Origin of the sequence: Streptomyces sp. NPDC048331, assembly GCF_043201215.1 — a bacterium.
In the GTDB taxonomy this organism is placed as follows: domain Bacteria; phylum Actinomycetota; class Actinomycetes; order Streptomycetales; family Streptomycetaceae; genus Streptomyces.
In genome coordinates, this window is record NZ_JBICYT010000008.1 from 1 (window position 1) to 55,379 (window position 55,379).

At 71.3% G+C, this 55,379-nt stretch carries 57 protein-coding genes (1 of these 57 running past the window's edge); 18 read left to right on the plus strand and 39 right to left on the minus strand.

The genetic code is table 11. The features are described from left to right. Positions 1-231 precede the first annotated feature (231 nt). The gene (locus tag ACGFYY_RS14170) at positions 232-1,389 is read right to left on the minus strand and encodes an ROK family protein (RefSeq protein WP_393709285.1); all 1,158 of its coding nucleotides are present in this window, start codon (positions 1,387-1,389) and stop codon (positions 232-234) included. Between the two features lie 55 nt (positions 1,390-1,444). Here ACGFYY_RS14170 and ACGFYY_RS14175 point away from each other — a divergent pair, with 55 nt between their 5' ends. From ACGFYY_RS14175 to ACGFYY_RS14195, 5 genes are all read left to right on the plus strand, one after another. After that, positions 1,445-2,692, plus strand: coding sequence for an MFS transporter (locus tag ACGFYY_RS14175; RefSeq protein ID WP_393709287.1), 1,248 nt, complete (start codon positions 1,445-1,447; stop codon positions 2,690-2,692). A gap of 95 nt (positions 2,693-2,787) precedes the next feature. Further along, positions 2,788-4,203 carry a uracil-xanthine permease family protein gene (locus ACGFYY_RS14180; protein WP_393709289.1) on the plus strand — a complete coding sequence of 472 codons (1,416 nt, stop codon included), beginning with the start codon at positions 2,788-2,790 and terminating at the stop codon, positions 4,201-4,203. A gap of 75 nt (positions 4,204-4,278) precedes the next feature. Further along, entirely contained in the window at positions 4,279-4,920 is a 642-nt protein-coding gene (locus ACGFYY_RS14185) for a DUF5995 family protein (RefSeq protein WP_365266152.1), read from the plus strand. 92 nt (positions 4,921-5,012) lie between these two features. After that, on the plus strand, positions 5,013-5,285 hold the full coding sequence (locus ACGFYY_RS14190; protein WP_393709291.1) for a hypothetical protein: 273 nt from the start codon (positions 5,013-5,015) through the stop codon (positions 5,283-5,285). A gap of 94 nt (positions 5,286-5,379) precedes the next feature. Continuing rightward, positions 5,380-5,931, plus strand: a complete 552-nt coding sequence (locus tag ACGFYY_RS14195; protein ID WP_393709293.1) for a hypothetical protein — start codon at positions 5,380-5,382, stop codon at positions 5,929-5,931. Positions 5,932-5,992: 61 nt separating this feature from the next. On the opposite strand, the gene ACGFYY_RS14200 is transcribed toward ACGFYY_RS14195, so the two are convergent. The 3 genes from ACGFYY_RS14200 to ACGFYY_RS14210 form a co-directional block, all read right to left on the minus strand. Further along, positions 5,993-7,690 carry an NAD(P)/FAD-dependent oxidoreductase gene (locus tag ACGFYY_RS14200; protein ID WP_365266158.1) on the minus strand — a complete coding sequence of 566 codons (1,698 nt, stop codon included), beginning with the start codon at positions 7,688-7,690 and terminating at the stop codon, positions 5,993-5,995. 43 nt (positions 7,691-7,733) lie between these two features. Further along, positions 7,734-8,534, minus strand: a complete 801-nt coding sequence (locus ACGFYY_RS14205) for a carbon-nitrogen hydrolase family protein (RefSeq protein WP_393709296.1) — start codon at positions 8,532-8,534, stop codon at positions 7,734-7,736. Positions 8,535-8,722: 188 nt separating this feature from the next. Next, positions 8,723-9,121: a hypothetical protein gene (locus ACGFYY_RS14210; RefSeq protein WP_393709298.1), complete on the minus strand. Its 399-nt coding sequence runs from the start codon at positions 9,119-9,121 to the stop codon at positions 8,723-8,725. Between the two features lie 394 nt (positions 9,122-9,515). On the opposite strand from ACGFYY_RS14210, the gene ACGFYY_RS14215 reads away from it, so the two are divergent. Beyond that, positions 9,516-10,226: a GNAT family N-acetyltransferase gene (locus ACGFYY_RS14215; protein ID WP_393709300.1), complete on the plus strand. Its 711-nt coding sequence runs from the start codon at positions 9,516-9,518 to the stop codon at positions 10,224-10,226. Positions 10,227-10,290: 64 nt separating this feature from the next. Here ACGFYY_RS14215 and ACGFYY_RS14220 read toward each other — a convergent pair whose 3' ends face one another. Together ACGFYY_RS14220 and ACGFYY_RS14225 are read right to left on the minus strand one after the other, a co-directional pair. Further along, a complete protein-coding gene (locus tag ACGFYY_RS14220) occupies positions 10,291-10,746 on the minus strand; it encodes an Lrp/AsnC family transcriptional regulator (protein ID WP_007262967.1) in 456 nt (151 codons plus the stop codon). A gap of 10 nt (positions 10,747-10,756) precedes the next feature. Continuing rightward, positions 10,757-12,247 carry an amino acid permease gene (locus ACGFYY_RS14225; RefSeq protein WP_393709302.1) on the minus strand — a complete coding sequence of 497 codons (1,491 nt, stop codon included), beginning with the start codon at positions 12,245-12,247 and terminating at the stop codon, positions 10,757-10,759. Between the two features lie 323 nt (positions 12,248-12,570). Here ACGFYY_RS14225 and ACGFYY_RS14230 point away from each other — a divergent pair, with 323 nt between their 5' ends. The 7 genes from ACGFYY_RS14230 to ACGFYY_RS14260 all read left to right on the plus strand — a co-directional run bounded on the left by ACGFYY_RS14230 (position 12,571) and on the right by ACGFYY_RS14260 (position 19,692). After that, on the plus strand, positions 12,571-12,945 hold the full coding sequence (locus ACGFYY_RS14230; protein ID WP_393709304.1) for an SDR family oxidoreductase: 375 nt from the start codon (positions 12,571-12,573) through the stop codon (positions 12,943-12,945). 50 nt (positions 12,946-12,995) lie between these two features. Then, positions 12,996-14,021 carry a GDSL-type esterase/lipase family protein gene (locus ACGFYY_RS14235; RefSeq protein WP_393709306.1) on the plus strand — a complete coding sequence of 342 codons (1,026 nt, stop codon included), beginning with the start codon at positions 12,996-12,998 and terminating at the stop codon, positions 14,019-14,021. A 115-nt stretch (positions 14,022-14,136) separates the two neighbouring features. Next, entirely contained in the window at positions 14,137-15,165 is a 1,029-nt protein-coding gene (locus ACGFYY_RS14240; protein WP_365266168.1) for an SCO0930 family lipoprotein, read from the plus strand. A gap of 130 nt (positions 15,166-15,295) precedes the next feature. After that, the gene (locus ACGFYY_RS14245; protein ID WP_393709308.1) at positions 15,296-16,147 is read left to right on the plus strand and encodes a LytR/AlgR family response regulator transcription factor; all 852 of its coding nucleotides are present in this window, start codon (positions 15,296-15,298) and stop codon (positions 16,145-16,147) included. Positions 16,148-16,332: 185 nt separating this feature from the next. Continuing rightward, on the plus strand, positions 16,333-16,608 hold the full coding sequence (locus ACGFYY_RS14250) for a hypothetical protein (protein ID WP_351157481.1): 276 nt from the start codon (positions 16,333-16,335) through the stop codon (positions 16,606-16,608). A gap of 115 nt (positions 16,609-16,723) precedes the next feature. Continuing rightward, a complete protein-coding gene (locus ACGFYY_RS14255) occupies positions 16,724-18,454 on the plus strand; it encodes a cation acetate symporter (RefSeq protein ID WP_393709311.1) in 1,731 nt (576 codons plus the stop codon). Next, on the plus strand, positions 18,451-19,692 hold the full coding sequence (locus ACGFYY_RS14260; protein ID WP_393709313.1) for a sensor histidine kinase: 1,242 nt from the start codon (positions 18,451-18,453) through the stop codon (positions 19,690-19,692). Before ACGFYY_RS14255 ends, ACGFYY_RS14260 begins: the two co-directional genes overlap by 4 nt. Before the next feature lie 87 nt (positions 19,693-19,779). Here the strand turns inward: ACGFYY_RS14260 and ACGFYY_RS14265 are convergent, their stop codons facing one another. The 28 genes from ACGFYY_RS14265 to ACGFYY_RS14400 all read right to left on the minus strand — a co-directional run bounded on the left by ACGFYY_RS14265 (position 19,780) and on the right by ACGFYY_RS14400 (position 48,373). Continuing rightward, entirely contained in the window at positions 19,780-21,222 is a 1,443-nt protein-coding gene (locus ACGFYY_RS14265) for a GuaB1 family IMP dehydrogenase-related protein (RefSeq protein WP_365266176.1), read from the minus strand. Between the two features lie 145 nt (positions 21,223-21,367). Further along, entirely contained in the window at positions 21,368-22,519 is a 1,152-nt protein-coding gene (locus ACGFYY_RS14270; protein WP_393709315.1) for an XdhC family protein, read from the minus strand. Continuing rightward, a complete protein-coding gene (locus ACGFYY_RS14275; protein ID WP_393709317.1) occupies positions 22,519-23,829 on the minus strand; it encodes an IS701 family transposase in 1,311 nt (436 codons plus the stop codon). The genes ACGFYY_RS14270 and ACGFYY_RS14275 overlap by 1 nt, the downstream gene beginning before the upstream one ends. A 72-nt stretch (positions 23,830-23,901) precedes the next feature. After that, positions 23,902-24,549, minus strand: a complete 648-nt coding sequence (locus ACGFYY_RS14280; protein ID WP_327734526.1) for a TMEM175 family protein — start codon at positions 24,547-24,549, stop codon at positions 23,902-23,904. A 110-nt stretch (positions 24,550-24,659) separates the two neighbouring features. Then, entirely contained in the window at positions 24,660-25,001 is a 342-nt protein-coding gene (locus ACGFYY_RS14285; RefSeq protein ID WP_393709320.1) for a nuclear transport factor 2 family protein, read from the minus strand. A 12-nt stretch (positions 25,002-25,013) separates the two neighbouring features. Then, the gene (locus tag ACGFYY_RS14290; protein ID WP_393709322.1) at positions 25,014-26,540 is read right to left on the minus strand and encodes an ATP-binding protein; all 1,527 of its coding nucleotides are present in this window, start codon (positions 26,538-26,540) and stop codon (positions 25,014-25,016) included. Next, positions 26,537-27,793 (minus strand): MFS transporter, encoded by a 1,257-nt coding sequence (locus tag ACGFYY_RS14295; RefSeq protein WP_365266186.1) that lies wholly within the window; start codon positions 27,791-27,793, stop codon positions 26,537-26,539. The genes ACGFYY_RS14290 and ACGFYY_RS14295 overlap by 4 nt, the downstream gene beginning before the upstream one ends. A gap of 62 nt (positions 27,794-27,855) precedes the next feature. Continuing rightward, positions 27,856-28,689 (minus strand): FAD binding domain-containing protein, encoded by an 834-nt coding sequence (locus tag ACGFYY_RS14300; RefSeq protein WP_393709324.1) that lies wholly within the window; start codon positions 28,687-28,689, stop codon positions 27,856-27,858. Then, the gene (locus tag ACGFYY_RS14305; protein ID WP_393709326.1) at positions 28,686-31,091 is read right to left on the minus strand and encodes a xanthine dehydrogenase family protein molybdopterin-binding subunit; all 2,406 of its coding nucleotides are present in this window, start codon (positions 31,089-31,091) and stop codon (positions 28,686-28,688) included. Before ACGFYY_RS14305 ends, ACGFYY_RS14300 begins: the two co-directional genes overlap by 4 nt. Positions 31,092-31,096: 5 nt before the next feature. Then, entirely contained in the window at positions 31,097-31,651 is a 555-nt protein-coding gene (locus ACGFYY_RS14310; protein WP_393709328.1) for a (2Fe-2S)-binding protein, read from the minus strand. Further along, positions 31,636-32,394, minus strand: coding sequence for an NADPH-dependent F420 reductase (locus tag ACGFYY_RS14315; protein ID WP_393709330.1), 759 nt, complete (start codon positions 32,392-32,394; stop codon positions 31,636-31,638). The genes ACGFYY_RS14310 and ACGFYY_RS14315 overlap by 16 nt, the downstream gene beginning before the upstream one ends. Then, positions 32,331-33,815 carry an aldehyde dehydrogenase family protein gene (locus ACGFYY_RS14320; protein ID WP_365266196.1) on the minus strand — a complete coding sequence of 495 codons (1,485 nt, stop codon included), beginning with the start codon at positions 33,813-33,815 and terminating at the stop codon, positions 32,331-32,333. The genes ACGFYY_RS14315 and ACGFYY_RS14320 overlap by 64 nt, the downstream gene beginning before the upstream one ends. Positions 33,816-33,857: 42 nt before the next feature. Next, a complete protein-coding gene (locus ACGFYY_RS14325; protein WP_393709332.1) occupies positions 33,858-34,598 on the minus strand; it encodes a type 1 glutamine amidotransferase domain-containing protein in 741 nt (246 codons plus the stop codon). A gap of 70 nt (positions 34,599-34,668) precedes the next feature. After that, positions 34,669-35,412: an AAA family ATPase gene (locus ACGFYY_RS14330; RefSeq protein WP_393709334.1), complete on the minus strand. Its 744-nt coding sequence runs from the start codon at positions 35,410-35,412 to the stop codon at positions 34,669-34,671. Beyond that, entirely contained in the window at positions 35,413-36,669 is a 1,257-nt protein-coding gene (locus ACGFYY_RS14335) for a PP2C family protein-serine/threonine phosphatase (protein WP_365266202.1), read from the minus strand. It abuts the gene before it with no gap. Beyond that, positions 36,651-37,106 (minus strand): ATP-binding protein, encoded by a 456-nt coding sequence (locus ACGFYY_RS14340; RefSeq protein WP_393709580.1) that lies wholly within the window; start codon positions 37,104-37,106, stop codon positions 36,651-36,653. The genes ACGFYY_RS14335 and ACGFYY_RS14340 overlap by 19 nt, the downstream gene beginning before the upstream one ends. A 14-nt stretch (positions 37,107-37,120) precedes the next feature. Beyond that, positions 37,121-37,432, minus strand: a complete 312-nt coding sequence (locus ACGFYY_RS14345; protein WP_365266204.1) for an STAS domain-containing protein — start codon at positions 37,430-37,432, stop codon at positions 37,121-37,123. 16 nt (positions 37,433-37,448) lie between these two features. Then, positions 37,449-39,596 (minus strand): glycogen debranching protein GlgX, encoded by a 2,148-nt coding sequence (glgX, locus tag ACGFYY_RS14350; RefSeq protein WP_365266206.1) that lies wholly within the window; start codon positions 39,594-39,596, stop codon positions 37,449-37,451. Further along, on the minus strand, positions 39,593-39,943 hold the full coding sequence (locus ACGFYY_RS14355; RefSeq protein WP_030008823.1) for an STAS domain-containing protein: 351 nt from the start codon (positions 39,941-39,943) through the stop codon (positions 39,593-39,595). Before ACGFYY_RS14355 ends, glgX begins: the two co-directional genes overlap by 4 nt. Positions 39,944-39,980: 37 nt before the next feature. After that, entirely contained in the window at positions 39,981-41,801 is a 1,821-nt protein-coding gene (locus ACGFYY_RS14360) for an AGE family epimerase/isomerase (protein WP_393709338.1), read from the minus strand. Between the two features lie 3 nt (positions 41,802-41,804). Then, positions 41,805-42,242, minus strand: coding sequence for a VOC family protein (locus ACGFYY_RS14365; RefSeq protein WP_393709340.1), 438 nt, complete (start codon positions 42,240-42,242; stop codon positions 41,805-41,807). Continuing rightward, positions 42,242-42,853, minus strand: a complete 612-nt coding sequence (locus ACGFYY_RS14370; protein WP_393709342.1) for a DJ-1/PfpI family protein — start codon at positions 42,851-42,853, stop codon at positions 42,242-42,244. Before ACGFYY_RS14370 ends, ACGFYY_RS14365 begins: the two co-directional genes overlap by 1 nt. After that, positions 42,846-44,474, minus strand: a complete 1,629-nt coding sequence (locus tag ACGFYY_RS14375) for a GMC family oxidoreductase (protein WP_393709345.1) — start codon at positions 44,472-44,474, stop codon at positions 42,846-42,848. Before ACGFYY_RS14375 ends, ACGFYY_RS14370 begins: the two co-directional genes overlap by 8 nt. Positions 44,475-44,487: 13 nt before the next feature. After that, entirely contained in the window at positions 44,488-44,871 is a 384-nt protein-coding gene (locus tag ACGFYY_RS14380) for a nuclear transport factor 2 family protein (protein WP_393709347.1), read from the minus strand. A 21-nt stretch (positions 44,872-44,892) separates the two neighbouring features. Then, complete coding sequence (locus ACGFYY_RS14385; RefSeq protein ID WP_365266219.1) at positions 44,893-45,348, minus strand: nuclear transport factor 2 family protein; 456 nt, start codon at positions 45,346-45,348, stop codon at positions 44,893-44,895. A gap of 29 nt (positions 45,349-45,377) precedes the next feature. Continuing rightward, entirely contained in the window at positions 45,378-45,812 is a 435-nt protein-coding gene (locus tag ACGFYY_RS14390; protein ID WP_393709349.1) for a nuclear transport factor 2 family protein, read from the minus strand. 47 nt (positions 45,813-45,859) lie between these two features. Continuing rightward, positions 45,860-47,506, minus strand: a complete 1,647-nt coding sequence (locus ACGFYY_RS14395) for a thiamine pyrophosphate-binding protein (RefSeq protein WP_393709351.1) — start codon at positions 47,504-47,506, stop codon at positions 45,860-45,862. 42 nt (positions 47,507-47,548) lie between these two features. Beyond that, positions 47,549-48,373 (minus strand): type 1 glutamine amidotransferase domain-containing protein, encoded by an 825-nt coding sequence (locus ACGFYY_RS14400; RefSeq protein WP_033226149.1) that lies wholly within the window; start codon positions 48,371-48,373, stop codon positions 47,549-47,551. Between the two features lie 371 nt (positions 48,374-48,744). On the opposite strand from ACGFYY_RS14400, the gene ACGFYY_RS14405 reads away from it, so the two are divergent. The 5 genes from ACGFYY_RS14405 to ACGFYY_RS14425 all read left to right on the plus strand — a co-directional run bounded on the left by ACGFYY_RS14405 (position 48,745) and on the right by ACGFYY_RS14425 (position 52,182). Next, entirely contained in the window at positions 48,745-49,017 is a 273-nt protein-coding gene (locus ACGFYY_RS14405; protein WP_030769227.1) for a UBP-type zinc finger domain-containing protein, read from the plus strand. Next, positions 49,014-50,741 (plus strand): FAD-dependent oxidoreductase, encoded by a 1,728-nt coding sequence (locus tag ACGFYY_RS14410; RefSeq protein ID WP_393709354.1) that lies wholly within the window; start codon positions 49,014-49,016, stop codon positions 50,739-50,741. The genes ACGFYY_RS14405 and ACGFYY_RS14410 overlap by 4 nt, the downstream gene beginning before the upstream one ends. 55 nt (positions 50,742-50,796) lie before the next feature. Continuing rightward, on the plus strand, positions 50,797-51,306 hold the full coding sequence (locus ACGFYY_RS14415; protein ID WP_365266231.1) for a hypothetical protein: 510 nt from the start codon (positions 50,797-50,799) through the stop codon (positions 51,304-51,306). Positions 51,307-51,379: 73 nt separating this feature from the next. Continuing rightward, positions 51,380-51,709 (plus strand): antibiotic biosynthesis monooxygenase family protein, encoded by a 330-nt coding sequence (locus ACGFYY_RS14420; RefSeq protein ID WP_365266234.1) that lies wholly within the window; start codon positions 51,380-51,382, stop codon positions 51,707-51,709. Further along, complete coding sequence (locus ACGFYY_RS14425; RefSeq protein ID WP_030769215.1) at positions 51,706-52,182, plus strand: group II truncated hemoglobin; 477 nt, start codon at positions 51,706-51,708, stop codon at positions 52,180-52,182. The genes ACGFYY_RS14420 and ACGFYY_RS14425 overlap by 4 nt, the downstream gene beginning before the upstream one ends. A gap of 94 nt (positions 52,183-52,276) precedes the next feature. On the opposite strand, the gene ACGFYY_RS14430 is transcribed toward ACGFYY_RS14425, so the two are convergent. The 5 genes from ACGFYY_RS14430 to rpe all read right to left on the minus strand — a co-directional run. Continuing rightward, on the minus strand, positions 52,277-52,729 hold the full coding sequence (locus ACGFYY_RS14430; RefSeq protein WP_393709357.1) for a barstar family protein: 453 nt from the start codon (positions 52,727-52,729) through the stop codon (positions 52,277-52,279). Then, positions 52,726-53,196, minus strand: coding sequence for a ribonuclease domain-containing protein (locus tag ACGFYY_RS14435; RefSeq protein ID WP_365266239.1), 471 nt, complete (start codon positions 53,194-53,196; stop codon positions 52,726-52,728). Before ACGFYY_RS14435 ends, ACGFYY_RS14430 begins: the two co-directional genes overlap by 4 nt. A 49-nt stretch (positions 53,197-53,245) precedes the next feature. Continuing rightward, positions 53,246-53,467 (minus strand): CarD family transcriptional regulator, encoded by a 222-nt coding sequence (locus ACGFYY_RS14440; RefSeq protein WP_030012151.1) that lies wholly within the window; start codon positions 53,465-53,467, stop codon positions 53,246-53,248. A 124-nt stretch (positions 53,468-53,591) separates the two neighbouring features. After that, a complete protein-coding gene (locus ACGFYY_RS14445) occupies positions 53,592-54,605 on the minus strand; it encodes a sugar-binding transcriptional regulator (protein WP_030729529.1) in 1,014 nt (337 codons plus the stop codon). 124 nt (positions 54,606-54,729) lie between these two features. Continuing rightward, positions 54,730-55,379: the 3' portion of a ribulose-phosphate 3-epimerase gene (rpe, locus tag ACGFYY_RS14450; protein WP_030729526.1), read on the minus strand. It continues 37 nt past the right edge of the window; the window shows 650 of its 687 coding nt (coding positions 38-687); its start codon lies beyond the right edge, outside the window; the stop codon is at positions 54,730-54,732.

Sequence of the window (55,379 nt, forward strand, 5' to 3'; positions counted from 1 at the left end):
TGTCCGGGGCGGGACGGTCGGTCAAGGGTGGCCGCAGGCCATCGCGAAGCGACGCGACGAAGGAGCGCCCTTGAGGGACCGGCCCGACCCGGAGAGACGAAGACTGCCGGGAAACCCCCATACCCCTCCCCGATGCCGCCCGAGGGGCTCCCGCCCCCCGAAGCCCCCGCCCCGCCCCGCCACCCGACCCCGCCCGCTTGGCCCCGCTCCCCCAAGCCACCGCCCGACCCCCTACCCCCCGAACAGCACCGCCTGCGCGGCCTCGCGTGCCGCCAGTTCGGCTCCCGCCAGGACGGCCGGGTCGCCCAGGGTCGTGGCGCGGATCTCCGTCGGGACCGGGGTCAGTTTCGCCACGCGGTGGGCGACCCGGGCGGCCAGGGCCGGGCCGCCCGCGCGGCCCAGTTCGCCCGCCAGGACCACGCAGCCCGGGTCCAGGATCGCCGCGGCCGCCGCCGCGCCCAGGGCGAGGCGTTCGGCCAGGGCTTCGAGGAACGGCTCCCCCGCGGCTCCCGCCACGGCGTCCTCCGCCGGGCCCGCGAAGCCGTGTGCGCGCGCCAGCGCGGTCACGGCTTCGCGGCCCACCAGGGCGTGGAATCCGCCCGCGCAGTCCTCGGCCGACGGCAGTCCGGTGGTGCCGGGTACCGGGAGGAAGCCGATCTCGCCCGCGCCGCCGGAGGCGCCCCGGCGCAGCCGGCCGTCCAGGACCACGGCCGCGCCCACGCCCGCGCCGAGCCACAGCAGGACGAAGGAGTCCAGGTCGCGGGCCACGCCGAGGCGCTGCTCGGCGAGGGCGGCGAGGTTGGTCTCGTTCTCGACGACGACCACGGCGGGCAGGCTCCGCTGCAGGGCGGTGACCAGGTCCCGGTGCCAGGCGGGGAGGCCGCTGGTGTCGCGGAGTTCGCCGGTGGCCGGGGCGACGAGGCCCGGGGCGCCCATGACGACGGTGTGCAGTTCGGCCGCGCCGGCCTCGCGCGCGGTGCGCAGCAGGGCGGCCACCGCGTCCTCGGGGGCGCCGACGGGCAGGGCGGCTTCGGCGAGGGGGCGGCCGAGGAGGTCGGTGACGACGGCGGTGACCCGGTCGGTGCGGACGTCGAGGGCGGCCAGGTGGGCGCGGTTCGCGACGATCCCGTACAGCTTGGCGTTGGGGCCGCGGCGCTGTTCGTTGGATTCGCCGGCGACCTCGATGAGCCCGGCTTCGGTGAGCCGCTCGACGAGGTCGGCGACGGAGGGCCGGGAGAGGCCGGTCATGGTCTTGAGCTGGGTGGCCGTCAGCGGCCCGGATTCCTGGAGGAGTTGCAGCGCGAGGCGGTCGTTGATGGCCCGGGCCGTGCTGGGCGAGGCGGGGGACGGTGCCGGGGTCGTGGTGGGGGCAGGAGTCACGGAGCCCATCCTAGGGAGTCGGGCCCATTATCTATCAGGCAGGGTCCCTGATAGTTTAATCCTCATGACCGGGGACACCGACCTCAGCCCGGCGCGCCTGCGCCATGCCCGCTACGCCATCGCCGCCGTCTTCTGCACCCACGGCGCCGTCACCGGCTCCTTCGCCACCCGCATCCCCTGGATCCAGGAGCACGCCGGGCTCAGCGCGGGCACGCTGGGGCTGGCCCTGGCCGCGCCGGCCGTGGGCGCCGCCCTCGCGATGCCGCTGGCGGGCCGGATCAACCACCGGCTGGGCGCCCGGACCGCGCTGCGGGTGCTGCTCTCGCTGTGGACCCTGTCGCTGATCCTGCCGAGCCTCGCCCCGAATCTGCCCGCCCTCTGCTTCGTGCTGTTCGTCTACGGCGCCACCGCCGGCATGTCGGACGTGGCGATGAACGCGCTGGGCGTGGAGACGGAGAACCGGCTGGGCCGTTCGATCATGTCCTCGCTGCACGGCATGTGGAGCGTGGGCGCCCTGCTCGGTTCGGCCGCGGGTACCGTCGCCGCGCACACCGGGGCCGACGCCCGGCTGCACCACCTGGTCGCCGCGCTGGTCCTCACGGCGTTCGGGCTGCTCGCCGTACAAGGGGTGCTGGACCTGAGGGCCGGCCAGGAGGAGGCGCCGCCGCCGCACTTCGCGCTGCCGCCGAGGTCGGCGCTGCTGATCGGGGCCGTCGGTTTCTGCGCGGTCTTCGCCGAGGGCGCGAGCCTGGACTGGTCGGCGGTCTACCTGCGGGACGTCCTGCACACGGACGCCGGCCTGGCGGCGGCCTCCACCACCGCCTTCGCGTTGACGATGGCGGTGGCGCGGCTGGTCGGGGACCGGGTGGTGGACCGGTTCGGGGCGGTACGAACGGTTCGGGCGGGCGGGGTGGTGGCCACCCTGGGCGGGCTGCTCGTGGTCGGGGTCCGGCATCCCGCGGGGGCGCTGGCCGGATTCGGGCTGATCGGACTGGGTATCGCGGTGGTGGTCCCGCTGGCCTTCGCGGCGGCGGGGCGCAGCGGCCCGGCTCCCGCTCAGGCCATCGCCGGTGTCGCGACGATCACGTACACCTCGGGGCTGATCGCGCCGTCGGCGATCGGCGCGGTGGCGGACGCGACCTCGCTGGTGGTGTCCTTCGGGCTGGTCACCCTGCTGGCCTTCGCGCTGATCGTCGGCGCCGCGGTACTGCGCCCGGGGAGTCCGGTGGGGCAGGCTGGGGACGATCTCGGCGGGGCGACGGCGAAGACCGACTCCCCCGGCCTCGACGAACCAGCCCAAACCCGGCCGTAATATGTCGATCGGCCGCAGTGGCACGTACCCCGTGCGCTGCGGCCTCGATGTGTGAGCGGCCGGAGCGGCGGTCGTCCGGAACAGAGGAGTGGAACATGGGCCTCGGCGTGGGCTGGACCCTGCACGGAGACGGGCGGACTCCCGCCCCCGGCGCGGTGGTCCGCCCGGAGGAGCGGCTGTCGTGGCCGCGGACCGCCGGGCTGGGCGCGCAGCACGTCGTGGCGATGTTCGGCGCGAGTTTCGTCGCTCCGGTGCTGATGGGGCTGGACCCGAACCTGGCCATCATGATGTCCGGCGTCGCGACGGTGATCTTCCTGCTCGCGACGCGCGGCCGCGTTCCGTCCTACCTGGGCTGCTCGCTGTCGTTCGTCGGTGTGGCGGCGGCGATCCGGGCCGCGGGCGGGGACAGCGCCGTGGTCACGGGCGCCGTCTTCGTCGTGGGCGTGGCGCTGTTCCTGGCGGGCCTGGTGGTCCAGCGGTTCGGCGCGCGCGTCATCCACACGGCGATGCCGCCCATCGTGACGGGCGCGGTGGTGATGCTGATCGGCTTCAACCTGGCGCCGGTGACGGCGAGCACGTACTGGCCTCAGGACCAGTGGACGGCGCTGCTGACCATGCTGTTCACGGGGGCGGCCGTGGTCTGCCTGCGCGGGTTCTGGTCGCGCATCGCGATCTTCCTCGGGCTGCTCTTCGGGTACGGGATCTCCTGGCTCTCCGACCTGCTCTTCGGGAAGATCCACTCGACGCTGGGCGGGGAGGCGGCCGTCGACCACTGGCGGTTGGACCTCTCGGCGGTCGCCAAGGCGGACTGGATCGGGCTTCCGTCCTTCCACGCGCCCGCCTTCGAGTGGTCGGCGATCCTGATCGCCCTGCCGGTGGTGATCGCCTTGATCGCGGAGAACGCCGGGCACATCAAGGCGGTCGGGGAGATGACCGGCGACCCGCTCGACGACAAGCTGGGGACGGCGATCGCGGCGGACGGCGCCGCGTCCATGCTGTCCACGGCGGTCGGCGGCCCGCCGAACACCACGTACTCCGAGAACATCGGTGTCATGGCTGCCACCCGGGTCTACTCCACGGCGGCGTACTGGGCGGCCGCGGGCTTCGCGCTGCTCTTCGGGCTGTGCCCCAAGTTCGGCGCGATCGTCGCCGCGATCCCGGGTGGGGTGCTCGGCGGCATCACGGTCATCCTCTACGGGATGATCGGCCTGCTCGGCGCCCAGATCTGGATCAACGGCGGGGTGGACCTGCGCAATCCGCTGAACCTGGTGCCGGCCGCGGCGGGCATCATCATCGGCGTCGGCGGCGTGAAGCTGCAGATCACCGACACCTTCGAACTGGGCGGCATCGCGCTGGGCACGGTCGTGGTGATCACCGGCTATCACGCGCTGCGGTTCCTCGCGCCCGCGCACCTCAAGCAGGAGCCCCTGCTCGACGAGGGCACGTCCGGCTACGACGTCGGCGACGACTCCGGCGACGGCTCCGGGGAGGGCCAGGACAAGCCCCGTTGACGGGGTTTCGCCCGAACCGGGGAAGCCTACGGCCAAGTTCCCCGGATCCGCGTCGGCGCCTGCGACTCTGCCCCCATGGAAGCGGTGCTGGCGCGGATGCGCGCCCTGGAGGAGCGGCTCCCGCCGCAGGACGGCGTCGCCGTCTTCAACCGGGTCTACCTGACCGTGACGGAGACCCTGCACCGGCGGATCGAACACGGCGGGTTCCCGGCACCCCGCCGGGCGGAGACGCTCAGCGTGCGGTTCGCGGAGCGGTACCTGACGGCGGTCGAGGCGGACCGGGCCCCGGCCTGCTGGCGCCCCCTGCTGCAGTACCGCCGGCACCCCGGGATCCGCCCGCTCCAGCACGCGCTGGCCGGGATCAACGCGCACATCGGCCATGACCTGGCGCTGGCGGTGGTGGCCACGTGCGGTGAGCTGAACTGTGAACCGCGCGCCCTGGAGGCGGACTTCGACCGGGTCGGCGACACGCTGGTCTCCCTGGAGGAGCACATCCGGGAGGACCTGATGCCGGGCCCGGACCTGTTGGAGATCGCCGACCCGCTGACCCACCTGGTCGGCTCGTGGAGCCTGGAGCGCGCCCGCGCCGGAGCCTGGTCGGCGGCCCGGCTGCTGTGGACGCTGCGCCGCGCGCCGGAGCTGGCCGAGGAGTTCACGGACTCCCTCGACGCGGGCGTGGGCCTGGTGGGCCGCTGCCTCCTGACCCCGCGGGGCTGAACCGCCCACGGCCGCCGTCGACGCGGTCCCGGTGGTACCCCCTCGGATGTGCCGTGATCGTCTTCACTACGCTCTGCTCAATGGTAGGAAGAATGAGCGAGCACAAGCGCACCGTCCCCCGCTGGTTCCGCGGTGGCCCGAGGCTCTACCGGTCCCTGCTGGACCTCGCGGCGTGGCATCCGGAGGCGACCGAGATCGCCATGTCCCCGAGGGCTCCGGACGACTTCGCCGCGGACACCATGATCGAGTTCCTGTCCCAGGAGCTCATGCGGAGCGGCTACACGGACGACTGGTCGGTGACGTCGCACGGGCAGGAGATCGAGGACCTGATCGACGTCTTCCAGCAGATCGCGCAGCGCCGATGACGACATCGGCGCGGATGGTGCCCCGTCCGGGTACACACCGGCGCACCTCACCCGGACTGCCGGAGTGACCAGCTTCGCCACGCACCGGCTCCGGGTGCATGACACTTCGCTCGCGCCGGTGCAGCGGTTCTGCGGCTTCCGGACCTGCGTGGCCGAGTTCGCGCCGTACGGCGTCCGTGCGACGTACGACCACCTGGTCCGCAGTGCCCGGATCCCGGCGGACCTGGACCGGGATCCGGACGCGCTGGTGCGGGCGGTGGAGGAACTGCACGCCGCACGGGAGGTCTGGCGGGCCGCGCACGCCGGCTGGGTGGTCGCGCGGCGCGCACAGAAGGCGGCCGGGGTCCGGGTCCCGGATCCGCCGGAACCGAGGCGCCGCCTCTGGTGCCCCGACCCCGAGTTCCACCCGGCCGGGCCGCTCCCGGCGGTGATGCGGCAGATCCTGTGTGCCCCGGCCGGGGACCTGACGCGGTGTCCGGTGTGCGCCGAGGACCGCGGGACGAAGGTCTGGCACGACGGGTTCACGGAGCACACACTCTGCGGCGGATGCGGGGTCAGCCTCTTCGGCCGCGTGACCGAGCCGGCCCACGGCCTCGTGGCCGCGCGCGCGGAGCGATGGCGGTCGGTCTGGCGGCGGCAGGTATGAGAACGGGCCGCCCCCGCGCTGCTCACGCGGGGACGGCCCGTGGTCCTGGGTACCCGGAGGATCAGTCCTCGGGGAGTTCGACCGGGGCGATGTCGTCGTAGACGTCGCCCGGGCCCGGGTTGGTGGAGTCCGTGGTGCCACCGAGGTGGTGCATGACGCCCCAGACGGCGTTGAGGGCGGTCTGGACCGCGCCCTCGGCCCAGCCGGCCGTCCAGGAGATGTCGTCGCCCGCGAGGAAGATGCCGCGCTTGTCCTCGGGGAGGCGGTCCTGCATGAAGTGGGTGAACAGGCGACGCTGGTAACGGTAGTGGCCCGGGAGGTTGGCCTTGAACGCGCCCATGAAGTAGGGCTCGTCCTCCCAGGACACGGTGACCGGGTTGCCGATGATGTGCCGGCGGATGTCGACCTTCGGGTAGATCTCGCCGAGGGACTTCAGCATGACCTCCATCCGCTCGCTCGCGGACAGCGGCAGCCACTTCAGGCTGTCGTCGCACCAGGTGTACGAGAGGCAGATGACGGCGGGCTTGTCCGGGCCGTTGTCCAGCAGGTACGTGCCGCGGGTCATGCGATCGGTCAGCGTCATCGACATGACGTCGCGGCCGGTCTCCTCGTCCTTGTCCAGCCAGAACGGCCGGTCGACGGGGACGAACAGCTTGGACGACTCCATGTAGTGGGTGCGCTCGATCGCCGTCCAGTGGTCGATCGGGAACAGCGTGTCGTCGCACGCGATCTTCGACAGCAGCATCCAGGACTGGGCCGTGAAGATCGCGGCGCGGTACGTGCGGATGTCGCCGGAGGAGTCGGTGACCGTGATGCGGTTGCCGGCGGTGCGGTGCAGGCGGGTGACCGCCGGGCGCGGGGTGCCGTCGTGCAGGGAGGACAGCGAGGTGCCCTGGGCCCAGTGGACGATCTTCTCCGGCTCGCGCTCCCACAGGCGCAGCGGCAGCTGCTGCGAGCCGCCCACGATGCCGCGGTGGTGGTCGTCGGCCTCGGTGTAGACGACGCGCAGGATCTCCAGGATGGAGTTCGGGAAGTCGGTGTCCCAGCCGCCGGTGCCGAAGCCGACCTGGCCGAAGATCTCGCGCTTGCGGAAGGACTTGAAGGCCTCCGACTTGCAGAGGAAGCCGTAGAAGGTCTCGTCGTCGAGCTTCTCGACGAGCTTGGCCCAGATCTCGCGGATGCGCGGGACGTCCCGCTCGCGCATCGCGGTGTTCATGTCGGAGAAGTCGGCGCCCTCGTCGAGGCAGGCGTTCCACGCGGCGGACACGTCGCGGTAGATCTGCGGGAGGTCCGCGATCGTCTCTGCGTAGTGCGTCTCGCCCTTGAGGTCGACGACCGTCGAGGGGGTGGACTCGGCGAGCGGGTTCGGGAAGGGCTCCGTGACCAGGCCGACGAGGTCGATGTAGTGCTGCAGGGCCGTGGAGGAGGGCGGGAAGCGCATGGCGCCCATCTCGGCGGTGAGGCCCTCGGTCTCGGCGCCCTCGAAGCCGACGGTGCGCAGCCGGCCGCCGATCTGGTCGGCCTCGTAGACGACGGGCTTGAGGCCCATCTTCATCAGCTCGTACGCGGAGATGATGCCGGACAGCCCGCCACCGATGACGGCGACCTCGGTGCCGAGCTCGGTCGCCGGTATCTGGCCGAGACCCGCCGGGTGGGCGAGGAAGTCGTCGTACGCGTACGGGAAGTCCGGACCGAACATGGTGATCGGCGGCTGTCCGTCGCTGTGCGGGACGGCGGTGGTGGGCACCGTGGACGTCATGGGGGTACGTCTCCTTGCGGCAGGGCTGGGGGAGGAAGAGGGCTCAGACGAGGGAGGCGTAGAGCCCCGGTCGGCGGTCGCGCAGGTACGGGTTGCTCTCGCGCGAGGCCGACAGCAGCTCGGGGTCGGCCTCGCCGAACACCAGCTCCTCGCCGCGTCCGGCCCGGGTCCGGGTGACCCCGTCGGGGCTCGCCAGGCAGCTGAGTCCGACGAACTCGAACTCGCCTTCCGGGCCGGTGCGGTTGACGTACGCGATGTACATCTGGTTCTCGAATGCCCTTACGGGGACCAGCTGTTCGGCGACGAACTGGAACGGGTGCATCTGCGCCGTCGGTACCAGGAGGAGGTCGGTGCCGGCGAGCGCGTGCGCCCGGACGTTCTCGGGGAACTCCACGTCGTAGCAGATCATGATGCCGATGCGGAGGCCGTTCAGGTCCGCCTGGACGACGGGGGTGTCGCCGGGGGTGAAGGCGTCCTGTTCGAAGCAGCCGAAGAGGTGGGTCTTGCGGTAGTTCGCCAGCGCCGCGCCGTCGGGGCCGATGAGCTGGGCGGCGTTGTAGACCACGCCGTCCGCGCCCTCCGGGTAGCCGTACAGGACGGCGACCCCGTGGCGGCGGGCGATCTCGCCGATGGCCTGGGCGGACGGGCCGTCGGCCGGTTCGGCGAGGCCGGGGATGTCCTGGAGGTCCAGCGCGTAGCCGGTCAGGAACATCTCCGACGTCACGAGGAGCCCGGCCCCGCTCTGTGCGGCGCGCGCCGCTGCCTCGTCGAGCGCCTTGAGGTTCTCGGCGGTGTCGCCGAGAACGCCGGAGCTCTGGAGGAGGGCGGTGCGCAGCGGGGGCATGGGCTACCTCTGTGACAGGCGGGGAGGGGGTCATAAAACGGTACGTTCGCGCGTTCGACCCGGACAAGCCGTGAGCGTTGCGCTCCGCGCATCGATTCGTTGCGTGTTCCACCATCGACGCGGCGATTCGTTGCGCGGGGCCCCCTGACTCCCCTGGTGGGCCCCGTTCCGTTCCGGGGCGGCCCCTGCTATGCGCTCGCGCGGAAGGCCGGGTGGGTGGCCAGGAGGCGTAGATCGTCGAGGATGTCGGGGGTGTGGTCGGAGACGACGCGCCCGCTCCAGCCGTCGACGAGGGCCGGGACGGTCAGGGTGCCGTCGAAGTGGTGGCCGGCGGCCTCGTAGGCGAGGCGCAGGGCGGTGTACTCGGCCGCCCTGGGGTCCGTACCGAGGACGGTGGTGGTGATCGAACGGGCGAGACGCAGCTCGGTGAGGGTGCCGGTGACCCGGAGGGAGTGGGGACAGCCGACGCGGAGGTAGAGGTGGTAGCGGTGCGGTACCGGGGAGAAGCCCGCTCCGATGCGGCCGCGCGGGGCGGGCGCCGGGCCGGTGCGGGGCAGCGGTGTGCGGGGCAGGACGGTGTGTGACATGACTCTCCTGGGGTGGAGGACAACACGGCTGGGCCCCGGGCGGCGCGGTGCGCGCGCCCGGTCCGGGTCACTCGTCTCCGACGGGTCAGCCGTGCGGGCCGAATGCGCTGCACACCCGCAGGAGGTCGATGTGCAGGCGCCGGGTGAGCCACCGGTGCCGGAGGGTTCGGGCCCGCGTGTCCGTGTCCCTGTCCACGTCCGCCGTCCGGTCCGTGTCCACCGCCGCCCACCTCCGTCCCTGTCCTCGGAAGCCGCCGTCCGGTGCTGGTTAGGCTTCCGGTGGCGGGCGTTGTCCGTCATGGCCGTCCCCCGCAGTTTCGTGGCGGCGCCGGGGGCCGTCAAGAAGGCGGTCACGACCCGGACGCCGTCGTCTTACGGAAGGAGTCCCGCACCCATGTCCCCCGAGAGCGGCACGTTGTGCGGCAGTGAAGTGCTCGACAATCCGGTCTGGGCCGCGCTGACCGGGCCGCACCGCGCGTTCGCCGAGTTCGCGCCCGCGGGTCTGGCGGCCCGCTACACGCTGGACACCTCACCGTTCGCGGCGCTCGCCGATCCGCGGGACCCGGCGGCGTGGGCGGATCTGGCCGCGCTGGTCGGTCCCGGGCAGGAGGTCTGGGTGACCGGGCTGCTGACACCGCCGTCGGGGTGGGAGACGCTGGTGAACGTTCCGGGTGTGCAGTTGGACGGCCGGGCGGTACGGGCCGGGGCCGAACCGGAGGCGGTACCGCTGGGGTCCGGCGACGTGCCGGAGATGCTGGAGCTGGTGGGGCTGACCCGACCCGGACCGTTCCTGGACCGGACGGTGGAGCTGGGCACATACCTCGGGATCCGCCACGAGGGCCGGCTGGTCGCGATGGCCGGGGAGCGGATGCGGCCGACGGGCTGGTCGGAGATCAGCGCGGTGTGCACCCACCCGGACCATCGGGGGCGGGGGCTGGCGGGCCGGCTGATACGGGCGGTGGTGGCGGAGGTCCGTGAGCGCGGGGAGAGCCCGTTCCTGCACGCGGCTGCGGCCAACACGGAGGCGGTGCGACTCTACGAGTCGATGGGCTTCACCCTGCGCCGCAGCCCCCTCTTCCTGGGCGTCCGCACCCCGCAGGCCTGACCCCGCAGACCCGACCCCGGGGGCCGAAGGCCTGACCACGGGGCCGCGAGCGGGGCGGGGGGTGTTACGCCGGGGCGCCCGAGGTGAAGCGGCGCAGGAGCGGGGAGAGGACCAGCACGGACTTGGTGCGTTCCACGAAGGGCTCGCCGGCGATGCGTTCCAGGACCCGCTCGAAGTGGCGCATGTCGGAGGCGAAGACCTGGACGAGGGCGTCCGCGTCGCCGGTGACGGTCGACGCGGACACCACCTCGGGGTATCGCTCCAGTCCTCGCCGGATGTCGTCCGGCGAGGTGTTGTGCCGACAGTAGATCTCGATGAAGCCCTCGGTCTCCCAGCCCATCGCGGCCGGGTCCACGCGGACGGTGAAGCCGGTGATGGCGCCTTCGGCGCGCAGCCGGTCCACGCGCCTCTTGACCGCGGGCGCGGAGAGCCCGACCTCGGAGCCGATGTCCGCGTAGGAGCGGCGGGCGTCCTCGGCGAGGGCGTGCACGATGCGTTCGTCGAGATCGTTCAGTCGCACGGGGGGTGAATCACTTCTGTTCAGCGGCCTCCGCGGCCGGGGCGGCCAGGACGGCCGCGGTGGCCAGGCTGGAGCGGCGCATGCCGTAGAAGAAGTAGATCACGAGCCCGACGACCATCCAGCCACCGAAGACCAGCCAGGTGATTCCCGGGAGCTCGGTCATCAGGTAGGCGCAGAGCAGGAAGCCCACGATCGGGGTGACCGGGAAGAGCGCGACCTTGAAGGTGCGGTTCATCTCCGGGCGGGTCTGGCGCAGGATGATGACGGCCACGTTGACCAGGGCGAACGCGAAGAGCGTGCCGATGCTGGTGGCGTTCGCCAGCTCGCCCAGCGGGATGAAGGCGGCGAGCAGTCCGCAGAAGAGGCAGACGATGATCGTGTTGACGCGGGGGGTGCCGGACTTCGGGTCGACCTTGGCGAAGGCCTTGGGCATCAGGCCGTCGCGGGACATGGCGAAGAGGATGCGGGTCTGGCCGTAGAGGACGGCGAAGACGACGCTGGCGATGGCGACGACGGCGCCCGCGGCGAGGATGACGCTCCAGAAGGAGTGTCCGGTGACGTCCTCCATGATCTGGGCCAGGGCGGCCTCGCTGCCCTCGAACTCCTGCCACGGCATGGCGCCGACGGCGACCAGGGCGACGAGGCAGTAGATCGCGGTGACGATGGCGAGCGACAGCATGATCGCGCGCGGCAGGTCCTTCTTCGGGTTCTTGGCTTCCTCACCGGCGGTGGAGGCGGCGTCGAAGCCGATGTACGAGAAGAACAGCATGGAGGCGGCGGTGCTGATCGCGGTGACGCCGAGCGGGGCCAGCGGGGTGTAGTTGCCGGCCTTGATGCCCATGAAGCCGATGACGCAGAAAAGGACCAGCGTCACGATCTTGACCGCGACCATGATCGAGTTGATCCGGGCGCTCTCCTTCGCCCCGCGGAGCAGGAAGACCATGCAGAGCAGGACCACGACCAGGGCCGGCATGTTGATGTAGCCACCCTCGCCCAGCGGGGCGGAGAAGCCCTCGGGGATGGTGATGCCGAGGGTGCCGTCGAGCAGCTCGTTGAGGTACTGGCCCCAGCCGACGGCCACGGCCGCGACGGAGACGCCGTACTCCAGGACGAGGCACCAGCCGCAGATCCAGGCTATGAGCTCGCCCATGGTGGCGTAGGCGTAGGAGTACGAGGAGCCGGAGACGGGGATGGAGCCCGCGAGCTCGGCGTAGGAGAGCGCCGAGAACAGTGCGGTCAGGCCCGCGAGGATGAAGGCGATGAAGACGGCCGGGCCGGCGATCGGGGTGGCTTCGCCGAGGACGACGAAGATGCCGGTGCCCAGGGTCGCGCCGATGCTGATCATGGTCAGCTGCCACATCGTGAGCGAACGCTTCAGCGCGCCGCCCTCACCCTGGCCGCCCTCGGAGACCAACTGCTCCACCGGCTTGCGGCGGAGCAGCGGGTTGACGGGCCTGCGGGCCTCGGAGGCGAGCGGTGGCGCCTGGCCGTGGTCGAGCACGAGGGGACTCCTTGTCACTGCGGATCGGGGAGGTCAGGGGAGGCGTCGACCGCGACGATCCGGAGCAGGGCAGGGCCCGTCGTAAGAAGGGTCTGCTCATGGGGGACCGCCGAGCAGGCGATCCGCGCCACTCCACGTACAGCGAGTGAGCCTACGAGCTGAGTGATACCGCCCGTAATGCACCATCCTTGCACATTGACGCACGATCGTTGCGCGGATCGGTCACGGACAGTCGTTTGTTGCGTAGGGATGATCGATCGCTGCGCAAGCCGTCGCGGACCCCTTTTCTTGACACTTCGTCAGATCTGCCGCAGCGTGCCGCCATGGATCTGGACGTGGCCTCCGTCCCCGGGCCGCCACCCGCCCCCGCGGCACGCGGCGCCCGCGACGCGCAGGCCGCCCCGACGGCATTGGTGCCCCCCACGGCGGTGGAACCGGGTCCGAGCGGGGTACGGGTGAACGCGGCGGCACCGGGGGTGGTGGGGACCCCGCGGGTCGCCGCGCCACCTACCACCGAGGGGCGGCGACGCGACGCGGAGCACGCCCCTCCGGGCCGGGTCACCGAGACCGCGGACATCCCGGCCGCCCGGTACCCCCCGGCCGCACCGTCGGCCTCGTCCGCCAGTGGGCAGACGCTCATGGTGGACGGCGGGGGCGGCGCGCACTTCCCGTACCCGACGATCGGAGGCGACCAGTGATACCACCGGGACCAGCGGGGGCGGCAGGACCAGGACTGCCGGCGGAACGCATGGTGGGGCTGCAACGCCACCCCGACGAGCCGGCGCCCTGGCAGGACGCCCTGCCCTTCCTGCGCGGGGTCGCCTGGCTGGACCGGGGACGGCCGGTCCGCGCCGATCCGGCCGACACCATGCGGCTGCCCTGGGACACCGGTGAGCGCTCCACCCTGCCCATCGGCGTCCGGCTGGAGTTCACCACCGAGACCGCGCGGGCGGTGGAGGTGCGCTACCGGGCGACCGTGCCCGGACCCACCGACGCGCTGCGCGACCTCGCACACGGCTTCGCGCTGTGGGACCGGCACGGCGTGGTCACCGAGGTGTTCACCGAACCCGCCGCGGAAGCCGTCGTACGGATCGGCCTGGGCGGCGGCACCGGCCCCTTCACCCTCCACCCGCCCGAGACCCAGTCCCCGCTGATCCTCGGGCTGCGCGGGATCGGCGGCACGCTCGCGCCGGCGCCGCTCAAACCGCGCTGGGTGGTGCACGGCGACTCCATCACCGAGGGCTGGTGGTCCACCCGCCCCGCGCACGGCTGGCCCGCCGTCACCGGCCGGGCGCTCGACTGGGACACCGTCAACCTCGGCTACGCGGGGGCCGCGCGCGGTGAACTGACCACCGCCGAACAGCTCGCGGGCCTGCCCGCCGACGTGCTCACCCTCGCGTTCGGCACCAACTGCTGGTCCCGGGTGCCCTTTTCGGCTCCCCTGCTGTACGAGACCACGCGCGCGTTCCTCGAACTGGTCCGCCAGGGACACCCGCGGACCCCGATGCTGCTGGTCTCCCCCGTCCTGCGGCCCGACGCCGAGCGCACCCCGAACAAACTCGGCGCCACCCTCGGCGCCCTGCGTGACGCGATGGAGCGGGCCACCCGGGACCGGATCGCCGCCGGCGACGACCGGTTGGCGGTGCTCCCGGGCCGCGACCTGCTCGGTCCCGAGCATCTGGCGGACGGGCTGCACCCCAACGACAGCGGACATCAGGTTCTCGGCCTCGCTGTGGCCACGGCTCTGCGGCGCACCGGGTTCGGCGTGGGGTGAGTGAAACAGCCCACAGCGGACGAGGTGAACAGATCTCTCCCATCGGAGCGTGTCCTGAGCACAGTTGGCGCCACCACGGTGGCGGACACCGGACACCACACGTGGGAGAGATCAGATGGGCATCAAGCGCGGAACCACCCTGGCCGCGGCCGCGATCGTCGTCGTCCTCGCGGCGACGGCCTGCGGCCCCACGGACGACAAGGCCGCGGACACGACCAAGCCGGTCGGGGCCGCCGCAGCGGCGCAGGACTCGGGGAAGGCACCGGCCGCCGCCGACGGCGCGTACGGATCCGACGGCGCCTACGGGTCCGGCGCGGCGCCGGGAACCGACGCGGCCGCACCCGCCTCGGAGGCCAAGCCGGCCGGGCAGTTGGCGGTCGCCTCCAACGACAAGGTCGGGCCGGTCCTGACCGACAGCGCGGGGTTCAGCCTCTACCGGTTCGACAAGGACACCGCCAAGCCGCCGAAGTCCAACTGCGACGGGGACTGCGAGAAGACCTGGCCGGTGGTCGCCGCCGGTGATGTCACCGCCGCCGCCGGCATGGACCCGGCGCTGCTCGGCGAGGTCGTACGCACCGACGGCACCAAGCAGCTGACGGTGGGCGGCTGGCCCGCGTACCGCTACAGCAAGGACACCAAGGCGGGCGACGTCAACGGCCAGGGCGTCGGCGGGGTGTGGTTCGCCCTCGCGGCGGACGGCAAGAAGGCGGCGAAGGCGGCGCCGACCGAGGCCGCACCGCCCGCCGAGGCGGCGCCCCCCGCCGCCGGCGGCGCCGCCGAGGCCGACGGGAAGCTGTCGGTGGCCAAGGACCCGAAGCTGGGCGATCACATCGTCGACGGCAAGGGCATGACGGTCTACCGGTTCAAGCCGGACACCCAGTGGCCGATGACCTCCAAGTGCGTGGGCGACTGCCTGGCCAAGTGGCCGGCCGTCGCGCCGCTGGAGAAGGCCAAGGACAAGGGGATCGTCGAGAAGAACTACACGGTGCTCAACCGCCCGGACGGCCAGAAGCAGCAGAGCGTCGACTGCTGGCCCGTCTACACCTTCACCGGTGACAAGAAGCCCGGCGACGTCAACGGCCAGGGCGTGGGCGGCACCTGGTACGCCGTCTCCCCGGACGGCAAGCTCATCACCGTCCAGTAGCCGGCGCCCCTCCTCACCGGCCCCTTCCTCCCCCCACCCCGTTCGCGCGGCCCTCGCCCACCTCCCCCCTGGGCGGGGGCCGCGCCCTTTCCCGTTCCGCCCCCGCCAAGTCCTCCCTAGACTCGGCCCCATGCTGCGCGTACTGGCCGTCGACGACGAGAAGCCGCTCCTGGAGGAACTCCTCTACCTGCTGCGCTCGGACCCCCGGGTGCGCCGTGCGGAGGGTGCCTCGGACGCCACCGAGGCCCTGCGCCGGATCACCCGGGCACTGGAGTCCGGCCCGGACGGGGCCGACGCCATCGACGTGGTGTTCCTGGACATCCACATGGCCGGGCTGACCGGGCTGGACATCGCCCGGCTGCTGGCCGGGTTCGCGCGGCCCCCGCTGATCGTGTTCGTCACCGCCCACGAGGGTTTCGCCGTACAGGCCTTCGACCTGAAGGCCGTGGACTACGTACTCAAGCCCGTCCGCCCGGAGCGGCTGGCCGAGGCCGTCCGACGGGCCTGCGAGCAGCTCGGCCGCTCCGAGGAGGGACCGGCGTCCGCGGCCGCCGCCGGCATGGTGACAGCCGACGCCCCCGGGGTGGGCGGCCCGTCCGTGCCCGCGCCCCGCCGCCCGGTCGCCGAGGTCACCGTCACCGACCGCGCCCCGGACCAGATCGCCGTCGAACTGGGCGGGGTCACCCGCTTCGTGCCCATCGCGGACATCTCCTACGTGGAGGCGCAGGGCGACTACGCCCGCCTGCACACCGACGAGGGCAGCCACCTGGTCCGGATCCCGGTGTCCACGCTGGAGGAGCGCTGGGCGGCGCGCGGGTTCGTCCGGATCCACCGCCGTCATCTGGTGGCGCTGGCCCGGATCGACGAGCTCCGCCTGGAGGCCGGCACCACCAGCGTCCGGGTGGGGACCGCGGAGCTCCAGGTGAGTCGAAGGCACGCGCGGGAGCTGCGGGACCTGCTGATGCGGCAGGCGACCGGCTGAACCGGCCGTACCCAGGCGACTCGGGCCGTTCACCCCTGACCGTCCGGCGCTCGGGGGCGCCGTTCGTCGCGCCGGAAGGGGCGTACGGCGATCCGTCGGAACCGTCGGCCGCACCGCCACGGCGATCGGCCCTCGTCGCCGTCGCCCCTCTCGTATCGTGGATCTCCCGGCGCGGGAGGAGCCAGATGTCCGAGATCCAGGCGCTGGTCGACGCCCTGAGCGGGCTGCCCCGGGCCCGGCCTGCCGGGCCCGCCGAGGCCGAGGTGCTGCTGGCCCGGCTGCGCAGCGCGGCCGCCCGCTGGGCCGACATCCTGTACGAGGCCCGCGAGGGGGTCCGCGAGCAGGTGCCGCCGCGCGCGGAGGCGGCACTGACGCTGGCGTTCCGGCGTGCCGAGGAGTCGTACGTGGAGCTGGAGATCGCCCTGCGCGACTGCGCGGAGCACCGCGACCCGGCCCGCTGACGGGGTGGTCCGGCCGGGCGGGTCCGCCGGCTCCGGTGGGACCGAATCGTGCCTGTCGCCCGGTCAGGGGCGTGCGTAGACTCCGGACACCCCTCCCCTGCCGAAGGACCGCCCGGTGAACCAGACGTACGCGCTGACCGCGGTCGCCGTCGTCGTCCTGGTGACGATCCTGGTCGGGGCGCTGGGCCTGCGGATGTCGCGGACCACGTCCGACTTCTACGTCGCCTCGCGCACGGTGGGACCCCGCCTGAACGCGGCCGCCATCAGCGGCGAATACCTGTCCGCGGCGTCCTTCCTCGGGGTGGCCGGGCTGGTGCTGCTCCAGGGGCCCGAGATGCTCTGGTACCCGGTGGGCTACACCGCCGGGTACGTGGTGCTGCTCGTGCTGGTGGCGGCCCCGCTGCGCCGCTCCGGCGCCTACACGCTGCCCGACTTCGCACAGGCGCGACTGGAGTCGCTGGTGGTGCGCCGGATCGCGGTGCTGTTCGTGGTCGGGGTCGGGTGGCTGTACCTGCTGCCGCAGTTGCAAGGAGCCGGGCTCACCCTGGAGATCCTGACCGGGGCCCCGCATTGGGTCGGCGGGCTGGTCGTCGCGTTCGTGGTGACGGTGGCGGTGGCGTGCGGCGGGATGCGTTCGGTCACCTTCGTGCAGGCCTTCCAGTACTGGCTGAAGCTCACGGCCCTGCTGGTGCCGGCCTTCTTCCTGCTCGCGGCCTGGGTCGGGGACGGCGCGCCGCGGGCCACCTTCGACGCTCCGGCCGTCTTCCGCGAGCACACCGCGGTGACGGTCGCGCAGGACGTGCGGCTCTCGGTGGCCGATCCGCTGACGGTGACGGTGACCGGGCAGGTGGACGGGCAGGGCTACGTGTCCGCGCCGCTGACCCTGACCGCCGGTGAGCACGTCGTACGGGCCCACGCGCGACTGGAGTTCGCCCCGGACACGCCGGTTCCGCACACCCCGGCCGAGACGCGGCCCGGGGTGTCCACCTGGACGGCGGCGACCTCCGGCGGGCTGAGCGAGTACCGGCTGTACGCCACGTACGGGCTGATCCTGGCGACCTTCCTCGGCACGATGGGCCTGCCGCACGTCGCGGTGCGCTTCTACACCAGCCCCGACGGGCGGACGGCGCGACGCACCACGCTGGTCGTGCTCGCGCTGGTCGGCGCCTTCTATCTGCTGCCGCCTGTGTACGGGGCGCTGGGCCGGATCTACACCCCTGAGCTCGCCCTGACCGGTGACGCGGACGCGGCGGTGCTGGTGCTGCCCGGCCGGATGCTCGGCGGGGTGCTGGGCGAGCTGCTGGGCGCGCTGCTGGCCGGGGGTGCCTTCGCGGCGTTCCTGTCGACGGCCTCGGGGCTGACCATGGCGGTGGCGGGGGTGCTGCACCAGGACGTGCTGCCGGCGCGCGGGATACGCAGTTTCCGCTCGGCGGCGATCGTGGCCATCCTGGTGCCGCTGGCCGGGAGCGTGGCGGCGACGGAGGTGCCGGTGGCGGACGCGGTGGGCCTGGCGTTCGCCGTGTCGGCGTCCTCGTTCTGTCCGCTGCTGGTGCTGGGCATCTGGTGGCGCGGGCTGACCCCGCCTGGTGCGGTGGCCGGGCTGGTCACCGGCGGCGGGGCGGCGCTGGGCGCGGTGCTGGCGACCCGGGTCGAGCTGGCGCCGCCGGGCTGGACGCACACCCTGCTGGCGTGGCCGGCGGCGTGGTCGGTGCCGCTCGGGTTCCTGACGATGGTGGCGGTGTCGCTGGCGACGCGGTCGCGGATACCGGCGGGGACGGCGGCCACCTTGGCCCGGCTGCACCTGCCGGAGGTCGTGGCCGGTGAGCGGGCGGGAGGGGTGCGGTGATCGGGGTGGCACCGGCGGTCGTGGCCGTGCCGGCGGTGGCCGCCGCGATGCTGCTGCTGGGCGTGGGCTGGGTGGCGGGGCGCCGGCACGCCCGGCACGGGGAGCGGGCGGCCGGCCTGGACCTGGGGACCCCGGTGGAGCGGGCCACCTTCCACACCCTGCACACGGCTTCGCTGGCCGCTCCCCCGCTGCGTGCCGGGCTGACCGAGGACGCCGCCCGCAAGGCGGCCCGGCGGCTGCGGTCGCTGCTGGGCACGGAGGCGCTGTGCCTGACCGACCGGGAGTCGGTGCTGGCCTGGGACGGCCCGGGCGCCGACCACCATCAGCGGCGGGCGATGGCCCGGGTGGCGGTGATGCTGGCGTCGGGGCGCAGTCAGAGCGTGCGGACCGAGTGCCAGCGGCCGGAGTGTCCGCTGAAGTGGGCGGTGGTGGCCCCGCTCACCGGCGAGGACGGGGTGCTGGGCGCGCTGGTGGCGTACGGCTCACGGGAGTCCGCGGTGCTGGTGCGGGCCGCGACGGAGGTCGCGCGGTGGGTGTCGGTGCAGCTGGAGCTGTCCGAGTTGGACCGGTCGCGGACCCGGCTGATGGAGGCGGAGATCAAGGCGCTGCGCGCGCAGATCTCCCCGCATTTCATCTTCAACTCGTTGGCCGCGATCGCCTCGTTCGTCCGGACCGATCCGGAACGGGCCCGGGAACTGCTGCTGGAGTTCGCGGACTTCACCCGATACTCGTTCCGTCGGCACGGTGATTTCACCACGCTCGCGGACGAGTTGCGCTCCGTGCAGCAGTATCTGGCGCTGGCCGGCGCCCGGTTCGGCGACCGTCTGAAGGTGACCCTGCAGGTGGCACCTGAGGTGCTGCCGGTGGCGTTGCCCTTCCTGTGCCTGCAGCCCTTGGTGGAGAACGCCGTCAAGCACGGGCTGGAGGACTCCACGGAGGATTGTCGGATCGCGATCACGGCGCGGGACGCGGGCGCGGAGGCGGTGATCACGGTGGAGGACAACGGGGTCGGGATGGATCCGGCGCTGCTGCGCCGGATCCTGGCCGGGGAGCACGGGGGATCCTCCGGGATCGGGCTGCCGAACGTCGACGAGCGGATCCGGCAGGTGTACGGGGACGCGTACGGTCCGGTGATGGAGACGGGCGTCGGGGCCGGCATGAAGGTCACCTTGCGCATTCCCAAGTACCACGTGGGCGTGCACAGTTCGCCGTCGAGGCAGCGCCCTCCCCGACCTTGAGGGCCGGCCGGGACCGGATACGCCGGTGGCCCCGGACCGTCCACGAGGGGACGGTCCGGGGCCACGGGACGGAAGCGACCGGACGGGCTAGCTCCAGCTGGCGTGCAGCGGCTTGCCCTCGGCGTAACCGGCGGCGGACTGGATGCCGACCACGGCCTTCTCCTCGAACTCCGCGAGGGAGCCGGCACCGGCGTAGGTGCACGAGGAGCGGACGCCCGCGATGATCGAGTCGATCAGGTCCTCGACGCCCGGGCGGGCCGGGTCGAGGAACATGCGCGAGGTGGAGATGCCCTCCTCGAACAGGCCCTTGCGGGCGCGGTCGTAGGCCGACTCCTCGCTCGTACGGTTCTGCACCGCGCGGGCGGAGGCCATGCCGAAGGACTCCTTGTAGAGGCGCCCGTCGGCGGACTGCTGGAGGTCGCCCGGGGACTCGTAGGTACCGGCGAACCAGGAACCGATCATCACGTTGGACGCGCCGGCGGCCAGCGCCATCGCGACGTCGCGCGGGTGACGGACGCCGCCGTCGGCCCAGACGTGCTTGCCGTACTTCTTCGCCTCGGCCGCGCACTCCAGCACCGCGGAGAACTGCGGGCGCCCCACGCCGGTCATCATGCGGGTGGTGCACATGGCGCCGGGGCCCACACCGACCTTGATGATGTCCGCGCCGGCGTCGATGAGGTCCTTGACGCCCTCGGCGGCGACGATGTTGCCGGCCACGATCGGGACCTGCGGGTCCAGGGCGCGGATGGCCTTGATCGCGTTGATCATCGACTCCTGGTGGCCGTGCGCCGTGTCGATGACGAGCGTGTCCACGCCCGCGTCGAGCAGCTGCTTGGCCTTGGCCACGAAGTCACCGTTGATGCCGACGGCGGCCGCGATGCGCAGCTTGCCGTTGGCATCGGTGGCCGGGGTGTAGAGCGTCGCGCGCAGGGCGCCCTTGCGGGTGAGGATGCCGACGAGCTTGCCGTCCTTGTCGACGGCCGGGGCCAGCTTGCGGTGGCCGGCGTCGAGCTGGTTGAAGGCCTCGCGGGGGTCCATGTCGGCGTCGATGAGCAGCAGCTCCTTCGACATGACCTCGGAGATCTGGGTGAAGCGGTCGACACCGGTCAGGTCGTGCTCGGTGACGACGCCGACCGGGCGGCCCTCGGCGTCGACGACGACACCGGCGCCGTGGGCGCGCTTGGGCAGCAGGGACAGGGCGTCGGCGACCGTCTGGGTGGGCGCCAGGGTGATCGGGGTGTCGAGCACGAGGTGGCGGGTCTTCACCCAGGAGATGACGTCGGTGACGACCTCGATCGGGATGTCCTGCGGGATGACCACGATGCCGCCGCGGCGGGCGACCGTCTCGGCCATCCGGCGACCCGCGATGGCGGTCATGTTGGCCACGACGAGGGGAATGGTGGTGCCGGTACCGTCGGGCGAGGACAGGTCGACACCCTGACGGGAACCGACCGCGGAACGGCTCGGCACCATGAACACATCGTCGTACGTCAGGTCGTACGGCGGCTTCAGGTCATTGAGAAAACGCACGTGCTGAACATCCCAGTCGATCGAAGGATCCGTCTACGCCCCGACAGGACAGCCGGGGAAACGCACGTACTTCATTCTCCCACGACCTGGCGTTCACGCCTTCCGGGCTGATCGTCCAGGACATACCGGGCCGGGTGGTCCTTTCCTACGGGACCTTGGTCCCGACGGGCCGTGTCCGACGGTGGACGGGGCCGTGGCGCCGGGCCAGCGGGAGCACCGATCCGCCGTGCCGGACGGCCGTGAACTCGGCGGCGATGGCCAACGCGGTCTCCTCGGGGGTGGCGCCGCCGAGGTCGAGTCCGATGGGTGAGTGCAGGCGGGCCAGGGCGGCGTCGGTGACGCCCTCGGCCCGCAACCGTCTCTCGCGTTCGGCGTGGGTGCGCCGCGATCCCATGGCGCCCACGTAGCCCAGGGGCAGCCGCAGGGCGAGTTCCAGCAGCGGTATGTCGAATTTGGCGTCGTGGGTGAGGACGCAGACCGCGGTACGGGAGTCCAGGCGGCCCGCGGCCCGTTCGGCAGCCAGGTGGCGGTGCGGCCAGTCGACGATCACCTCGTCGGCGTCGGGGAAGCGGTCCGGGGTCGCGAAGACGGGCCGGGCGTCGCACACGGTGACCCGGTGGCCGAGGAAGGCCCCGATCCGGGCGAGGGCCGCGGCGAAGTCGATGGCCCCGTAGACCAGCAGCCGGGGCGGCTCGGCGGCCGATTCCACGAGCAGGGTCAGGGGCGCTCCGCAGAGTCCGCCGGCGGTGCCCAGCTCGGCGGTGCCGGTGCGTCCGGCCAGCAGCAGCGCCCGTACCTGCCGGGCGGCGGCCCGGTCCAGGTCGGGGCCGCCGGCGAGCCCGCCCTCGTAGGAGCCGTCGGCGTGCACGGCGAGCGCCCGACCCAGCTGGGGCGGTGGTCCGGAGACCACCCGGGCGAGCGCGGCCCGGGTGCCCCCGGCGGCGGCGTCGAGCACCGATCCGAGCACGGGCCGGACCGGGTCGAGCCCGCGCACCGGGGTGACCAGGACGTCGAGGACCCCGCCGCAGGTCAGGCCCACGGCGAAGGCGTCGTCGTCGCTGTAGCCGAAGCGGTGCAGGCCGCCCTCGCCGGAGGCGATGGCATCGAGGCACAGCTCGTGCACGGCGGATTCCACGCAGCCTCCGGAGATGGAGCCGAGCGCGGTGCCCTGGTCGTCGACGGCGAGGGAGGCCCCCGGGCCGCGGGGAGCGCTCCCACTGACGGCGACGACGGTGGCCAGCGCGAATTCCCGCTGGGCGGCGCACCACGCGCGTAGCTGCTCGGCGATGTCGAGCATCAGCGGATGTATTCGCGACGCGGGGTCTGTCCGGGCAGGTACGGGCGCGGCGGCAGGACGGCCGGGGTCGCCGGCCGGGCCGTGGTTTGCCGGGGCGGTGCGACGGTGGCGGCGGCCGACCGGGTGGGGCCGGGGTATCCGTCGGGCAGCCGCGGGCGCGCGCCGAGCAGTTTCGCGGCGTGGGCGACGCTGGCGAGGGTGGCGTGGTGGTGCCAGCCGCGGAAGGAGCGGCCCTCGAAGTCCCGGATGCCCACGGGTTCGCAGGTCTCGGCGAAGTCGAGGGAGACGCGGTCGGTGAGCTTGGCGAGCAGGAACAGCTGGGCGAGCGGCCGGTCTCCGATGTTCGTGATCCAGAACTCGGAGGGCAGCAGGGCGGCTTCGGTCCAGGCTCCGACCAGCAGCAGCGGGGTGGGCGGCGCGGGCACGGGGCGGTCCTCGCAGGGGGTGGCGAAGATCGAGGCCGAGGTCAGCAGGGTCACCGCGCCCTCGGCACGGCCGTGGCGGGTCCACTCGACGACGCGGCGCTGGGAGCGCAGGGAGTCGATGAGCTCGCGGGCGGGCGCGGTGTGCGGCCCGGGTTTGTGGCGGCCGGCGCCGCCGAAGGAGACGGGCAGCGAGCCGTCGACCTTGAAGACGAAGGGGATGTCTTGGAGGGCGAAGGACTCGATGCTCTGCGGGAGATCGCCGTTGGCGACCTCCATCACCACGGGCCGGCGCTGGAGTTGCCAGTGGGCGGCCATCCGCTGTACGGCGTGTACGGCGTCCTGGGCGGGGGTGAGGGAGCGTGCCGTGTCGGGGATGCCGGCCCGGCGGCGGCGCAGGAGTTCGCTGGTCCAGGGACCGGGGAGGGTGAGGGTCCACTCGACCGGGAAGCTGGCCTCGCTGGAGGCGAGCCAGATCCCGCTCGCCTGCTGACAGTTGGCGGTGCGGCCGAGCTGGGGGACGAACTGCCGGCCGACGCCGACGGAGCGGTCGCCTGCCTTCTCTATGACCATGGGCTGGAGCACCCAGGCCAGGGGGCGCTGCGCGGTGCGTTCGAGGTGCTGGGCGAGGGAGCGGCGGACCGGGGTCCAGTCCCACGGGGACTTGCTGATGAACTGCTGGAGGCTCTGCTCGACGGAACTGGCCCCTGTTCCGGCGATGTTACGAATTGTTTTCTTCCCGGTGGTCCGCACCAGGCCGTTCAGATAAACGCGGGCCCAGTTTCGCTGGTCCCGCCGGGGTAATGATTCGAAGAGAAGAGAGATCAGGACGTCGATCAATTCGGAGAATTCCGTCGTGGAATCCTCCGGCAGGACTACGCGAGCCATCTGGGCCTCCCCCGCGACCAGCTAGATCCAATACCCTACTTGACCGCATAGAACGGCCGTAGGCCCCGGCGGCTACTTCCTGAGGTCGCTGGCAGTTTCGAGCCGCTCTTCCTCTACCACGAGGGGGATGGGGATCTGGTTCGCCGCATAGTAGATCGCGATCAGGAAGTGGGCGACAAGTGTGAGTGGTGCGGAGTAGAAGGCCAACAGGACGGTGAGGGGGTACGCGATGGCACCGAGGCCGAAGCGCACTCGTGTGGCGCGTGCGCCTTCCTTGTCGACCTGCTCGTGGAAGAGGTGGCCGACCCGGGTGACGTACCACCAGAAGGCGAGGAAGGCCAGGGCGTAGGCCACGGTGACGCCGCTGTAGAGGACCGCGGCCGCGTTGGCGGACCCGCCTTCCTCCATGAGGTGCTCGGCGAGGACGTTGGTGGTGTACGGGACCACCGACACCACCATCAGCACCAGGAGATTCAGGAACAGCAGGGGGCGGTCCACCCGCCTGAGGTGACTGAAGATGGTGTGGTGGTTCACCCACATCACGCCGATGATGAGGAAACTCACGACGTAGGCGGCGTAATGGGGCCATTGTTCCCGGACTCCGTGCCAGAAGTCCGAGCCGGTTTCTTCCGGAACCTTTAATTCCAGAACCAGGATCGTGATGATGACGGCGAATACACCGTCACTGAATGCCTCGATCCGCCCGGTTTCGCTTTCCATTGCCTCCCCTTTGCCATTCCCTGCATATATGCAGGACGCGCGCGGTATGCCACACATACGGGGAGGGCGCTGCGGCGCCCTCCCCGCACACGCTACCCAGATTCCGGCCGTCAGCTGCCGAATCCGGCGGTCTGGCGCCAGATTCGGCCATCGCGGACGACAAGTGTCCCGAACGCGTGCTCAGGTTCGCCGTTCAGACTCATGATCGCCCGGTAGAAGATGGTGTCGCCGGTCTCGATGTACTCCTGGAGTTCGACGAGCGTGGGCTTCACCGTGAGATAGCCGGTGAACGTCTCGCGAACCGCTTCGATCCCGACCGAGGCCCCCTCGAAGCGGAGCAGCACGGCGTCGTCGGTGTAGTTCTTCATCACCGCCTCGATGTCCAGGGCGGCCAGCGCCTCCATCTGGCGGACGAACACCGGGTGCAGCTTGGAGATGTCGTACTTGGCCATGTCGACTCCGTTTCAACTGGGAGAGGTGCCCACGATGGGTGCCGTTTCGGGTGTTGTCGCAGGTGAGACACAGGATTGGGCGCTGCCGGCGAAGGGCAGCCGGACAACCATCCGGGTCTCACCGGGACGCGAGCGGGCGACGATCGACCCGTGGTGGCGCTGGGTCACGATGCGGTAGCTGAGGTGCAGCCCCAGACCGGTGCCCTTGCCCACATCCTTGGTGGTGTAGAAGGGTTCGAAGATCCGCGGGAGGGATTCCGCCGGGATGCCCCGGCCGGTGTCGGCGATCTCCACGACCATGCAGACGCCCTCGGCCCGGGCGCGCAGGGTCAGTACGCCGGCGCCCTCCATGGCCTCGACCGCGTTGTCGACCAGGTTGGTCCACACCTGATTCAACTCGCCCGGATAGCCCGTCAGTTCGGGCAGGTCGGACTCGTACTCACGCACGATGCTGATCCCGGCGAGCTGGGCACGCAGGACGACCAGCGTGTTCTCCAGTCCGTCGGTCACCGGGAAGCGTTGTTCGGGCGCCCGGTCGAGGTTGGCGTAATCCCGGGTGGCGGAGACGAGCTGGGAGATCCTGGGACCCGCGGCCCGCAGCTCCGCCGCGAGCGAGCGGATCTCCAGGAGTGCCGCCAGGTGGTCCAGGGCCGGGGCGAGGGCCCGGTCCCCGACGCCCTCCAGCCGCTCCCGCAGCCAGGCCAGATCCAGTCCGAGGTCCGCGACCCCGGAGCCGAGCAGGCCGGGCCGTTCGGTGCCCGCCTCCTCGGCCCAGTCGGCGATCTCCTCCTCGGCGTCGGCCTGCGCGAACGGGTCGGTGGCCACCGGCGGCGGCAGCTCGTCCAGTTCGTCGGCGAGCCGGTCGAGGAGCGAGCGCTCCGCGCCCGAGGCGGCCGCGCCCCAGGCCTGGGCGGTGCGGGTGAGCCTCTCCAGGGCGGGGGCCAGTTCCTGCGCGGCCCGGGCCACCGCCGCCGCCGGGTTGTTCAGCTCGTGGGCGAGCCCGGCGGCCAGGGTGCCGAGCGCCTCGACGGTGGCCCGCTTGCGGGCCTGCACCTCGGAGGACTTGATGCGCCAGGCCAGTACGGGGATCAGTACGGCGGCCACCCCGTGGCAGCGGGTCAGCATCTCGAAGAAGACCGGCTTCGAGTAGGCCACCACCGTGGTGGACGGGCCGCTGGCGGCCGCGGTGGCCACGTAGGAGCCGTCGGTCAGCAGGGGCAGTTCGCCGGTGAACCGGTGGGCGGCGGACGGCTTGCCGTCGTGCTCCTCGGCGGCGGCGCTCTCCTCCTCGGTGGAGTGCCGGGTGAGCACCTCCTCCCGGCCGTCGACGACCTTGGTGACGACCAGCCCGCCGGAGAGCAGGACGTGGAATCCGGTGGCCTCCTCGCCGTCCCGGAAGAGGACGTCGCCGTCGGCCAGGATCCGGGGCTCGGAGACCGAGACCAGCCAGTCCAACTGCTCGTCGGTGATCCCGGCGAAGATCTCCAACCCGCGCAGGGCCGACCGTAGTTCCGGCCCCTTCAGGTCCGCCACGTTCACGCCGTTCTCCCCTCGGCCCGGGTACGGGCGGCCAGTCGCAGGGTGGCCAGCAGGGCCAGCGCGCACACGGCGGCCACGGCGGCCATGAAGCCGACCGAGGTGCGGTGCAGCCCGTGGATGTTGGTCAGCATCCCGGCGAGGACCGCCGGCACGCTCATCGCGAGGTACGCGAACACGTATACGGCCGCAGTCAGTTCACCCCGGTGCGCCGGTTGCGCGAGGCTGCTCAGCGCGCGGAAGGCACCGAGGAAGGCGGCGCCCCAGCCACTGCCGAGGACGGCCGTGGCCACGAGGAACACGGCGGCCGAGCGGATCCCCAGTGCGAGCAGCACCAGGCCGAGTCCGGCGAGGAGGCCGAGCAGGCCGAGCACCGCGGTGCGCAACGCCTCGGTGCGGCCGAGCATCAGCTGGGCGACGGTGGCGGCGCCCGCGAGCAGGGCGACCGTGGCCCCGCCGACCAGGTAGTTGGTGGACCGCAGCAGGGACAGCGCCAGGTGCGGGCCGAGCGAGAGGTAGAAGCCGCCCACCGACCAGACCGCGACGATGGTCAGGACGAGGACGGCGAAGCGGCCCCGGGCGTCCGCCGGTACCCGGATCCGGTGCGGGACCACCCGGAAGCGGCCGCCGGCGCCGGGAGCGCTCTCCCGCATCCGGACCACGCCCACCAGGGTCACGGCGAAGGCGCCGACCAGCAGGAGGTAGCTCAGCACGGTCGGGGCGGGCGCGAACTGGACGAGGAGTCCGGCGCCGATCCCGCCGAGCCCGATGCCCACGGTGGGGCCGGCGCTGTTGACCTGGGCGCCGAGGGCGGGTCTGGCCGCCGGGCTGAGTTCCAGCAGGGCCGCGCCCATCGCCCCGGTGGCCAGGCCCACGGCGAGCCCTTGGACGGCGCGGGCGGCCAGCAGCAGACCGAGTCCCTGGGCACCGGCGAACAGGACCATGGAGACCATGGCGAGGATCAGGGCGCCGCCGAGGACCGGGCGCCGGCCCAGGGTGTCGGAGAGGGAGCCGAACAGCAGGAGCCCGGCCAGCACGGTCACCGCGTACAGGGCGAAGACCACCGTGATCGTGCCGGAGGACAGCCCCCACTCCTGCTGGTAGAGCACGTAGAGGGCGGAGGGCACGGAGGAGGAGAGCATCAGCAGGACGAGGACCGCTCCCACCACCCAGAAGCCGGAGCCTCTGGGCGCGCCGGCCGCGTGCGCGGCTGGGTGCACGGTTACCCCCGTGGTCGTCTCGGACGTGTCGGCCACTGCGTCACTCCACTCCCCCGTGATGGGACCCGTGGCGGGCCCCGTGGTGTGCCCGTCTCGGGCTATCGGGCGAGAGCCTGCTCGGCCCTCTGCAAGGCTCGGGCCGTCAGGACCCCCACGAGATGCCCGAGGTACTCGGCCGAGGTGCCGCGCCCGGGGACGAAAAGCTCCCTGGGTTCGGCGCGGAAGGCCGCGAGCACGGCCTCCGTTCCGTACGGGCCCCCGCGCAGCCGGTCCTCGACCCCGCGCAGTCGCAGTGCGCGGGACGTGGCCCCGGTGACGGCGATGCGCGGCCCGCCGGGGGTGATCCGTACGGCGGTGGCGCACACCGGGTAGCGGGTGGCGCGGTCGGCGGTCTTCTCGAAGGCGGCGGCCGGGCCGGCGGCGGGCACCAGCAGGGCGGTGAGGACCGCGTCGGCGGGCGCGGGGCCGGCGGCGAGCTCCTCGGCGGCGAGGCCGGCCCGCCCGCCGGGGCCGGCCAGTTCGACCACGGCGTCGGCGGCGATGGCGGCGACCGGCAGGTCGGTGGGCCGCGCGGTGGCGACGAGGTTGCCGCCGACGGTGCCGAGGTTGCGGACCTGGGGGTCGCCGTTGGCGCGGGCCGAGGCGGCCAGTTCCGGGGCCTCGGCGAGCACCAGCGGGTCGGCGGCGAGCTGGGCGAGCGTGGTCAGGGCCCCGATCCGCAGCCGGGTGCCGTCGGCGGTGCGGGTGACCCCGCGCAGCTCCGCCAGCCGCCGGATGTCGACCAGCAGCGTGGCCCGGTCGGTTCCGGAGCGCAGGTCGGGCAGCAGGCTCTGGCCGCCGGCCAGGATCCGGGCGCCGCGGGTCCCGGCCAGCAGGGCCAGCGCCTCGTCGAGGTCGGCGGGCCGCACGTAGTCGAACTCGGTGAGGATCACTGGGCTTCCCCTCTCATGCGGCGCCAGACCTTCTCGGGGGTGAGGGGCATGTCGATGTGCTGGACTCCCAGGTCGGCCAGGGCGTCGACGACGGCGTTGACGACGGCCGCGGCGGGCGGGACGGTGGCGATCTCGCCGGCGCCCTTGGCGCCGAGCGGGTTGTGCGGGCTGGGCGTGACGGTCTTGTCGAGCGTGAAGAACGGCACGTCGGCGGCGCGCGGCAGGGCGTAGCTGGTCAGGTCGGAGCTGATGAGCAGGCCCTGTTCGTCGTAGACGGCGGCCTCCATGAGGGCCTGGCCGAGGCCGTGCGTGATGCTGCCCTCGATCTGGCCGAGGACGATCTTGGGGTTGCCGAGGTGGCCGGCGTCGTCGACGGCGGTGTAGGACACCACCTCGGTCTCGCCGGTCAGTTCGTCGATCTCGACGACGGCGACGTGCGTGCCGAAGGGGTAGTTGAAGTCCGGCGGGTCGAAGTGGGTGGTCTCGTCGAGGGCGGGTTCGATCTCCGCGGGCAGCCCCCAGCCGTACCACATGGACATCGCCAGTTCGGCGAAGGTCTTGCCGTTCTGCTCGTTGCCCGCTTCGTGGACGCGGCCGCCCTCGTAGACGACCTTGTCCTCGGGAACGCCGAGGAAGACGGCGCCGGCCCGGATCAGCTTGCTCTTGATCTTCCGGGCGGTGAGGGCGACGGCGGGCGCGGCCATGCTGTAGGAGCGGGAACCGTAGGTGCCCTGCCCGTACGGGGCTTTCTGCGTATCGCCCTCCAGGACCTGGACGGTGTCCGGGTCGATGCCGAGCTCGTCGGCGGCGACCTGGGCGAAGACCGTGCCGTGGCTCTGGCCGGTGGAGGCGGAGCCCACGGTGACGGTGACCTCGCCGGTCGGGTGGACGCGGATGTTCGCGCTCTCCCAGGTGCCGCCGAGCATGCCTTCCTGGGACATCCGGGTGGAGGGGCCGACCCCGCAGATGGCGACGTAGGTGGCGAGGCCGACGCCGAGGCGCTTGCCGCGGGCGCGGGCCTCGGCCTTGCGGGCGGGCATGTCGGCGTAGCCCGACAGCTCGAGGGCCTTGTCGAAGTTCAGCTGGTAGTTCCCGGAGTCGTAGGTCCAGCCGAGGCCGTTGTCGTACGGGAACTTCTCCTTCGGCACCAGGTTCTTGCGCCGGACGGCCGCCGGGTCCATGCCGATCTCGGAGGCGTACCGGTCGACGAGGCGCTCCATGAGGAAGGCGGCCTCGGCGCGTCCGCTGCCGCGCTGGGCGCCGAGCGGGACGGTGTTGGTGAAGGCGGCGTAGACCTCGCAGAAGGCGGCGTCGATGTCGTACATGCCGCTGATGGAGCGGCCCATCAGGGCGGTGGCGACACCGGGGCCGATCGTGGAGGGGTACGCGCCGAGGTTGGCGTAACTGGTGCAGCGGACGGCGGTGATGCGGCCGTCGCGGGTGCCGGCGAGCGTCACGTGCTGGCGGTGGTCGCGGCCCTGGACGGTGGAGTTCATCAGTCCGGTGCGGGTGTCCACCCACTTCACGGGCCGGCCCAGCGCCTTGGACAGCAGCAGCACCAACGGCATGTCGGGGTACAGGTAGCCCTTGGTGCCGAAGCTGCCGCCGACGGTCGGGGCGATCACCCGGAGTTTGTTGAAGGGGATGCCGAGGACCAGTGCCGAGAGCAGGAAGCGGTGGTTGTGCGGGCCCTGCGTGGTGGCGTAGAGCGTGTACTCGCCGGTGACGGGGTTGTGGTCGCCGACCGCTCCGCGCGGCTCGATGGGGCTGTTGATGGTGCGCTGGTTGACGAGGTCGAGTTCGACGGTGACCTCGGCCTCGGCGATGGCCGCGTCGGTGCGGTCCTTGTCGCCGCAGGTCCAGTACGCGTTCAGGTTCCCGGGCACGGCCTCGTGCAGTTGGGGCGCGCCCTCGGCGAGCGCCGCGTCGGCGCGGGTGACCACGGGCAGCGGCTCGTACTCGACGGCGATGGCGGCGAGCGCCGCGGTGGCCTGGCGCGGGGTCTCGGCGACGACCACGGCGATGGGGTCGCCGACGTGCCGGACGGTGTCGCCGGTGAGGACCGGGCGGGCGCCGGGCAGTCCGTAGGGGTGGGGCGGGAAATGGCTCTCGACGCCGCCGGGGATCCAGATGCAGGGCAGCGGCATGACGTCGGTGAAGTCGGCGGCGGTGGCCACCTTCAGCACACCGGGCATCTGCTCGGCGGCCTTGGTCTCGATGGAGAGGATCTTCGCGTGCGCCACCGGGCTGCCCAGGATGGCCATGTGGGCGGTGCCCGGCAGGTCGATGTCCGCCACGTACGTGGCCTCGCCGCGCAGCAGCTGCGGATCCTCGCGGCTGTCCAGCGGCTGCCCGAGGACTCCGCTCCCCGTGGCCGGGGCCTCCCCCGTCACTGCGGTCATGTCCCTCACACCTCCTGTCCGGCAGCGGTGGACGTGGCGACCGCGCCGGGATCGGCCACGCCGGCGGACACGGTGACGGGCGCCTCGGCGCGGGCGGCCGCGCAGGCGCGCTGCACGCCCCGTACGACGCTGTGGTAGCCGGTGCACCGGCACAGGTTGCCGGTGAGCCATTCGCGGATCTCGGGCTCGGTGGGGGCCTCGCCGCCGGCGGTGGCGTCGACGAGTTCACCGAGGGCCATGACCATGCCGGGGGTGCAGAAGCCGCACTGGGTGCCGTGCTCCTGGCGCAGTGCCTCCTGGAGACCGGTCAGTTCGCCGCCGCGACCGGTCTCGCCCTCGATGGTGGCCACCTCGCCGCCGGCGGCGGAGGCGGTGAGGACCAGGCAGCTCTTGACGGACCTGCCGTCGAGGCGGACGACGCAGGTGCCGCACTGGCCGGTGTCGCAGCCGACCTTGGTGCCGGTCAGCCCGAGGCCGTCGCGGAGCCGTTCCACGAGCAGTTCGTTCGGCTGCGCCGAGAACTGCTCGGGTCTTCCGTTCACCTTCAGTGTGATATCCATGCCAGCGCCTGCGCTTCCGTGAGCGGCCGATTGAAAAGGGGCCCGCCGGGCTGTTGGAGAATTCCTCCGGAGTGCAACGGGCCGGTGTCCACGGGCGCGAATCCCAGATCCGTGATGATTCCCGCGACGATTTCTTTCGATTTCACGTCGTCGCCCGCGGTGAAATGTGCCAGGCGCTCTCCGGGTGCGGTACCGGCGACGGCGAGGGTTTCGAAATGCATGGTGTTCAGGGATTTGACGACCTGTGCGCCCGGGTACCACTCGGCGACCAGGTCGCTGGAGCCGCGCCCGCCGAGGTCGGCGGGGGCGCCGGGGCCGCCGAACGCGTTGGTGGCGTCCACCAGCACCTTGTCCTGCACGGCGTACGGCGGGAGCAGCCCGCGGACGCGTTCGAAGGGCACCATCAGCACCAGGAGTTCGGCCCGGTCGGCCGCCTCGGCGGGGTGCGCCGCCGAGGCGGCCCGTCCCAGCTCGGCCACGAGGGGGTCGAGGGTCTGCGGGCCCCGGGCGTTGGCGAGGACGACCTGGTGGCCCGCCGCCACGAGGATCCTGGCCAGGGTCGAGCCGATCCGCCCGGTGCCGATGATGCCTGTCCGCATTGCCGCTCCTCGGGAATGGAGGTCTCGGTCGTGCTCTCGGTCGGTCCCGCCTGCGCTCCGCGTCGGTCTCGGTAGCGCTCTCAGTCCATTCCGATCCAGACCGACTTGGTCTGGGTGTAGCTCTCCAGCGACTCGGGGCCGCACTCGCGGCCGTAGCCGGAGGCCTTGTAGCCGCCGTAGGGGACGGCGGGGTCGTACTGGTTGTAGCAATTGACCCAGACCGTGCCGGCCTTGATCTGTGAGGCGACCCGGTGGGCGCGCCGCAGGTCCTTGGTGTGGACGCCGGCGGCGAGGCCGTACGCGCTGTCGTTGGCGATGCGTACGGCGTCCTCCTCGGTGTCGAACGGGATGATCGACAGGACCGGTCCGAAGATCTCCTCCTGGGCGATCCGCATGCTGTTGTCGACGCCGGTGAAGATCGTCGGAAGGAAGTACAGGCCTTGGCTGGAGGCCCCTTCGGGGGTCCATCCGCTGCCGCCGGTGCGCAGGATCGCGCCTTCCTTCTCGCCGACCTCGATGTACGAGCTGACCTTGTCGAACTGGCCGCGGTGGGCCAGCGGTCCGAAGAGGGTGGCGGGGTCGCGCGGGTCGCCGGGCTTGAGGTCGGCCGCCCGGCGGACCAGGCGTTCGACCATCTCGTCGTGGATGGGGCGCTGCAGCAGCAGTCGCGAGCCGGCGGTGCAGATCTCGCCCTTGTTGTAGTAGATGCCGAAGAAGGCGAGTTCCTCGGCGGCGTCGAGGTCGGCGTCGGCGAAGACGATGTTGGCGGACTTGCCGCCGAGTTCCATCGTCACCTTCTTCAGGGTGCCGGCCGCCTTGCGGATGATCGTCTGGCCGACCGAGGTGGATCCGGTGAAGGCGATCTTGTCGATGTCGGGGTGGCCGGTGAGGGTCTCCCCCAGTTCCACGCCCGGACCGGTTATGACGTTCAGCACCCCGTCGGGGATCTCCGCCTCCTGGAAGAGCTCGGCGATCTTCAGGGCGGTCAGCGGGGTGGCCGGGGAGGGCTTGTGGACCACCGTGTTGCCCGCCGCGAGGGCCGGGGCGATCTTCGTCATCGACAGCAGCAGCGGGAAGTTGAACGGGGTGATGGCGCAGACCACGCCCAGCGGTTCGCGCAGGGTGTAGGCGAGCTGGCCGCCGGCCGGGGCGCGGGAGGAGCCGTCGACGCGGGTCACGGCCCCGGCGTAGTAGTGCATGAGCTGGGCGGCCATGGGGGCGTCGACCGTGCTGGAGAACGCGAACGGCTTGCCCATGTCCACGGTCTCCAGCAGGGCGATCTCCTCCAGGTCGCGCTCGATGAGCTCACCGACCCGGTTCAGTCGCAGCGCGCGCTCCTGGGCGGACAGTCTGCTCCAGGGGCCCTCCTCGTACGCCGTGCGGGCGGCGGCGACGGCCGCGTCCGCGTCGGCGGCGGCGGCCTGGGCCACCGGTACGATCTCCTGCCCGTCCACGGGGCTGACGTCCGGTTCGGTACGGCCGTCCTGGGCCGGGACCCAGGCGCCGCCGATGAACAGTTTCCCTGGGTTGGCGAGGGGCCGGCCGCTCAGCTCACGCTTGGTCATGGCTGCCTTCCGATGTCGGGTGCGGGGTGCGGGGTGCGGGGCCTAGCCCTTCGCGAGCTGCTGCAGGAAGGTCTCGGCGAGGGCCTTGGAGGAGTAGGGGTTCTGGCCGGTCGTCAGCTTGCGGTCGACGACCACGTGCGAGTCCCAGATGGCTTCGGCCTTCTCGTAGCGGGCGCCGAGCCGGGTGAGTTCGACCTCCAGGATCAGCGGGAGCCGGCCGGCCATGTTGGTGACCAGTTCCTCGTCGTGCGAGAAGGCCGTCATCCGGTAGCCCTCGAAGGGCCAGTGGCCTTCGCCGTCGCGCAGGGCGAGCAGCGAGGTGTGGCCGTGGCACACGGTGGCGAGGGGCTTGTCCTGCGCGATGACCCAGCGCAGGATCTGGGCGAGCTCGTCGGACTTGGGGAGGTCACCGATGGCGCCGTGGCCGCCGCTGACGTACACGCCGTCGTAGTCGGTGATGTCCTTCTCGGTGAGGGTCTCCAGTGCGATGGGGGCTCTGAGTTGGGGGGTGTCCCCGATGACCCGGACGTACTCGGCGGCGTTGGCCGCGTCCTCGTCCGGTGAACCCTGGGGGCGGACCCACCGGAGGAACTGGGGGTCGATGCTCGTCTGGTCGACGGTCGGCGCCCGGCCTCCGATCGTCGCCACGTCCACGTCGTGGCCGGCCGCCTTGAAGAGCGAGAAGGGCACGACGAATTCCTCGGCCCAGAATCCCGAGGGGTGCTGTTCACCGTCGAGCAGATGCAGTGTGGCTTTGGCCGTCATGACGACGAGAATCTTCATGATTCTCTCCTTGTTCTGGATTCGCTGCCGATTCAACACGCCACCCGCAGGGGGCGTAAGGGGGACGACGTCAGGCCCGCGATACTTCGTCACGTGCGTCCAACGCCGAGATGATGGTGCGGAATTCACCGACCAGGGGGTGGTCGGGGTGAGCTTCGGCAAATATGCGTTCCCCGTACAGAGCCGCCATTTCCGGCGAGTAGGGAAGGATTCCGGCCAGGGGCGCCCCGTAGACCGCCTCGGAGCGCCGGCGGGCCGCGTCGCGGTCGATGCCCGCGGGGGCCATGCTCAGGACCAGGTTCCGCCGGCAGGTCAGGCGCCCGGCGAGGGCGATGGTCTCCTCGACGCCGGAGAGGTCGATCCGGTCGGCCCGCGCCATGATCATCAGTACGTCGGCGCTCGCCATGGCGGTCACCGACTCGTTGTTGAGCCCGGCGTGGGTGTCGAGCAGCAGTACGTCGAGGCCGTGGTGCGTGGCCAGCCGATCGAAGCCCTCCGGCAGCAGCCCTACGTCGTAGCCCCCGGCCATGATCTCGCGCAGGGCGGCCGTCCCGGTCCGGGCCGGTACGACGTACAGGCCGGGCGCCGCCGTCCGCTGGGCGGTGCTCTCGATCTCGCAGCGGCCGAGCAGGTAGTCGGTCAGGGACGGTCCGGGCCCGAGGCGGAACAGCAGGTCCAGGGTGGGTGACTGGATGTCGGTGTCGACCACCCCCACCCGGCGCCCCTCGGCCGCGAGGAGCAGCGCGAGGTTCGCCAGTACCGAGGACTTGCCCGTCCCACCGCGGTGCGAGTGCACGACGATGGTGCGGGTCATCTAGGCCACCACCCGGGTACCGGCGCCGGCCGCGTGCGGCCCCCGCGCCGCGCGTGGCCGGTGCAGGGCCAGCATGGTGACGTCGTCGTGCTGTTCGGCGGTGCCGGTGTGCTCGCGCACCGCCCAGTCCATGCGGTCGACCACGTCCTTGCCGCTGGACGGTGGCCCGGCGAGCAGTTCCAGCATCCGGTCGTCCCCGAGGAAGCTGCCGTTCGGACAGCGGGCCTCGGGGACTCCGTCGGTGAAGGCGAAGAGGGTGTCGCCCGGGTCGAGCTGGGCGTAGCCGAGGGTGTAGACGCAGTCGGGCTGGATCCCGACCGCCGGTCCGGTGATGTGGAGGGCGACGGGTGGGCTGCCGTCGGCGGGCAGCAGCAGGGGCGGGTTGTGGCCGCCGTTGATGTAGACGAGGCTGCCGGTGAGCGGGTCGAGCACCCCGAAGAACAGGGTGGCGAAGTAGCCCTGCCGCAGGTGGTTGCGGGTGAGGTAGCCGTTGGTGGCGGTGACCGCGTTGAGCAGCGGGGTGGCGCCGACGACCGGGATCCGCCGGCTGCCGCCGGCGCGTCCGGCGACCAGGTGCTGGAGGCCGCTGTTCTGGGCGGTGTGCCGTAGCAGGGAGCGGATGAGCGCCATGAACAGCGCGGCTCCGACCCCCTTGTCGCAGACGTCGGCGACGACGAAGGCGAGCCGGCGGCCGCGGGAGATCTCGAAGACGTCGTAGAAGTCGCCGGCGACCTGCCGGGCGGGACGGAACCGCACGTCGATCTCCCAGCCGTCGGGGACGGGCATCGATTCGGGCAGGAAGCCCGCCTGGATCTCCCGGCCGATCTCCAGTTCCTTCTCGTAGCCCATGAGTTCGGCGCGGGCGTCGGCCTCCCGCAGGGTGCGGCCGAGTCCGGCGCGCTCCGAGCAGCTGTGCAGCCGGGCCCCGACGAGGGCGGGCAGGAAGGGCGGTACGAGGTAGTCGTGCCCGATCCGGACGTGCTCCTCCAGGGCGGCGAACTCCGTCACGGTCCAGACGACCACGATGGGTGCCCCGGCCCAGCGGCGCAGCCGGCGTACGGCCATCCGTACGGCCTCCCCGTCGGACTCGGCCGGGGCGAGCAGCACGTCCGCGACGGGCAGCAGTTCCAGTGCGCCTTCGCGCAGCTCCGCGAGGGAGCGGGTGACGAGTGCCGCGTCCATCGTCCGCAGAGCGTCGAGCAGCTCGGGCGGCGGTGGCGGGTACGCGTCGAGGATGATCACGGTCGTGGAGGGCATCGGTCCGTCCCCTCAGCCTTCACAGTCAGGGTGCTGATGTTGCGGCCGTCCCTGTGCGCGTAGCCGAACTCGTCCACGCTGGTGAGTGCCAGGTGGATGCCGAGGCCGCCGATCCGCCGCTCCTCCGGGGGGACCCCGGGGGCGGGCGGCAGGCGGCCTTCGACGGGGTCGAAGGGGGGTGCGTGGTCCTCGATGACGATCTGTACCCCGCCAGGGCCGGAGCGGCCGCGGACGGTGATCCGTCCGTCGGCGCCCCGGTACCCGTGCATCACGACGTTCGTGGCCAGTTCGTCCACCGCCAGCCGGAGCCGGTAGGTGGCGCCCTTGCCCAGGCCCGCCGCACCGGCCAGCCGTAGGACGAACGAGGCGATGTCGCCCAGTGCCCCCACCGTCGCGGGCACTTCCAGTTCGCAGGACGTCCTCGCCAGTTCGACCATGTCAGTCACGGTCGTCACTCATCGGTGAGGACGATGCTCCGGTCCAGCCCCGCGGTCCGGATGGTGCGGGACACGGGCTCGATGGCACCGACCACCTTGAGGGTGACGTCGTTCGCGACCTTCTGCTGGGCGAAGACCAGGGAGCGCAGTCCGGCGCTGGCCATGTAGCCGACGCCGGCCATCCTGATCTCGACGGTGGTGGTGCCGTGCCCGGCGGCCTTCTCGATGGTCCGGTGGAAGTCCGGTGCGGTCTTGGCGTCCAGCTCGCCCGTCAGTTCGATCACGGTGGTGTCGCCCTCGATGCTCAGGGACACGGAAAGCGGCATGTCAGGTCTCCTTCGGTCAGGGCGTGTCGAGGTCGTCGCGGTCGTTCGTGCGGCCCACCAGGATCACCACCGAGCGCGGGCCGATCAGGTACTTCCCGGCGTTGTCCAGCTCCTGCTCGGCTCCGGGGGTGCGGATGTCGTACGGTGCCTCGGCCCCGGTGTCGGCGAACAGGTGCCAGCTGCGGCCGCCCGGCAGGGCGGGCAGTTCCAGGTCGTGCGACTCCCAGTGCGCGTTCATGGCCACGTACACCACGTCGTCGTCACCGGTGCCGCAGCGGGCCACCGCCAGCAGCCGGCTCTCGGCCGACCAGTCGGGCTGCCAGGCCCGCTCCCCGTGCCAGCTGATGTCCGGCAGGCCCAGGTGCTCGCGGACCTGACCGGTGGGGTGGGCGGTGGAGCGCAGCTCACGGTGGTGCTTGCGGAACTCGATCATCTCCCGGGTGAACCGGAGCAGTTCGGCGTTGTCGTCGACCTGGTCCCAGTCGAACCAGGACAGCTCGTTGTCCTGGCAGTAGGTGTTGTTGTTGCCCTGCTGGGTGCGGGCGACCTCGTCGCCGGCCAGCAGCATCGGGATGCCCTGGCTGGTGAAGAGGATCGCGAGGGCGTTCTTCATCTGACGGGTGCGGAGCGCGTTGATCTCCGGGTCGTCGGTGGGGCCCTCGGCGCCGCAGTTCCAGCTGTTGTTGTCGTTGGCACCGTCGTTGTTGTGCTCGCCGTTGGCCTCGTTGTGCTTGTCGTTGTAGGAGACCAGGTCGGCGAGGGTGAATCCGTCGTGCGCGGTCAGGAAGTTGACCGAGGCCGCGGTGCCGCGGGTGGCGTACAGGTCGGGCGATCCGGCGATGCGGGTGGCCAGTTCGCCGGTGACGCCGGGGTCACCCTTGAGGAAGCTGCGTACGGTGTCGCGGTACTTGCCGTTCCACTCGGCCCAGCGGCCGTACGCCGGGAAGTTGCCGACCTCGTAGAGGCCGCCGGCGTCCCAGGCCTCGGCGATGAGCTTGGTGTGCCGCAGGACCGGGTCGTAGGCGAGCAGTTCCAGCAGCGGCGGGTTGGGCAGCGGGGTGCCGTCCAGGGCCCGGCCGAGGATGGCCGCCAGGTCGAAGCGGAAGCCGTCGATGTGGTAGTCGGCGACCCAGTGGCGCAGGCAGTCGAGCACGTAATTGCGCACGACGGGGTGGTTGCAGTTGACCGTGTTGCCGGTGCCGCTGAAGTTGAAGTAGTAGCCGTCGGGCGTGAGCATGTAGTACGTGGCGTTGTCGAGCCCCTTGAAGGAGATCGTCGGGCCCTGCTCGTTGCCCTCCGCGGTGTGGTTGAAGACGACGTCGAGGATGACCTCGATGCCGGCCGCGTGCAGGTCCTTGATCAGGGTGCGGAACTCGTCGCCCTGCATGCCGTAGCGTCCGGTGGCCGCGTAGCCGGCCTTGGGGGCGAAGAACGAGACGGTGTTGTAGCCCCAGTAGTCGAAGAGCTGCTCGCCCGTCTCCGGGTTGGTGCGCGGGTTGTCGCTCTCGTCGAACTCGAACACCGGCAGCAGTTCGATGCAGTTGATCCCGAGCTCCTTCAGGTACGGGATCTTCTCGCGCAGCCCCGCGAAGGTGCCGGGTGCGGTGACCTGCGAGGAGGGGTGCCGGGTGAAGCCGCGCACGTGGGTCTCGTAGACGACGAGGTCCTCGGCGGGGATCCCCAGCGGGGTGTCGTCGCCCCAGTCGAAGTCCTGGAGGCAGACGCGGGAGCGGTACTGGTAGCCGCGGCTGCGGTCCGGCTCCACGCCCCACACGTCACGGCCGGCGATCAGCCGGGCGTACGGGTCGGAGAGCACCTGCCGGGCGTCGAAGCGATGGCCGGTGACGGGGTCGTAGGGGCCGTCGGCCCGGTACCCGTACTCGATGTTCTCGTGGTCGAGGCCGAAGACGGTCATGGCGAAGACGCTGCCGGTGCGGAATTCCTCCGGGAACTCCAGTTCGGCCATCGGCTCGGGTTCTCCGCGTTCGAAGATGACCAGGGTCATGGAGGTGGCCTGGTCGGAGAAGACGGAGAAGCTGACCCCGCCGGGGACCACGTTGGCCCCGAAGGGGAACGGTTTGCCGGCGCGGACGCGGTACCCGCCCACCTCGTGGGTCGGGTACGCGTCGACGCGCAGCACCTGCTCGGACCGGGTCTCGGTCATCGCGCGGCCTTGGCCTTGGCCTTGGCGGCCGCCGCGACGGCCTCGCCGGTCTCGAAGAAGTCGAGGAACCCGGTGGCCGACATGACGAACCGGACTTCCTCGCTCACCCCGTAGAGGGTGACCGCGACGCCGGCGTGCTGCGCCTCGCGGTAGACCACCAGCAGGGTGCGCAGGCCCGCGCTGGAGACGTAGGTGACCGCCGTGAGGTCGATCTTCAGCGGCTTGCCCTCGCGGACCAGTGGCAGCAGTGCCTGGAGCAGCGAGCCGGATGTCTCGCTGTTGATCTCGCCGGTGGCGACGAGCACGGTGCCCGTCTTGTTCCGGCGTTCCTTGACGTTGAGAGTCATTGCGTTCCCCTCTGGTTGGGGCGCCCCCCGTTGAGCGCTACTTGGCCACCGGACGCAGCCGGACCTTGACCTTCACCCGGCTCTGGACGTCGGGCAGTCGTACGGTGAGTGCGTCGGCGTCGAAGTCGGTGTACGGCTTCTCGTCGATCTCCACGGACGCGATCCGCACCGAACCGGCGGGAAGCAGGTCGGGCGAGACGCGCAGGACGCGGTCGGGCAGGTTCGTCGGGTCGGGCTGGAAGTGGAAGTCCATCTCCCGGCCGTTGATGAGCAGGTTGTTGTAGACGGCGGAGAGGTAGCAGAGCTCCGCCGAGTGGTACATGGACATCGAGTGACTGCCCTTGAGGCGCTCGGTGCCGAGCAGGTACGGCGTACCGCTGGCGAGCACGTTGAAGTAGACGGCTCCCTCGTCGTGGTCGAGGAAGAAGGTGTTGTAGAAGGCCTGGGCCTGCCGGGCCTCGCGCAGGTTCGCGTCGCCGCCGACCGTGCCGTTCAGGATGAGGTAGGCGAGGATCGCCTGCTCCTGCTGCCACCAGGCCTTGCGGTCGTGCCAGGCGAACCGGTACGCCTCCTGGTCGCCGCCCTTGAGCCGCTCGACGACGTCGTACCAGCCGCCGCGCTGCACATCGCTGCCGACAGCCGGCATGATCTCGCCGATCTTCTTGGCGAGCTGCTCGTACTCCGGCTTGGCCTTCAGCGAGTTCATCCGCATCAGGTTCCAGGCGATCTTCAGGTTGTGGCCGACCACCGCGCGGTTCTGCTGCCAGCTGTGCGCGGTGTCGTGCGACCAGTCGCGGAAGAAGCGCTCCTGGACGAAGGGGCTGTTCTTGTAGTCCGGGAACTTGTCCGCGATGGTGTCGAAGGTGTACTCGAGGAAGTCGGCGTACTTCTGGTCGCCGGTCGCCAGGTACAGGTTGATCAGGTAAGCGGGCGCGTGGTCGCCGACCGAGTTCCAGTTCTTGCGCTCGGCGTTCTCGCCGAGCGACTCGTGGTCGGCGCTGAAGAGGATCGGGTCGATGTGGGAGTAGTAGCCGCCCTGCTCCGGGTCGAAGAAGAACTTGTCGAAGAGGCGGATGGTGGCGTCCGCGTCGTTCTTGATCCGGACGTCGCCGGTGACCCGGTACGTCTGGATGGGGCCGGCCAGCGCGTAGATCTGCTCGTACATCGGGATCGCGTCGTAGTCGTCGGAGAACTCCGAGGTGAAGAGCTTGCGCTCGCTGTCCCCGTCGACGCTGATGCCGTGGTACCAGAAGACCACGTCCTCCTCGCTGTCCACGACCCGCATGTGCTTGCGCAGGTACTCGGTGCCGCGCTCGGCGACCTCCAGGTACTCGTCCTTGCCGGTCAGCAGGTAGGCCGAGGCCATGCCGTAGACCAGCCGGGAGATCGTGTCGGTCTCCTGGACGTGGCTGGCGGTCTTGTCACCACCGAGCCGGATCTCGGTGCGGTACTCGGTGAAGTCCACCGGCCCGTCGCCGAACTGCGCCCGCTTGTAGAAGTCGGCCAGGGATTCGATCTGCTTGATCCACCAGCTGGGCTCCTCGAAGCGGTAGTCCTCGGAGCCGCGGCCCAGGAAGACCAGGCGTTTGGCGTCGAAGCCGCCGCCGCGCTCCGGGTAGTGGACCCCGTAGACGAAGAGGAACCGGCCGGGCGAGAGCATCTCGTCGATGTGCCCGGAGGCGTCGATGTAGGGCTCGTCCAGGTTGCGGACCAGCTCGGCGCTGGGGTCCCCGGCGAGGGAGACGTCGAACTCCCGCCCGTCGGAGGTCTTCAGCTTCAGCAGCCGGGCCCCGGAGTCGAAGCGGGTGACGTAGCCCGCGATCGTGTCGGAGAAGGAGAAGGTCACGGCGTCAGCCATGGGTCACGCACCGTCCTTGTCGTGAGAGCCGTCGTCCTCGTATCCCTGGCTGACCTCGACGATGACCCCGTCGGGATCGCGGACCCACACGGTCCGCCAGCCGCAGATGAAGTCGTCGAAGTCCAGTGGTCCCAGGGTCACTTCCGCCGCGTCGCCCAGCTCGGCCAGGAACGCGTCCACGCTGTCGGTCTGGAAGGCCAGGTGGCGCATCCGGCCGGGCGCCTGCGGACCGTCGTCGCTCGCCGGGCGGGCCGGAGCGGTGTCGCCGGCCGCGAAGAGCTCCAGATACGCGTCCCCCTTGCGCAGGAACACGATCCGGGACTCCCCGAGATCGACCACCCGGGCCCGGGTGAAACCGAAGTACCGGGTGTAGAAATCCTCGGTGGTCTTCTGGTCCGCGCAGTTCAGGCCCACGTGGGACCACCGCAGCCCGGCGGCCATCAGCCGGCTCCCCGGCCCCGGCCGGCCGCGACCAGTTCGATGATCCGGCGCGCGAAGAGGTGGTGGTGGGCCCCGGTGCGGCCGGTGACCAGGTCCCCGTCGACCACCACGTCCTCGTCGACGTACTCCCCGCCCATGTTCCGGACGTCACCGATGAGGTTGTTGTGGCAGACCACCTTGCGGCCGCGGATCTTGTCCGGGATCGAGGAGGCCAGCCACATGCCGTGGCAGATGATCCCCTTGAGGACCGTCGGCTCCTCGAAGGCCCGGCGCAGCAGCTCGGTCGCCGGGGCGAGGACGTCCACGTCCTCGGTGTAGCGCAGCCGGTCGGCGACCATGCCGGAGGGCACGATGATCGCCGCGTACCGGCGCAGCTCGTCGTCGCTCAGCCCCTCCAGGGACTGCGTGGCGGTGAAGGGCGCCCGGTACTCGTGCCCGGTGAAGGTGATGGCGTCGTTGCCCCACAGCCGGGTCAGGAAGTCGACCTCGGCGCCCTCCTCGGCGAAGCGGTGCTGGTAGTAGAAGATCTCCGGCTCGTAGTAGTCGCTCTCGACCAGGACCGCGATCCGGGTCCCGGACAGCGCGCCCTCGCGCAGCACCGCGTCAGACACGGGAGGCCCCCTTCAGGAAGTCCGCCGCGCGCTCGGCGATCATCGCGATGGCGGTGTGGCAGTTGCCGGACGGGACCGCGGGCATCACGCTCGCGTCGACCACGCGCAGGTTCCGTACGCCGTGCACCCGCAGCTCGGGGTCGACGACGGAGAGGTCGTCGACACCCATCCGGCAGGAGCCGGCCTGGTGGTGGTAGCTCTCCGACTTCTGCCTCACGAAGGTCCGCAGGTCGTCGTCGCTCACGTGGCCCGGTCCGGGCTGGAGCTCCTGCTTGTACCAGGGCGAGAAGGCGGAGGTCGCGAAGATCTCCCGGGCGATCTTGACGCCCTGCACCATCCGCTCCAGGTCCCACCGGTCACCCAGGTAGTTCGGGTTGATCAGCGGGTGGGCCAGTGGGTCGGTGCTCGCCAGCTTGATCCAGCCGCGCGAGACCGGACGTACGACTCCGGGCAGGATGGACACCGTGTTGGGGTGGTCCTGACCGACGATCACGTCGAACGGCACGTGGACGAAGGCGATCTGCAGGTCGGGCGCGGGCAGCCCGGGCCGCGAGGCCAGGAATAGAGCGCTCTCCGACAGGTTCTGCGCCGGCGGCGGGAGCTCCTGGGTGACCTCGGCCATCAGCCCGGTCAGGACGTGGTTGTGGAAGTTCTCGCCGACCCCGGGCAGGGCCGCGGTGACCTCGATGCCGTGCTCGCGCAGCTGCTCGGGGTGGCCGATGCCGGAGAGCAGCAGCAGCTTCGGGGACTCGATCGCCCCGGCCGCCACGATCACCTCGCGGCGGGCCCGTACGGTGTGCGGCCCGGGAGCCGCGGCGGCGCTGTGGCCGTCCCGGACGGTCCGGCCCGGGGCGTCGCTGTCCGACGGCGTGGCGGGAGCCCGGAGCTGGACGTACTCGACGCCCGTACAGGTGTCCCCCTCGCACAGCAGCCTCGTGCTCTGCGCGTCGGTGCGCAGGGTCAGGTTGGGGCGCCGCAGCGCCGGCTCCAGGTAGGCGGCGAGGACGCCCTGGCGGCGGCCGTCGGCCACGTCGATGTGGTGCCAGCCGGTGCCGAAGAGGCCGCGTCGCGGCCCGTCGGTGTTGAAGTCCTCGATCTCCTGGTGGCCCAGCTCGACGGCGGCGTCGATGAAGGCCCGGGAGACCGGGTTGGGGCCGTGCCGCCCGGCGTTGGTGATCCGCTGCGGGCCGCGGGTGCCGGTGGTCGCGGCGGTGACGTCCTCCTGGCCCTCCAGCAGGGCGAAGTAGGGCAGCACGTCCTCGTAGGACCAGCCGGCGGCGCCCTGGTAGGCCCAGTTGTCGAAGTCCGAGGCGTGGCCCCGGATGTGCATCATGATGTAGAGGTTGCTGCTGCCGCCGGGGGCCTTGCCGCGCGGCTCGTACGTGCGACGGCCGTCGAGGCCGGGCTGCGGGGTGCTGGTGTAGCCCCAGTCCACCGGACCGCCGAGGAGCTTGTACCAGGAGGACGGGTCGTCCACCTCGGGCGGGATGCGGGAACCGCCCGCCTCCAGGACGAGGACGGAGACGTCCGGGTCCTCGGAGAGCCGGTCCGCCAGCACGCTGCCCGCGGTGCCGGAGCCCACGATGACGTAGTCGTATTCCTCTGCACGTTCTTCAGCCATGACCGCGCTCCCCTCAGTCCTGGCTCAGCACCTGGAAGGGGACCGTGTCGTGGTAGTTCGCCATGTAGGCGATCTTTCCGTCGACGATCCGGAAGAAGTTCATGACCTCTGCCTCGATGGGCTCCCCGGAGGCGCTGACCGCGGTCAGGTGGGAGACGGCCGCGGCCTTCTCCCCGTCGACGACGAAGTGCACGGGCTCGTTGCGGAAGACCCGGTACATCGTGCCCATGCCCTTCATCATCGAGCGCAGGACCTCCAGGCCCTCGATGTGGCCGGCCAGCTGCTCGTCCATCACCTGGTCGTCGGCGAACAGGTCGCACCAGCGTTCCCAGTCACCGGCGTTGGCGTACTCGTAGTACTTTCGAAGGATCTCGGTGTGGCTCTCGTGTCGGTCCATCGCGCTCATCCCCCTGTCGGTCTATCGGTCCCTACGGGTTCCGTCCGGCGCGAACGGCGCCCAGAACTGACTGAAGGCGGTCGCCGAGTCCCCGAAGAGACCGTCCCGGCCCTCGACGATCCGGCCGCCGCGCCACCGCATGAAGTGGAAGACCGGGTAGTCCATCCGCTCGTACGCGGAGGTGCTCGTCTCGTCCGCGCCGTCCCGCAGGGCCACGTTGCGGCACACGTCGGCGCTGCAGTCCTCGCCGACGAGGACCGCCTGGATGTCCATGCGGAAGGTGCCGCCCGTGAGCTTGTGGGTCTGCCCCATCAACTCCAGGAAGGCGTCCAGGCTCTCGTACCAGCCCGCCAGCGGGTGGTTGCCCGGCACCAGCCACCGCAGGTCCTCGGAGTAGTACTCCAGGATGCGTGCCCGGTCGCCGGAGCCGAGGGCGGCGTAGGCCGCCTCGACCCGCTCCCGTGTCACTTCGGTCATCGTCGCTTCTCCTTCGTCGGCGCCCGTGCTCAGAGCGAGCCGGAACCGGGCATCGGCGCCAGGTCGTTGACGGTGTACTGCTTGATCAGCGGTCCGTCCGGACCGGCCACGACCGTCCAGGTCTGGTCGGCGTCGAAGCCGAGCCACTGGCTGCGGGCGGCCGGCGGATCCCAGATCTTGGCCTGCCAGTTGACGAGGACCCGGACGACCGCCCGGTCGCCCTCGATCACGGGCTCCACCTTCGTGACGGTGTGCACCTCGTCGAAGAAGCGGTGGGTGACGGCCTCGTACCAGCGGCCGAATCCCTCGTGCCCGAGGAAGGTGTCCTCGGGGACCTTGAACTCCAGGTCCTCGGTGATCAGGGCGAGCACGTCGTCCGGACCCACGTGCTGGTCCAGCGCCACGTACCAGGCCTCGGCGAAACTGCGGATCGCTTCCTCGGTCAGCTGCCGCTCGGCGGGCATGCGGTCTCCTCCTGTCCGTACGGGGCTTGCGTCGGATGGCTCTCGGATCAGATCTGGACGTCGACGAGGAACGGCCCGGGGTGGGACAGCATCCGACCCACGGCGGCGACCGCCTCGTCCGGCTTCTCCACCCGCATCCCGCCGGCGCCGAGCGAGCGGGCCAGCCCGGCGAAGTCGATCTCGGGGTGGGAGAGGTCGAAGGAGCCCGGGAAGCCGTGCTCCGGGATGTCCCGCTCCCGCCAGTACTGGGCGATGTTGTCGTCCAGCAGCCGGTACTTGCGGTTGTTGCACACCACGAACTTGGCGTCGATGCCGTGCCGGGCCGCCGTCCACAGCGCCTGGTAGGTGTACATGGACCCGCCGTCGCCCGCGAAGCCGACCACCAGCCGCTCCGGCCGGGCCAGCTTCGCCCCGACCGCGCCCGGGAAGCCCACGCCGAGCGAGCCGCCCCGCGTCAGGTGGTAGTCGCCGGGGCGCTCCGCCGGCAGGTACCGGGTGACCAGCGGGGAGGTGGTCAGTGCCTCGTCGAAGACGATCAGGTCCCCGCCCGTGCGCTCGGCCAGGGTCTTCAGGAAGACGGCCATCGGCGTGCCGTCGTCCGGGGCGGACCCCGCCGCGCGCACCTCGCGGACCCGCTCCCGGGTCCGTACGTCGAGGCGCGCGGCGGCCGCCGCCCGACGCTGCGGGCCGAGGCGCCGCTCCAGTACGCCGGCCAGCGCGCGCAGCGCCTCCTTGGGATCCGCGGCCAGGCCCAGGTCCACCGGGTGGTTCTTGGCGATCTCGTAGGCGTTGAGGTCGATGTGGACGACCTTGGCGCCGGCCCTGAAGGGGCTCTCCAGCTCGGGGAAGACCTCCGGGAAGACGTAGGTGCCGACGATCAGCACGCCGTCGGCGTCCCCGACGAGCTCCTTGCTGTGCGGGCCGAACATGTGCCCGGTCTGGCCGCGCCGCAGCGGGTGCGAGGCCGCGATGTTCACCTCGGACGAGTCCACCTCGTACACGTCGGCGCCCAGCAGCTCGGCGACGGCGACGAGCTCGTTCTGCGCCCCGGAGAGCGCGACCCCGTCCCCGACCAGGACGATCGGCCGCTCGGCGGAGGCGAGCAGCTCGGCCGCCCGCCCCACCGAGGCCGGTGACGGCGACACGTCGGTGAGCACCTCCGTGGAGGGCAGGACGGGCTCGGAGTTGAGCTCGTCCAGCACGTCCATGGGCAGGGCCACGAACACGGGTCCGCGCGGCGGGGTGAGCGCGATCTTCACGGCGCGGCGGACGGTGCGGAGCACGGACCGCGGGTCGGTGACCCGGGTCGCGTACTTGGTCACCGGCTTGGCCATCGCCACCAGGTCGCAGGCCATCTGCGCGTCCATGGCGTCGTAGCGCACCCCCGCGTCACCGGCGATCACGACGAGCGGCGTGTGGCCTCGCAGCGACTGGTAGAGCATGCCGATGCCGTTGCCCAGACCGACGCCGGAGTGCAGCTGGAGCAGGGCCGCGCCGCCGGTCGCCCGGGCGTACCCGTCGGCGATACCGGCGGCCACGGTCTCCTGGAGGGCGAGGACGTAATGGAAGTCCTCCGCCGCGTCCACCGCGTCGAGAAATCCCTGCTCCACCGTCCCCGGATTTCCGAACATCACCTTCAGGCCGTCGGCCTTGAACTGCTCGATCAGCCTTTCCCGTCCGGGAGTGGCTTCCATGAATTCCCCCTCGACTCTCCGATTTTCCTGCGACCTCCGGGATCACCAGCCGTATCGGGTGAGACCGTCCTCCAGGACTTCCACGATCTTCTGCCCCGTGAGATAGGAATCGGGGGTGGAACGTCCGGTGACGAAGGGGAAATCGACGATGACCGAAACCGGTTTGCCGAAATTCCCGTGGTACGCGCCGCGCGGGCCCGTCGCGTCGCGCAGGATGTACTCCAGCGGATACGGCGGCGGCCCCATGTTGAAATCGGTACCGAGGAATCCGGTGCCGTCCTTGTAGTCGTACTCCTTGCAGTGGCCGGTCACGTGCTTGCCCCGGATGATGCTCCCGCGGTCGCTCCAGTCCCGGGCGAAGGCCAGGCAGGCGACGCCGTAGCACTCGGCGGCGACGACCTTGCCGGCCTTGTGGAAGGCCAGGATCAGGGCGTGCACGCGCTCGTTGTTCGCGAGGTCCACGATGGGGCCGCTGCCCCCGACGACGAGGATCGCGTCGTACCCGGCGATGTCGGCGTCGAGCTTGTCCAGATCGCGGTGGTACTGCTCCAGCTTGGGCAGATAGCCCTCGTCGCTCGTGTACGGACGCTCGGGGACCCACGCCTCGATGTCGAGCGGCGAGTCCAGCCGGCTCGACTGCTCGAACTCGCGCCCCAGTCGGGCGTTCTCCTCGGTGGTGACGGAGCGTCCCAGCGGAGGGTCGATGTAGTTCGCGTCGAGGCTCGGCGGGAGAGCGTGTGCACGCTTTCCGGTCGGCGTGGCGAATATGACCTCGTAGCCCCGCTCATCGAACTTCGATACGGGGCCTATCAGTTCCTCGGCCCAGTAACCGTGTTCGGAGACAATGACCAGAATCTTTCTGCTCACGTATTCCTCCAGGCGCCGCCTGTTGTCGTTGGCGTCCCCCACACTGGCCGCGCCCAGGTGCTTCGTCAAAGCGCTGGTGTGCGACTTCGTGAGGTAGCGGGGCAGGTCGTGGCCGCACATCAGGAAGTCGTCCACAGACGTCATGAAGTAGCTTCAGGACTACCTGACTTCGGCCGAATCGATGAACCATTCCGGTGGTGCCGCCCTATGGTCTGGACGCGCCGTGAATCACGGGCGTACGAGCCGCGTCATGAACGAGAACCGCACGATCCGACACACGATCCACCGCACGAGCGGCACCGCGAGAGACAGCTCGAGAGACAGCCTCGAGAGACAGCACGGGCAAGAGCACGAGGAGAGGGACGGGGACGATGACGATGGACCTGTTGTGCACACACATCGATCAGATACGTCCGGTGAAACCCACGGCTGTGGGCTGCGAGGAGTGCCTCGCCGCCGGCGACACCTGGGTGCACCTGCGGATGTGCCTCAGCTGCGGGCACGTCGGATGCTGCGACTCGTCGAGGAACCGTCACGCCACCCGGCACTACCGGACCACCGAGCACGCCATCGCGGCCTCCCACGAGCCCGGCGAGGACTGGGCCTGGTGCTACGCCGACCAGCTCATGCTGGACCCGGCATGAGCGCGGCCCCGGAGAGTTCCGCCGCCGCGACCACCTCGGCCGCCACCGCCGCCGACCGCGCGGAGCACAAGAAGCCGGTCATCCTCGCCGTGGACGACGACCCCCAGGTGCTGCGCGCCGTCCGCCGCGACCTGCGCAGCGCGTACGGCGACCGCTACCGGGTACTCGGCGCCTCCTCGGCCGCCGACGCCCTGAAGATCCTCGACTCCCTCGACGAACGCGGCCACGACCCTGCGCTGTTCCTCGTGGACCAGCGCATGCCGGACGTGACCGGCGTCGAGTTCCTGCTGGAGGCGGTCAGCCGCTTCCCGGACGCCCGCCGCGTCCTGCTGACGGCCTACGCGGAGACCGACGCCGCGATCACTGCCATCAACCGGGTCCGGCTGGACTACTACCTGCTCAAGCCCTGGGACCCGCCGCACGAGCGACTCTTCCCGGTCCTGGACGACCTGCTGTCGGACTGGCTGGCCACCTACCGGCCGGCGTACGACGGGATCATCGTCGCGGGCCACCTGGTCTCCCCCGGCACCCACGCCGTCCGGGACTTCTTCACCCGCAACGGCCAACCGTTCCGCTTCCTCAACGTCGAGCGGGACCCCGAGGCGCTGACCCTGATCGCCGCCCAGCCCGACGGAGCGCTCCCCCTCGTCCGCTTCCCGGACGGCTCGGTCCTTTCCGCCCCGACCGACACCCAGCTCGCCCAGCGCCTGGGCCTGGCCACCACCGCCTCCCGCCCGCACTACGAGTGCGTCATCGTCGGCGCCGGCCCGGCGGGCCTGGCGGCCGGCGTCTACGCGGCCTCCGAGGGTCTGTCGACCCTCATGCTCGACTCCCGCGCCCCCGGCGGTCAGGCGGGCACCTCCAGTCTGATCGAGAATTACCTCGGCTTCCCCTCGGGCCTCTCGGGCGGCGACCTGACCCGCCGCGCCACCATCCAGGCCTCCCGATTCGGCGCCGAGATCCTGCACCCCGTGGAGGTGGTCTCGCTGACCCGGGACGACCCGGCCAAGATCCTCACCCTGGCCGACGGCACGGAGATCTCCGCCGAGACGGTGCTGCTGGCCACCGGGGTCTCGTACAACCGCCTCGACGCCCCCGGCGCGGACCGCTTCGAGGGGGCCGGCCTCTACTACGGCGCGGCCACCACGGAGAGCTCGGCCTGCATCTCGCAGCACGTGTTCATCGTCGGCGGGGCGAACTCCGCGGGCCAGGCGGCGGTGCACTTCGCCAAGTACGCCGCCCGCGTGACGATCCTGGTCCGCGCGGCCTCCCTGGACGCGAGCATGTCCCGCTACCTGATCGACGAGATCGACCGCACCCCGAACATCGAGGTGAAGGTCCGCACGACGGTGGTCCGACTGGACGGCGAGGATCACCTCGAACGCCTCACGCTCCACCACGCCGACACGGGCGAGGACACGGAGATCCCGGCCCGGTTCATGTTCACCTTCATCGGCGCCCGCCCGCACACCGACTGGCTCGCGGGCGTCGTCGAACGGGACGAGTACGGCTTCGTCCTCACCGGCTCGGACCTGATCGCGAACGGCGGCGAACTCCCGGCCGAGTGGAGCCTGGAGCGCGCCCCGTACCCCCTGGAGACGAGCGTCCCCGGCGTCTTCGCGGCGGGGGACGTCCGTGCCCACTCGGTGAAACGGGTGGCCTCCGGGGTGGGCGAGGGTGCGATGGCCGTGTCGCTGATCCACCGCTACCGCTCGATGGGCTGAGAGCGAACGCCGCGAGCCTTGCGATCAAGGCGGCAACGGATGCAACGTTGATTACATGATTACAGCCGAACAGAGCGAACAGCTCCGCGCGTGGTTCGCCGAGCGCCTGCCGGTCGACGTCTACGAGTCCCTGGACTCGGTCACCCTCGACCGCGAGGAGATCACGGTCGTCGGCGTCATACCGGCGACCGAATCGGTCAAGGAATTCCGCGAACGCACCCGCGAACAGCGCATCGAGGTGGCCCGCGAGGCCGAGGAACTCTACCGCCGCAAGGTCGCCTGGGGCGTACGGGTGGGTGAGGAGACGACCCTCTTCACCCATCTCGCCGTCCCGGTGATGACCCGCCTGCGCCAGTCCGAACGCCAGGTCCTCGACACCCTGGTCGCCGGCGGGGTGGCCCGCAGCCGGGCCGACGCCCTCGCCTGGTGCGTCCGGCTCGTCGGCCGCAACACCGACGAGTGGCTGACCGAGCTGCGCGACTCCCTGGACAAGGTGCAGCGGGTCCGCGCCCAGGGCCCGGACGTGTCCGAACCGACCGACTCCATGAAGTCCGAGTCCGATTGACGAATCCGCCCCACGGCGGCGCGTGATCGCGTAAGGCTGGCGACGACCGACACCCAGGGAGAGGCACGCACCCATGACCACCACCGTCGAATACATCCGCTACCGGATCGCATTGGACGACCAGTCGGCCTTCGAGGACGCGTACGCCCGGGCCGCCGAGTCCCTGGCCGCCTCGCCCGAGTGCATCGACTACGAGCTGGCCCGCTGCGAGGAGGAGAAGGAGCGCTACATCCTCCGGATCCGATGGACCTCGATCGAGGACCACCTGGGCGGGTTCCGCAAGGGCGAGCACTTCCCGGCCTTCTTCAACGCGATCCGTCCGTACGTGACGGCCATCGAGGAGATGCAGCACTACCTCGTGACGGGCGTCGTGGGCACGGGAAAGGCCACCGAACAGCGATGAGCACCACACCCACCATCTACGAGTGGATGGGCGGAGCGGAGGCGATGAACCGCCTCACGGACGCCTTCTACACCCACGCCCTGCAGGACGAGATCCTGGCCCCGGTCTTCGCCGGCATGGACTCGGAACACCCGCAGCACGTCGCGGTCTGGCTGTCGGAGGTCTTCGGCGGCCCCTCGGACTACACCGCCCACCACGGCGGCCACCAGCACATGGCCACCAAGCACCTGGGCCGGGCGATCACCGAGCGGCAGCGCCGCCGCTGGGTGGACCTGCTGATGGACACGGCCGACGAGGTCGGCCTCCCGACGGACCCGGAATTCCGCGGCGTGTTCGCCTACTACATCGAGTGGGGCACCCGCATGGCCCTGATCTACTCGGGCCCCAACCCACCCCCGGTCGACGCGGCCAAGATCCCGGTCTGGTCCTGGGGCCAAACCCCACCCTGGATCCCGAAAACCCCCGACGCCTGACCCCTGGGGGCAGGCCTCCCACCTGCCCCCAGCAGTCAGCCCCGCCGGCGCTTGAGGCGGGCCTTCAGGCCCCGCCGGCGTTTGAGGCGCTCTTTCAGCCCCGCCGGCGTTTGAGGCGCGGGGTCCGGGGCGGAGCCCCGGCAACCGGCCCGGGGCCGGCCTCACCCTCGGCCAGCACCACCACCAACTGCGGCCCGGCACCGTCGCCACCGGCCCGCCAGAAGTCCACGGCCTCCTCCAGCACCTCCAGCAACGTCTCCCACTCCCCCGGGCGGGCATCGGCGTACCCACGCCACGACGTCACGGCCACCAGCCACCCCCCACCGGGCACCGCCACCGGCGCCGGCAACCACGACAGGTCCCGCAGCGCATCGGCCAGCGCATCCCAGTTCCCGCCGACCCACTCCGGCAACCGCAAGGCAGCCCCGCAGCGGCGCATCAGCTCGGCCTTGCCCCGCACCCCGCTCAGGTCCAGCCGTACGGTCGTCCGGCCCGCGGCCTCGGCGGCTTCGAGCGCCGGCGCGAGCGGCTGGGGGTCCAGGCTCATCGGAGAACCGCCTTGAAGGTGTCGTAGTGGTCGTCCGTGTAGTAGAACTCCCCACCCTCACCCGTCACGATCCGCCGGGCTCCGCGATCACGCTCTCCTGGCGTCCGCACGGTGTACTCGTGGTAGTAACCACGTTTCTGCTTGGGCAGGGCCTTCTCGAAGTTCCCGAAGACCGTGCCGTCCTGCCGATAGGGGTACGGCCCGCCCTTGTCGATGAGCGCGAGCACGTCGCGGGCCTGCCGCGGCAGCCCGTCGGCCCGCACGGTGGCCATCCCCTTCGCCCACCCCGGTACGGCAGGGGCGTCGTCAGAGGCGCTCGCACGGGAGCTCGCACCGGAACTCGCACTGGTGGCGGCGGCAGGCGCGGGTTTCTGCCCGCCACAACCCACCGCACCGACCAACGCGGCACACAGGAACAGGGCCCCCAGCAAACGCAGCAACGATCGGGGCACGTTCCGAAAGATCATGCACCGATCGTGCCAAATATCCGATTCGCTCGCGAATCGCCCGGTCGCCTCAGAGAGCGGCCATCTTGGTGTAGGGACTCAGAATTCGCTTCTGGACCGAACCGAAGTCGACGAGAACAGCGATCCCCTCCTCGATTCCGACGACACGGCCGAGGCCGTGCTCATCGTGGGTAACCCGGTCGCCGACGTTGAACTGCCGGATCGGCTGCTCCACGGGGGCCTTGAACGGGCTGGACGGCAAATGGCGGCGAGGTACTGCTGACTTTGTCATTGGAACCAGTATGCGCCCAGGAGGCCGCCGCGCGGTCCGCCGTTCGGATCTCAATTCCAGCACCATCCGCATCGGCCGCGACAGCGAACGGCCGCCGCGACCCGTCATGCCCGGTCAGACGGCGTCAGTCGTCCGGGTCGGCCCGGTCCAAGGCCGGCCGCAGCCCTGGGGCCGACTCGGTGAGGAGGTAGTCGGCGACGGCCGTGTCCGTGACGAGACTGGTCACCAGCCCCGACCTCAGCACGGCTCCGATCGCCGACGCCTTGCGCAGTCCGCCCGCGATCGCCACGACCTCGGGGATCCGCCGCAGCCGGTCCGCCTCCACCGTGATGCACCGCTCGCCGAGGTCCCGACCCACACGACGCCCCTCGGAGTCGAACAGGTGCGCGGACATCTCGGCCGCCACACCCAGCGAGGCGTAGTGCTCCCGCTCCTCGTCGGTCAGCATGTCGTGCACGGTCGAGATGCCCGGCTCCCACGAACCGATCGACACGGCCGCGACCGTCACCTTGTCGAAGTACTCGAAGGCGCGCGCGATCCCCGTCTGGCTACGCAGCGCGGCCGCGGTCGCCGGATCGGGCAGCAGCATCGGCGCGTAGATCGGGTGCGCGTCACCGCCCGACACCTGGGCGGCCCGACGTACGGCCTCGACCGAGCCGCGCTCGGCGGTCCCCGCGTCGTACACGCCCGTCAGCTGCACCACGGTGCACTGGGGCAGCCGGTGCAGGGAGGCTGCCATGTGAATGGTCGACCGCCCCCACGCCAGGCCCAGTACGTCGCCCTCGTTCACGAGCTCGCCCAGCAGATCGGCGGCGACCGCGCCCAGGTTCTCCGGGTCGGGGGCGTCCTCGGTGGCGTCGGCGGGCGACTCCACGACGACGGCGTGCCGAAGCCCGTACCGGGCCCTGAGCGCGTCCGACCGCTCGGCATCGAGCTCGGCCGGCACCCGGATCTCGATCCGTACCAGGTCACGTTCGAGGGCGGTCTCCAGGACCCTGGCCACCTTGAAGCGGCTCACGCCGAACTCCTCGGCGATCTGGATCTTGGACTTTCCCTCCAGGTAGAAGCGGCGTGCCATGGCCGCCGCCTGCACCAGCTCCGCGGGTCCCATCCGCAGGGCTGACCGTCCCGCCGACATTGCAGACACCGCGCTCTCCTCACTGCTGTTCACACTCTCGACTCGCCGTTCATCCTGTCAGATCCGACGGCCGTTGATCAGCCTGGACAGCTCCCGTTCACCGAGCTGTTCATCAACCCTTGGTTCAGTGGTCGCAAGCCCACGGCGCGGCCGCGATCGCCGCACCCGCCTGCTCACGCAGCGTACGCACGGCGGTGGCGGGGTCGACCGCTCCGTAGACCGCGCTGCCCGCCACGAAGACGTCCGCGCCGGCCTCGGCACAACGCTCGATGGTCGAGGCCGAGACCCCGCCGTCCACCTGGAGCCACAGCTCCAGACCGTGCTTGGAGATCAGCTCCCGGGTACGGCGGATCTTGGGGAGCATGATGTCGAGAAAGGGCTGGCCGCCGAAGCCGGGCTCGACCGTCATGATCAGCAGCATGTCGAGCTCGGGGAGGATGTCCTCGTACTGTTCGATCGGTGTCGCGGGCTTGAGCGCCATCGAGGCGCGCGCCCCCTTGGCCCGGATCTCCCGCGCGAGCCGCACGGGCGCGGCGGCGGCCTCGGCGTGGAAGGTGACCGAGCCCGCTCCGGCCTCCACGTACTGGGGGGCCCAGCGGTCCGGGTTCTCGATCATCAGGTGAAGATCCAGCGGGATGTCCGTGGCCCTGCTCAGGGATTCCACGATCGGCATTCCGAGGGTGAGGTTCGGGACGAAGTGGTTGTCCATCACATCGACGTGCAGCCAGTCGGCCCCCTCGACGGCCTTCGCCTCCTCGGCGAGTCGGGCGAAGT

Excerpts from the sequence above, each read along its gene's own strand:
- ACGFYY_RS14170 (WP_393709285.1), bottom strand. The coding sequence starts at position 1,389 with ATGGGCTCCGTGACTCCTGCCCCCACCACGACCCCGGCACCGTCCCCC.
- ACGFYY_RS14175 (WP_393709287.1), top strand. The coding sequence starts at position 1,445 with ATGACCGGGGACACCGACCTCAGCCCGGCGCGCCTGCGCCATGCCCGC.
- ACGFYY_RS14180 (WP_393709289.1), top strand. The coding sequence starts at position 2,788 with ATGGGCCTCGGCGTGGGCTGGACCCTGCACGGAGACGGGCGGACTCCC.
- ACGFYY_RS14185 (WP_365266152.1), top strand. The coding sequence starts at position 4,279 with ATGGAAGCGGTGCTGGCGCGGATGCGCGCCCTGGAGGAGCGGCTCCCG.
- ACGFYY_RS14190 (WP_393709291.1), top strand. The coding sequence starts at position 5,013 with ATGAGCGAGCACAAGCGCACCGTCCCCCGCTGGTTCCGCGGTGGCCCG.
- ACGFYY_RS14200 (WP_365266158.1), bottom strand. The coding sequence starts at position 7,690 with ATGACGTCCACGGTGCCCACCACCGCCGTCCCGCACAGCGACGGACAG.
- ACGFYY_RS14205 (WP_393709296.1), bottom strand. The coding sequence starts at position 8,534 with ATGCCCCCGCTGCGCACCGCCCTCCTCCAGAGCTCCGGCGTTCTCGGC.
- ACGFYY_RS14210 (WP_393709298.1), bottom strand. The coding sequence starts at position 9,121 with ATGTCACACACCGTCCTGCCCCGCACACCGCTGCCCCGCACCGGCCCG.
- ACGFYY_RS14215 (WP_393709300.1), top strand. The coding sequence starts at position 9,516 with ATGTCCCCCGAGAGCGGCACGTTGTGCGGCAGTGAAGTGCTCGACAAT.
- ACGFYY_RS14230 (WP_393709304.1), top strand. The coding sequence starts at position 12,571 with ATGGATCTGGACGTGGCCTCCGTCCCCGGGCCGCCACCCGCCCCCGCG.
- ACGFYY_RS14235 (WP_393709306.1), top strand. The coding sequence starts at position 12,996 with ATGGTGGGGCTGCAACGCCACCCCGACGAGCCGGCGCCCTGGCAGGAC.
- ACGFYY_RS14240 (WP_365266168.1), top strand. The coding sequence starts at position 14,137 with ATGGGCATCAAGCGCGGAACCACCCTGGCCGCGGCCGCGATCGTCGTC.
- ACGFYY_RS14245 (WP_393709308.1), top strand. The coding sequence starts at position 15,296 with ATGCTGCGCGTACTGGCCGTCGACGACGAGAAGCCGCTCCTGGAGGAA.
- ACGFYY_RS14250 (WP_351157481.1), top strand. The coding sequence starts at position 16,333 with ATGTCCGAGATCCAGGCGCTGGTCGACGCCCTGAGCGGGCTGCCCCGG.
- ACGFYY_RS14270 (WP_393709315.1), bottom strand. The coding sequence starts at position 22,519 with ATGCTCGACATCGCCGAGCAGCTACGCGCGTGGTGCGCCGCCCAGCGG.
- ACGFYY_RS14275 (WP_393709317.1), bottom strand. The coding sequence starts at position 23,829 with ATGGCTCGCGTAGTCCTGCCGGAGGATTCCACGACGGAATTCTCCGAA.
- ACGFYY_RS14280 (WP_327734526.1), bottom strand. The coding sequence starts at position 24,549 with ATGGAAAGCGAAACCGGGCGGATCGAGGCATTCAGTGACGGTGTATTC.
- ACGFYY_RS14285 (WP_393709320.1), bottom strand. The coding sequence starts at position 25,001 with ATGGCCAAGTACGACATCTCCAAGCTGCACCCGGTGTTCGTCCGCCAG.
- ACGFYY_RS14305 (WP_393709326.1), bottom strand. The coding sequence starts at position 31,091 with ATGACCGCAGTGACGGGGGAGGCCCCGGCCACGGGGAGCGGAGTCCTC.
- ACGFYY_RS14310 (WP_393709328.1), bottom strand. The coding sequence starts at position 31,651 with ATGGATATCACACTGAAGGTGAACGGAAGACCCGAGCAGTTCTCGGCG.
- ACGFYY_RS14320 (WP_365266196.1), bottom strand. The coding sequence starts at position 33,815 with ATGACCAAGCGTGAGCTGAGCGGCCGGCCCCTCGCCAACCCAGGGAAA.
- ACGFYY_RS14325 (WP_393709332.1), bottom strand. The coding sequence starts at position 34,598 with ATGAAGATTCTCGTCGTCATGACGGCCAAAGCCACACTGCATCTGCTC.
- ACGFYY_RS14330 (WP_393709334.1), bottom strand. The coding sequence starts at position 35,412 with ATGACCCGCACCATCGTCGTGCACTCGCACCGCGGTGGGACGGGCAAG.
- ACGFYY_RS14335 (WP_365266202.1), bottom strand. The coding sequence starts at position 36,669 with ATGCCCTCCACGACCGTGATCATCCTCGACGCGTACCCGCCACCGCCG.
- ACGFYY_RS14340 (WP_393709580.1), bottom strand. The coding sequence starts at position 37,106 with ATGGTCGAACTGGCGAGGACGTCCTGCGAACTGGAAGTGCCCGCGACG.
- ACGFYY_RS14345 (WP_365266204.1), bottom strand. The coding sequence starts at position 37,432 with ATGCCGCTTTCCGTGTCCCTGAGCATCGAGGGCGACACCACCGTGATC.
- glgX (WP_365266206.1), bottom strand. The coding sequence starts at position 39,596 with ATGACCGAGACCCGGTCCGAGCAGGTGCTGCGCGTCGACGCGTACCCG.
- ACGFYY_RS14355 (WP_030008823.1), bottom strand. The coding sequence starts at position 39,943 with ATGACTCTCAACGTCAAGGAACGCCGGAACAAGACGGGCACCGTGCTC.
- ACGFYY_RS14360 (WP_393709338.1), bottom strand. The coding sequence starts at position 41,801 with ATGGCTGACGCCGTGACCTTCTCCTTCTCCGACACGATCGCGGGCTAC.
- ACGFYY_RS14365 (WP_393709340.1), bottom strand. The coding sequence starts at position 42,242 with ATGGCCGCCGGGCTGCGGTGGTCCCACGTGGGCCTGAACTGCGCGGAC.
- ACGFYY_RS14375 (WP_393709345.1), bottom strand. The coding sequence starts at position 44,474 with ATGGCTGAAGAACGTGCAGAGGAATACGACTACGTCATCGTGGGCTCC.
- ACGFYY_RS14380 (WP_393709347.1), bottom strand. The coding sequence starts at position 44,871 with ATGGACCGACACGAGAGCCACACCGAGATCCTTCGAAAGTACTACGAG.
- ACGFYY_RS14385 (WP_365266219.1), bottom strand. The coding sequence starts at position 45,348 with ATGACCGAAGTGACACGGGAGCGGGTCGAGGCGGCCTACGCCGCCCTC.
- ACGFYY_RS14390 (WP_393709349.1), bottom strand. The coding sequence starts at position 45,812 with ATGCCCGCCGAGCGGCAGCTGACCGAGGAAGCGATCCGCAGTTTCGCC.
- ACGFYY_RS14395 (WP_393709351.1), bottom strand. The coding sequence starts at position 47,506 with ATGGAAGCCACTCCCGGACGGGAAAGGCTGATCGAGCAGTTCAAGGCC.
- ACGFYY_RS14405 (WP_030769227.1), top strand. The coding sequence starts at position 48,745 with ATGACGATGGACCTGTTGTGCACACACATCGATCAGATACGTCCGGTG.
- ACGFYY_RS14410 (WP_393709354.1), top strand. The coding sequence starts at position 49,014 with ATGAGCGCGGCCCCGGAGAGTTCCGCCGCCGCGACCACCTCGGCCGCC.
- ACGFYY_RS14415 (WP_365266231.1), top strand. The coding sequence starts at position 50,797 with ATGATTACAGCCGAACAGAGCGAACAGCTCCGCGCGTGGTTCGCCGAG.
- ACGFYY_RS14420 (WP_365266234.1), top strand. The coding sequence starts at position 51,380 with ATGACCACCACCGTCGAATACATCCGCTACCGGATCGCATTGGACGAC.
- ACGFYY_RS14425 (WP_030769215.1), top strand. The coding sequence starts at position 51,706 with ATGAGCACCACACCCACCATCTACGAGTGGATGGGCGGAGCGGAGGCG.
- ACGFYY_RS14430 (WP_393709357.1), bottom strand. The coding sequence starts at position 52,729 with ATGAGCCTGGACCCCCAGCCGCTCGCGCCGGCGCTCGAAGCCGCCGAG.
- ACGFYY_RS14435 (WP_365266239.1), bottom strand. The coding sequence starts at position 53,196 with ATGATCTTTCGGAACGTGCCCCGATCGTTGCTGCGTTTGCTGGGGGCC.
- ACGFYY_RS14440 (WP_030012151.1), bottom strand. The coding sequence starts at position 53,467 with ATGACAAAGTCAGCAGTACCTCGCCGCCATTTGCCGTCCAGCCCGTTC.
- ACGFYY_RS14445 (WP_030729529.1), bottom strand. The coding sequence starts at position 54,605 with ATGTCGGCGGGACGGTCAGCCCTGCGGATGGGACCCGCGGAGCTGGTG.